Raw genomic sequence first — 57,671 nt, 5'->3', positions numbered from 1 at the left:
TAGTGCCAGTGCGAAGAAAAAGCCCATCAGGTAAGGGAAATAGGTAAAATAAATCCAAAGAAACTGGTCAAATAGATTAATTTGAAATCCTGAAAGTCCTTGCCTATCTCCTATTTCATGAAGGCGCTTGGCAATAGCCGGTCGATCTTGCTCGGCCTGAATGCTAGATAAATAATATAGTTCCTGAAGCCAATCATTTTTTGATTTAGCAATATAAGCCAGTTTCAATCGGATGGTCTCGTTTTCATTGCGCTGAGAATCCAAGAAAGGTAAATAAATTTTTTCCGCCTCTAGCAATCGATTGCTTTTGAACATGGAATCAGCTAAGGCCAGTTGATTTCTATCTGTTTGGCTATAAGCAGGTTGCCAAATAGCAAAAGAAAAAAGTGTATAAAATATAATTTTATTTAGATGATAGTCTTGCATAATTCGAAAAACCGTACTAGTTTTGCACCGCAATAAGGGGAAAATGTTCTTCTTTTGCAAACTGAAGTTAGCCAGTGGCCAAACTTCCTTTCGACTCCAGAGTGGGTCAATCGATATACAAGCGTAAGCTTGATGATTCCGTAGCTCAGTTGGTAGAGCAATACACTTTTAATGTATGGGTCCTGGGTTCGAGTCCCAGCGGGATCACTTCTACAGAAACCTTGTCAATGTTGGCAAGGTTTTTTTTATTTCTGAGATTTTTTCAAAAGGCTCATTTGGAACGAATCCTCTAAATTATATCGACCACCACTTTTGTAACTTTCCCGCTTACAGCTAGCTCCATAGCCTCTTCTATCCTATTCAAAGGAAATCTTTCAGAGATTATTTTCCCGGGTTGAATCTTATTAGTAGCAATTAAATCAAGGGTCTCCGCAAAGTCTGCCGGATGATCGTATATGATAGAAGGTAATATAGAAATTCCCTCACGAGCAATCTTTAAGGGAACAAATTGAGCCATTTCATTGGCTAAACCAACTAGGATTATTTTGGAACCTCTTGGAGCAGCTGCCAAAATTTGATTGGTAGCTTTAGCTACCCCCACACAATCAAATATGCCTGCAATCTCATAATCATATAAAAAACTGTCTAAAGACTCATCGGGCAAGATATTAGCCCCCATTTGTTGGGCTGATTCTTGTTTTTCAGGATTCAAATCTTTCACCCAAACCCGATAACCTTTGTATAATGCTAATTGACATAAAAGCATTCCAATGGCTCCTAATCCAAATATGGCTATAGCCTCCTGGGCTTCTAAAGCACCGCATTTCAGGGCATGTACCGCCACAGCTAGTGGTTCTATACAAACAGCATCTTCCGGGGAAATAGTATCGGGTAGTTGCCAACAAAAATTAGCATCCAAGCAAATGTATTCAGCGAAACAACCTGAGGTATTGACCCCTATCACTTGTTTATGAGGACATATATTACCCCTTCCTTGCCTACAAAATCGACAATCCCCGCAAGGTATGTTGGGTTCAATCACTATCCGTTGCCCTATCTCAAAACCTGTGACCTCCTCTCCTATGGCTTCAATCAAACCAATTCCTTCATGTCCAAGGACAGTTGGGCTAGTTAATAATCGGTCTCCTAAAAAAAGATGTACATCGGAGCCACAAATGCCCGTGGAGCTTAGTCGAATCAAAACTTCATGAGCCTTGGGAACTGGCTTTTTCAATTCCTGTATTTGCAATTGCCGAGGGCCTAGTAAAACACCTGCTTTCATAATTTATTGGATGGTAAAGTGCGTATGATTAAGCCCATCACCAAAAGTGGTAGAGAAAATAAGATAAATAACAAGGAATTACTCATGTGGCTATCCGCCAAGACTCCAAAAACAGCGGGACCTAAAATAGCGCCTAATCGACCAATTCCCACCGTATAACCTACCCCCGTGGCACGAATGGAGGTGGGATAAATTCGGGATAAAATAGGCCATATTCCATTAAAACCTCCCTGGGCAAATATACCTATACCAAAGACCAGTATAAAAATCAGCGCAGGATATAGGTCCATAAAAGCATATAATTGCATCAGGGTAAAGGCAGAAAGCATATATAGCAATTGGATTTTTTTTAATCCAAATCTTGCACCCAAGGCTCCAATGGACGATGACCCTATGGCGGCTCCCAAGTTGAGGGCAATGCCTACATAGGTAGCCAATTCAAATGGCATACCTGAGTCTTTCGCAATGGTAGGTACCCAACTCATCACGGTATACAAAGTCATAAACCCAAAAAAAGCTGCCAACCATAGTCGCCAGGTATTTGGCTTTAGTTCCTGGGTCATTAAAACAGATACACCTTGTTTTTCTATTTTCTTAGTTAAAAAGTCGGCTGAATCTTTCATCAAGAAAAATACCAAAACCGTCATGCCCGAAGAGAAACAGCCTGCTAAGAAAAAGGCATATTGCCATCCTTTCACAGGTATGATATCTGCACACAATAAACCTGTTAATATGGCTCCTATTGGCCATCCTGCTTGTATAAGCCCTACATTGAAATCTCGGTATTTATCATTAGAATATTCGGCTGCAGTGGTGGTAATAGTTGGTAAAATACCCCCTATTCCCAAACCTGTTAAGAAACGCCAACCTAAAATAGGTAAATAGGCCCCAGAAAAGGCCACGCCAAACATACCAATACTCACCATGACTAAGGAAATGATAAATATCTTCCTTCGGCCATATTGATCAGCAAATGGTGCCAAGGAGAAACAACCTAAGGTCATTCCTGCTAAACCAGCGCTGAAAATATAGCCCATTTCTGATTTACTTAAGTCAAAGGCGCGAATGATTTCAGAACTGGAAAAGGAGACAATCAGAACATCAATTCCATCATTAAAATTCATAAAAAAACACAATGCTACCATTAAGATTTGAAAACTAGACATGGGGGCATTGTTGGCAGAAATGGGGCTTGAGTTCATTATTCTAAATATCCTCCCTGTGGTTTATTTCCATTTTTAACCCAATTTCTCAACAAGTCAAATGAAGTTGCTAATTGTTGTGGACTAAAGGCACAATGTGCCTGTCCATTGGTATATTTTACAGTAAAATACTTGTCTTTTTGTTGCTGATGGACCATGTTTTCATAATTCACCACGGCATAAGTGACTGGAATTAATTGATCATAAATGGTATGCACTAATAACACGGGTTTTTGGATATTACCTGTTCGATCATAGCGGGAAAATAGTTGATTGGGGTTTTTCGTAGCGCCTAATCGTTCAGCTAATTTATTGGTTTGTAAATCATCTGGAAATCCCGAATAGACAGTTTGTAAATTATCGAAAGGATTTCCTCCAAATTTAATGGCCAAATCGCGAAGCACATTTTGATTGAAAAATAAGGATCCCGCCAAATCTTTTAATTTAAGGTCAAATTTCTTAGCAAAAGCTTTAGCCAAGCTGGAATCTTTAGCCATGATGGCTTGTGTGATTTGCCCAATTCGACTACCGGCTTGAGATAAATTCACAAATCCAACGGAGGAGTTGACGTCGAAAATATCTTTTAGACTGGGAACGATGCCAGGAAAAAGTCCATTGAAGGTGGCATACATGTCAAATTCTTTTCTGCATTGTAAATAGGGCCTGGAGGACAAGGGACATAGAGGAAGAGCACCATCGTAATGATTTCCGAAGTTTTCCATGATTCCTAGCGTGATCCCCCCTCCCATGGAATGTCCTACCATGAAGGTAGAATCGGGTTTTCCAACTTGCTTTACAAATGCCTGCCTCAATTCTTCAGTAGCATCGATACCTTCGGGTAAGACAAAGCCTACAGCCGGGTAATCGGAGGCGGCAATGGCAAAACCTCTGTCCAAAATAACTTGTAGGCGCTTTTCCAATCCCACATTTGCCTCGGAAGGCTTTTGCCCTTGAAATTGATAACCGTGGGCATACATGACCAATTTTTTATTCCAATTTTTGGGAATAAGTACTTGATAGGATCCTCCTGAGAGAGTGCCCAAATCTTTCTTCTCTATTTGCCCCCAAAGGCTATGGCAGCAAATGGTAAATATTAATAAAATGTATTTCATTCAAGTTGCAGGTTAGATTCAAACATCATTTGAGCTTCAAGTTACTATTTTTAAAGGGAAATTAGCTTGGTTTACCTAATCAACGAATCTATAACACATGTAGATAAATTTGTATTGTCACAAAAAAAAGAGTGGCCATAAAATTGCCACCCTTTTTGTAAACCAGAAATAAATACTACTTATCTCCATCCCCCGCCTAATGCCTGGTATATATTGACCATGGCAGTCAATTGGCGCTTTTGGGTTTCTACCATTTCCATTTTTGATTCTAGGGCGTCCCTTTGCGTTAAAAGAACTTCCATATAATCTGCCCGGGCAGATTTAAATAAGGTCGATGCGATATCAATGGATTCCGTCAGGGCAGTTACCTGCTTCTTTTTTAAATCGAAGCTATTTCGCAAGTTTTCCAGGTTATTTAATTGATTTACAACCTCTAAATGAGCCTTTAATATGCTCTGCTCATAGTGGTAAACAGCTTGGATTTGACGGGCATTGGCTGAAAAATAATTCGCCTTGATGGCCCTACGGTTCACCAATGGAGCTATCAATTCTCCACCTAAATTGAACATCAAGGATTCCGGAGTTTGAAGTAAATATTTGGTATTGAATGCCCGATAACCTAAACCTGCACTGATCATGAGCGTAGGATAAAACTCTGCCCTAGCTACTTTAACATCCAATTCCGCCGCCATCAATGCCTGTTCTGCTTGTTTGATATCAGGTCTGTTGGATAAGAGTTGAGCAGGGATACCTGCCTGTATGGACTGTAATTTGATGTCGGTAAAGTTTTCGGAATTTCTACGGATGCGATGAGGAAATTGACCTACAAGAAAATGAATTCTATTTTCCGTTTCGGTAATTTGCTGCTTAATGTCATACTGTCGACTCTTATTCTTCAATACCTCAGCCTCAAATCTTCGAACCGCTAATTCACTTACTCGAGCAAATTGTTTTTCTAATTTGACAATCTCTAAAGAGTTTTGGTATAAGTCAATCGTTTGATTCAATATGGCCAATTGATTATCTAGTGCTAATAATTCATAATAGGAATTAGCGATTTCCGAGACCAAATGAGTGACAAGAAAGTTCTTTCCTTCCACGGTAGACAGGTACTTGAAAACTGCCGATTTGGTAGAATTTCTTAACTTTTTCCAAATGTCCAATTCCCAAGAAGCATTCAAACCCAAGGCATAGTTGGCCATAGGATCAGGAAGTTGTTTGCCAGTGACTACCTCATTATTGGCATCACTTGATCCCTGACTCGTATACCTTCCTACTTTATCCAAACCCAAATTAGCTCCCGCATGGACAAAGGGTTTGTAGGCCCCTTGTCTTGCTTTTACTTCATTATTGGTCATTTGTATTTCTTGCCAAACAATTTGTAGCTCTTGATTATTCGTTAAAGCAGTATCAATTAAGGCAACCAAAGCAGGATCTTTAAAATAAGTCCTCCAATTCTGTGCAACCATATTAGTGGTGTCCGCCGAATCTACATAGCTGCTTGGGGCTGATTTGTGTTCGGTTTTCAGGCTTATCTGTGGAATTTGGCAAGAATCTACCACCAACAGCAGTATGATTACACCTATTAAAATCGATATTTTATGCATTTTCATCATTTTCTGTGCTTTGTGGAAAGTGATCCATTTGGTTTACTAAATCTTCTGTCAATGGATTATTGTCTTCATTTCTAATGAGCGTTTTTCCTTCGGCCAATGATCCAAATATGTAGTATAATCCTGGGACGATGATGACCCCAAAAACGGTACCAAACACCATTCCTCCCAAGGCGGACGCTCCGATCGTTTTATTACCAATGGCTCCCGCTCCATGTGCTAATACCAGCGGAATTAATCCAGCGATAAAGGCAAAGGAAGTCATCAAAATAGGACGGAAACGCACTTTTGCGCCCTCTATAGCTGCCTCAAGTACCGTGGCACCCTGCTGCTGCTTTTGTACAGCAAATTCCACAATCAGGACGGCATTTTTTCCTAGCAGACCCACTAACATGACCAGTCCCACCTGAGCATAGATGTCGTTGGCTAAGCCAAGGCCTTTGATTAATAAAAAGGAGCCTAATATTCCTGCGGGCAGTGAGAATACTACTGACAATGGGATGATGAAACTTTCATATTGCGCGGCTAAAACGAAGTACACAAACATTAATACGACAATAAAAATGTAAATGGCTTCATTGCCCCTTCTAGTTTCATCATAAGATAGCGCAGCCCAGTCAATGTCGTAGCCATTAGGTAGGGTTTTAGCTGCTACCTCTTGAACGGCTTTGATGGCTTCACCACTACTGTACCCTCTGGCAGCTCCGCCACGAATAGCCGCCGTATTGTACATATTATAGCGGTTTATCTCATTGGCACCTTGCTTCTTTTTAATTTTCATAAATGCAGAAAATGGCACCATTTCATCTCGATTATTCTTGACATACAAGTTCATGATATCGGTAGGTAGTCGGCGGAATTCGGGTGCTGCCTGCACAAAAACCTTAAAGAATCGTTGGTATTTGATAAAGCCCAGCTCGTAGGTACTTCCTACAAAAATGGAAAGGGTATTCATCGCATTGTTTATGGAAACCCCTTTTTGCATGGCAGCTTCATTGTCAATTTCAATCTCGTATTGAGGGTAATTGGCACTGAAGAAAGTAAATAAGCCGGTCAATTCTTTACGTTTTTTCAGCTCATTCATGAATTCCGTGGTGGTTTTTTCTAATTGCTTGTAATCCCCACTATTGGTTTTGTCCAGCAGTTGAAGGGCAAATCCCCCAGCCGCACCAAATCCAGGAACTGCTGGTGGATCAAAAAACTCAATGGTTGCCCCTGGGATGTCTTTTGCCTTTTCCTCTAGCTCCGCAATGATCTCAGTCACAGAGTGTTTACGGTCAGACCACGGTTTTAGGTTAATTAAACAAGTTCCTGCATTCGAACCTCTACCCTCCGTCAATACCTCATAACCAGCGATGGAAGAGACAGATTGAATACCTTCTACTCCTTGAATCACACTTACCAATTTGTTGGATAAATCATTCGTTCTTTCCAAGGTTGATCCTGGAGGAGTTTGAATGATGGCATATAACATACCTTGATCCTCATTAGGAATAAATCCTGAGGGTAGACTAGTACTGACGCCGAATATTCCCAAGGCAAAGATTACAAACATGCCGATGGTGATCATTTTTCGGTGGGTAATTAAGCGTAATATGCCAACGTATTTACCCGTAAGTCTTTCAAACCAATGGTTAAATCCATCTAAGAGCCTGTTCATCCAAGTCTTTTTTCTAGGCTTACCGTGATTATTTTTCAATATTATGGCACACAAAACAGGCGTGACTGTCAAGGCTACAATTCCTGATATGACGATAGAGGAAGCCATGGTGATGGAGAACTGGCGATAAAAGGTTCCCACTGGTCCAGTCATGAAGGAGACAGGTACAAAAACTGATACCATTAATAGGGTAATGGCAATAACTGCACCACTAATTTCCCCGATTACTTTTCTTACCGCATGGTAAGGCGATAAATGCTCCTCCTCCATTTTGGCATGGACAGCCTCGACGACCACGATGGCGTCATCGACGACAATTCCAATGGCTAATACTAAAGCAAATAGAGTAACCATATTGATAGTCAGTCCAAACAATTGCATGCAAAAGAAGGCTCCAATCAAAGAAATGGGAACGGCTAGAATTGGGACAATGGTAGATCTCCAATCGCCCAAAAAGATAAACACCACCAAGGCTACCAAGATAAAGGCATCTCGGAGCGTATGAATCACGTTTTCGATGGAAGCATCTAAAAAGTTTGACACGTCATAACTAATCTCATATTTCATTCCAGGGGGAAATGATTTTTTCAACACTTCCAGTTTCTCCTTTACCTTTGCTATAACTTCACTCGCATTACTTCCATAGGTTTGTTTCAATACTAAAGCCGCTGAAGGATGTCCATTCATGCTGGAATAAATATCATAGTATTCACTTCCCAAGGAAACGGTCGCAATATCTTTGAGCCGTAGGTTTTCCCCATTGGGATTAGCTCGAATGATGACATTTTCATATTGCTTCGGATCGTTGAATCGGTCCGTATAGGTCATGACATATTCCAGTGCCTCGGCCTGTTTACTGTCCCCTCGACCTATCCTTCCTGGCTTTCCAATGATGCTTTGATCACTCAATGCCTCCATGACTTCATCTGGAGAAACATTGTAGGCACGCATGCGGTCAGGATTTAACCAAACCCTCATGGCATACTGACGACTACCTAAAATTCTCACTTGGCCAATGCCATCTATACGCTGTAATTCAGGTACCATGTTTACACCGGCATAATTAAACAAGAACTTCATGTTGGCATTTTTGTCCTTGCTGTATAGGTTGACATACATCAACATACTTGGAATTACTGGTGTGATGACAACTCCCTCCCTTTGTACCAAGGTCGGAAGCCTATTGGTTACCTGTTGAACTCGGTTCGAAACTTGTACCAGAGCCTGGTTTATATCCGTGCCCGGATTGAAAACAACCTGGATATTGGCTTCTCCCGCACTCGTGGCGTCGGAGGTCATGTATCGCATGCCCCAGGCGCCATTGATGGACTGCTCTAAGGGAATTATGACTGATTCTGCCAGAGATTTAGCACTTGCTCCTGGATAAGAAGCAGACACCATCACTACGGGGGGTGCTACCTCTGGAAACTGTGAGGTAGGCAAACTTTTGATCGCCAAAATTCCGACGAAAAGTATTACCAGCGATATAACGATGGCTAATACGGGTCTTTGAATGAATTTGCTGAACATATATTTCTATTTATGGCTGATGTTATTCTACGTATACCTTAAGCTTAGGAATTACCTGTTGCGGTGCTTCATAGATGAATTCGATTTTGTCATTTTCTTTAACCTTTCGAATTCCCTCTAAAAGGATTTTTTCATCCTTTTTCAATCCATCTTTAATGACGTATAAATCGGGCATTTCCGCAGCAATGTCGATCTCTCTAGAATGTACGGTATTGCTTTTGTCTACCACAAATACATATTTCTTTTCTAGAATTTCATATGTAGCTTTCTGCGGAATGATGATGGCATTTTTCAATGGAACTGTCATGAGAATATTTCCCGTTTCACCATGTCTCAATAATTTATCTGGATTAGGGAATGTGGCCCTAAAGGCAATATTACCTGTTTCATTGTTGAAATCGGCCTCAATGGTTTTTACAAGCCCTGCATATTTATATTGGGCATTATTGGCCATCATAAGATTTACTTTCACAAGGTTTTCCTGAGTGGCATTCGTCTTATAGTTTAAATATTCTGCCTCAGGAACGTTGAAGTAAACCCACATCTCGCTGTTATCAGAAAGTGTTGTCAATAGATCACCTTCATTGACTAAACTCCCCAATCGTACTTGAAAATGGTCCATGAATCCGCTGAAGGGAGCCCTGATTTCCGTGAATTTTAAATGGGTTTGAGCCAATAATAATTCGGCTTTTGCTTTGTTTAATTTGGCTTTAGCTAAAGCTAACTCATTGATAGATACCACATTTTTCTCTTGTAGCTGTTTGGTGTTTTGATACTCTATCTCTGCAAAATCTGCCTCACTTTGTGCTTTTTGCTTTTCGGCCTCATAAAGCATAGGCATAATTTTAAACATCAATTGCCCTTTTTGGACAAATTGCCCTTCGTCCACATAGATATTTTGTAAATATCCTTTTTCTAAAGCCCTTACTTCAATGTGTTGAATGGCTCGAATTTGACTGACATACTGTCGAGTGATGGTGGTATCTGTCTGATAGGTACTGGTGACAATAAACTTGGTTTTTTCTTCTTTTTTTTCCTTTTTGGATTCACAATTGGACAGAAAAAGAACCATACATGAGCTAATGACCATGAATAACTTGTTCATCTTATTAAATTTTTAAATTGGGAAATGGTAAATTTTGGGCTATAAAAGCCATGGGTGACATTCGGCTAAATGAAATTGAGCCGGATGGAATTGAATAAATTAAAGAATAGCCTCTGGGTAGAAACTACTTTAATTTACAATAAGAAGTAAAAATCAAATGAGAAATACCTGTAGAGTTAGGTATAAGGGAATGTAAGTTAAAGCTTTTGACGTGGCATGAAATGAACCCAATTTAGGTTCCACGGACCAATCAAAAAAGCGGGGAAATTCGTAGGTTAGGGCGAACTGAATTTGCTTATACCCTTTTTTACTGACAGAGAAATCCTCCTCCTCTTCTTCAACTTCTGTATGGAAAAGTGGAGCTTCAGTTTTGGTTGAAATATATGGACGAATCAGGCTATTGATAAAAAAAGCCTCTGATTTTGATAGATTGTCACCTGTGCTGCCATGAGATTCTGATAGGCTCTGCGAGGTGTTCTTCGAAAAAATCGTATGTTTATAATCGTTTTTTACAAAATGTCCTATGCCCCCAAACAGAGTCAGAGATAAAAGCAGAAAACTTATTCGTAGAGACTTAAACATAGTTAATCAGAGAAAACGATTTTGATTCGTTGCGAGCAAAACTAAAGGACAATTTTTAATTATTGCAAAATTTTCGAGTTTATTTAACGAAAATTAGGATTTTTTCTGATTGATCTTTCTTAGATTAATACAAAATATTGCCAAAGTGCAAAATTGAACAAAATAATATTTACATTTCATGTTAATTCACCTAACTATGCGCTATTTATTTTTTTTATTTTACTGCTTACCTTTCGCCTTAACTGCTCAATATCAACAAGATAGCCTTATTATCAAGAAAATGGCAGATGAAATCATGCGAAATGGCAAGGCCTATGATTTATTAAGGGAATTGACCAAGGGAATCGGTGGTCGTTTGGCGGGTTCACCCCAACAACAGCAGGCTGCCCTTTGGGCTAAAAGAAATTTAGAAGCATTAGGCGCAGATAAAGTGTATTTTCAGGCAGTTAAGACACCCAATTGGAAAAGAGGAGGACAAGATTATGCAGCTATTGTTTCCATCGATGGCAAAGCGGTTATTCGTCCTTTGAAAGCTTTGGCCTTAGGTAATTCTTTAGGATCCAATGGCCTTAAAGAAGCGGAATTAATCGCATTTAGCAGTTTTGAGGAGATGGAAAAGCGACAAGAGGAAATTAAAGGGAAAGTCGTGTATTTTCATAGCGTTTTTGACCCTACCAAATTTCAAACGTTTAAGGCTTATGCCGAATCTGGAGTTTTTAGGCGTGTTGGGGCTAGTAAGGCTGCAAAATATGGAGCCGTGGCTATCATGATACATTCTTTAAGCTCTGCCACAGACAATGAACCCCATACAGGAAGCATGACTTATGATGAAGCCTATCCTAAAATTCCAGCTTTGGCCTTAGGTCCTGTGGATGCCCAGGAGCTGTTTAAATTAAGCAAAAGCTCAAAAATCAGGGTACAACTCCAAACTTATGGATATTTTTTAGCCGATGCGGACGAAAATAATGTGGTGGCTGAAATCAAAGGATCTGAATTTTCCAGTGAAATAATTACAGTTGGAGGACATTTGGATAGTTGGGATGTGAATGAAGGAGCACATGATGATGGTGCTGGAATAGTACAAACCATGGAGATTCTTCGTGCTATGAAAGCAGTAAAATATCAACCCAAACGCACGATTCGATTTGTTCTATTTGCCAATGAAGAAAATGGCATGCGTGGTGGCAATGAATATGCTAATCAGGCTATTTTGAACAAAGAAAAACATGTATATGCTTTAGAAAGTGATGAAGGTGGATTTACCCCAAGATCCATTGGTATAAGTTGCTCTCCAGAACAATGGAAAAAATTTGAGCTTTGGTCTCCCCTTTTCAAACCTTATGGGGGTGAATTAACCTTGGGTGGCACTGGGGCGGATATTGCCCCACTGGTCAAGGTCAATCCTGGCATGGTTTTGTCGGGATTAATTCCAGATAGTCAGCGTTATTTTGATTTGCATCATGCCAAAACCGATGTTTTTGAAAATGTCAACAAAAGGGAATTATTGTGGGGTGCAGTCAACATGGCCGGTATTATCTATTTAATGGATCACCATGGTGCGAATCCTTAATGGAATGGCCAAATGAGTATAAATTTGTGTCTATCGGGTTTTAATAACAATGATAGAAATATTGCAGAATCTTTACTATGAAATATTCACTTTTAAAGGCATTTTTAGTGCTAATTCTTGGCTTGGGTACCTTATTATCACCTGCTTGGGCGCAAAAGAATAAATTAAAAAACAGTCAAATCTTGGTTTACACCAAAAATGGAGTGGGTTATGTTCATGATAACATTCCCTCTGCTGTTCAATGTATTCGAGACTTGGGTAAGCAGCATAAGTTTTCAGTAGATGTTTCGGATGACCCAAACGTATTTACCGAAAACAATTTGAAAAAGTATACCCTGATTATCTTTACCAGTACCAATAATGATGTCTTTGCGAACGATGAGCAACGGTTGGCATTTAGGAGGTACATCGAGGCAGGTGGTGGATTTGTGGGGGTGCATTCCGTCACTGGGACAGAGAGAAAATGGGTTTGGTTTAAAATGATGGTGGGTGAAACCTTTACTTGGCATGCTAATTTTCAATCATTCTCTGTCATTAATATAGATCCTAAGCATCCATCCATGGAGGGTATTCCAAGTGTTTGGACTAAAGAAGATGAGTGTTATTTTGGTAGAGAAATGTACCCAGGCATCAAAGTTCTCATGATGCACGATGTTTCTACTTTGGATAAAAAGCAATCTGATTTAATCCTTAAAAATGCAGGAACCTTTGGGGATTATTTTCCTGCTGTTTGGTACCAGGATTTCCAAGGAGGGCATGTTTGGGTAACTACCCTTGGGCATTCCAAAGTGGATTATCAAAATCCACTATATAGTAATCACCTTTTACAAGGAATTAAATATGTGGCTAATCAATCTAAAGGAATCGATTTTAATCGAGCCTTTTCATCGAATAGGGATGATAAATTACATTTCAACGATTAATTTTTGATCCTTGGAGGGATAAATTAGTTTGATTTGCTGGGTATTCGTATTATCAATATAAAAGCTAGATGAACCCACCGGGAACACCAGCTTGATACGAATGACACATATGGCTTATTTCCTGGATATCTGTGGTATATCGATTAATTCTAAATTTTTAAACAAGAAATAGATAATACAATGGCACTTTGGCCGAAGGAAATACAGATGTTAATAAATGAGTTTGGTATATTATAACTTTTTAAACATCAAGGAATATATTAGGGCCGAAATGCTTTAAAATTATACATTAAACGAAGGTATTATTTTGATTTTTAAAATTAAATATGGATAAGCTTAATTATCATTCCATAGACCATTATATAGCCTGTCAAGATTCCTCTCAACAAAGTCGTTTGCAGGAGATACGTTCTTGTATTCATGAAATAATTCCTGAGGCTGTAGAACTCATTTCTTATCAAATGCCAGCTTTTAAGTGGAAGGGTAAAATTGTTGCATATTTTGGTGCATTTAAGGAGCATATTAGTTTATTTCCACATGCTTCTTGTTTGCTCGCCTTTCAGTCCTACTCTAAGGAATTCAAAATGTCCAAAGGAACCATTCAATTTCCCATGAATAAAGAATTACCCCTATCTCTTATTCAAGAAATGATTCGTTTTAGAATGCAAGAAATGAGTATTTTTAAAAACAAGAAATAACAATCAAATTCTAAACCTATACTTTATGAAAATTAATAGACGTCATTTTTTGCAATCAAGTAGCCTAGCTTTGAGTGCTTTGGGTTTACCTGATCCAACGGCGTGGCTTGCTGGAGATGAGCCTGAGCTATGTAGAGGAGGCTATTTTACAGAGGAACAAGGGAGGGCTTTTTTGGAACAACATCGACCTAGTTCGCTTAAAGCATGGAAAAAACGTTCAGAACAAATTATCAAGCAATTAAAAACGGGGATGGAATTGACTAAAATGCCTAATGCCCCCAAAAGCAGTCCCATTATACATAGCCGCAAGGAGTATAATGGTTATACCATAGAAAATGTGGCGTTTGAAAGTATTCCTGGATTTTATGTGACTGGGAATTTATATAGACCTGCAATTTTGGAATCTAATAAGTCTTACCCTGGTATTTTATGTACCCATGGACATGATGGCGCATCTGAGGGTAGGTTTAGAGAACAAACACAGCGTCGATGTGCCACTCTTGCACGAATGGGTGCCATTGTTTTTACGTATGATATGATAGGTTATGGCGATTCGCATCAGTGTACTCATAACCTCAAAAAATCCTTGAAACTTCAAACCATCAACAGTACGCGTGCTTTAGATTTTCTTATGAGCTTACCGCAGGTAGATTCCCAACGGATAGCCATGACAGGTGAATCGGGTGGCGGAACGCAGACATTTCTGCTGGCAGCTCTGGATAACCGCATCAAAGTAGCTGTACCATGTGTGATGGTTTCTGCTCATTTTTTTGGAGGATGTAATTGCGAAAGTGGCATGCCCATTCACAAGAAAGGAGATTATCAAACAAATAACGTAGAAATAGCTGCTTTGACGGCACCGAGACCTATGCTGTTGATTTCAGATGGAGCTGATTGGACTAAGAATACTCCCCAAGTGGAATACCCCTTCATTAAGCAGATTTATAGCCTATTTAATCAGGAAAATTTGGTTGAAAATGTACACCTAGCCAAAGATGTTCATGATTATGGGGTAAATAAGCGAATGGCGCTCTATCCTTTCTTGGCTAAGCATTTGAGTATGGATATGAATTTAGTGCTAAATAAACGGGGTGAAGTGGATGAAAGTAAATCTGTCATTCTTACTAACCAAGAATTATGCGTCTTCAATGAGCAACATCCTATTCCACAAAATGCACTTCAAGGTGATGAAGCCGTGATGGCTATGTTGTAGTTAATGTAGAATGGAAAATGAAGAATTGAGCTAAACCATATACTATTGGGTTTAAGGAATATCATGAAAAGATATTTCATCAACCAAATTTGTAATTCTCCATTCTACATTAAAAGTACTTTCCCATTTCTACCGGGAGAATTATAAGCTTTTATGGCCGCTTGAAACTCCTCTAAGGGAAAGGTTCCTGCTATATCAACTTGAAGACTGGAGTTGCTTAAATGTTGAAAAACAGTATGAATAGCTTGTTTTCTTTTTTCCGGACTACTTTTTTCCATCCAACTAGTTAACCAAAATCCTTTTACATTTAGATTCTTGAAAATTAATAATCCTGAATTCAGGGGAATATTTTCTAAGCTCAATAAGCCAAAGACATGCATGGTTCCGCCATATGCCAAAGATGGTAATATTTGTGCCGCTAATTTTCCACCCACGGCATCAAAAATACACGGAACTCCTTGCGGTGCTGATTCCTTCATTCTGGCGCTTATCTTTTCCTCTTCGGTATTAATGACTAGATCTGCACCTAATTGATACAGCAGTTGTTTTTGAGCCTCTTGTCGGACAGTAGCCGCCACCCAGATGCCTTTTTGTTTGGCCATTTGTATGACCAATTTACCCCAGGCAGAGGCTCCTGCCGTGATGAGTAGCTTATCTCCTGCCTGCAAACCACTTTCCTCCAACATGGCATAGGCTGTTAAAGGATTTATAAAGGCTTGACAAGCCACTTCATTGCTCATATTTTCAGGCACAGGTATAAGTGAATGAACTGGTACGCATACGTATTCTTTCCAAGTACCTATGGCCGTAAATATTACTCGTGTGCCCAAGGGATATAAACTTGAACTATCGCAAGCATCTATAATTCCTACCGCTTCAAATCCTGCGCTACAAGGGAGTTTGGGCTGAATACCATACATACCTTGGATAAACATGATATCGGAAGGGTTAATATTTCTAGCTAAAACCTTGATTCTTACCTCCTGCTCCTTAGGTTCAGGCATGGCAGCATCGACATATTGCAGGACCTCTTCAGGCAATCCAGTTTGTTCAAAAATGACTTGTTTCATGCTATTAAGTTATTGGCTTTGAAATAATAAGGAATATATAAAAAAAATATGGATGGCTGACTCAATTAATGCTTAGAATGCTTAAATTGTTTCTTAAGAAAACAATATTTTATGTATCCATTTTCATTATTTTCCCTAGACGGCAAGGTGGCTTTGATCACCGGAGCCAGTAAAGGTATTGGACTAAGTATCGCGGAGGCTTTTGGCCAAGCTGGTGCGAAAGTTGTCATTAGTAGTAGGAAGCAAGAAGCCTTGGATGAGATGGCTCAGGAATTGAGGGAAAAAGGTTTGGAGGTTGAAGCCATCGCCTGTCATGTGGGTCACATGGATGATTTACAATCATTGGTAGATCAAACGATTGAATTATTTGGTCAATTGGATATTGTGGTGAATAATGCGGCCACTAATCCAGTGTTTGGACCTGTGGAAGATACTAGCTTGGAGGCATTTGACAAGATTATTGAAGTCAATCTGAAAGCACCATTTCAATTGATGAAGCTATGTTTTCCTTACTTGAAAAAATCCGAGGTAGCCTCCGTCATTAACATTTCTTCCATCGGTGGTTTATCTCCTGAACCAGGATTAGGGATATACAGTGTCAGCAAGGCTGCATTGATTTCTTTGACGGAGGTTTTTGCCAAAGAATGGGGGGAGCATGGTATCCGCGTGAATGCGATATGTCCAGGGCTAATTAAAACTAAGTTTTCGGAAGCCTTATGGGATAATGAGCATATTTTAAAACAAATGATGAAAGGATTGGCTATTAAACGGGTGGGAAAACCCGACGAAATAGCTGCAGCAGCCTTGTACTTCGCTTCAGAGGCATCAGCCTATACTACGGGAACTGTATTAACTGTTGACGGAGGTTTTACTATTTAGAACTTATGGAAGCTATACCCGCTTTATTTATTTCAGATCGAGTAAAAGAACTAATACCTCGTTACCAACAATTTGTTCGAGAGGAACTGATTCCCTTAGAGCAAGGTGCTATATATGGTTCCTTTAAGGCTCATTTACCTTCCCTGAATGCATTAAGAAAAAAAGCCAAGTCAGAAGGCCTATTTGCCCCACACTTATCCGAGCAAGAGGGTGGCTTGGGACTAAGTTTATTGGAATTTGCTTCTATATCCGAAATTCTTGGACAAAGCCCCTTAGGACATTATGTATTTAATTGCCAAGCGCCTGATATAGGAAACATGGAATTGATGCATCGCTTTGCATCAGAGGAATTAAAATCGACCTATCTGATTCCTTTACAAAAAGGAGAGATTCGTTCCTGCTTTGCCATGACTGAACCAGAGCACGCAGGAAGTAACCCCATTCACCTTTCTACTCAAGCTAGGTTAGATGGAGATGAATTTGTGATCAATGGTCACAAATGGTTTACCTCTTCTGCTGATGGGGCTCATTTTACCATAGTCATGGCTATAACTGACCCGGAAAATCTAAATCCATATCAAAGGGCCAGCATGATTTTAGTTCCATTGGATAATCCTGGATACCGACTTATCCGTAACATTTCCATTATGGGTGATGAAGGTGAAGATTACTTATCTCATGGTGAAGTGGCATTTAAGGATTGTAGAGTACCTGCTTCTAACTTGATAGGTGAAGCAGGTGCAGGATTTGCATTAGCTCAAGAGCGACTAGGCCCAGGTAGGATACATCATTGCATGCGTTGGATAGGAATTTGTGAAAGAGTATTGGAATTGACCTGCAAAAGAGCTTCTAGTAGAGAATTAAACCCGAATCACTTCTTGGCCGACCAACAAAGCATTCAGCATGGAATAGCGGAAAGTGCAGCTGAAATAAAAGCATCTCGATTGATGGTTTTACAAACTGCCTATTTGATTGAAAAATATGGTGCAAAAGCGGCAAAAGAAGATATTTCAACGATTAAATTCTACGTGTCTAATGTGCTGATGCGGGTGATAGACAAAGCCATTCAAGTACATGGAGCTTTAGGCATCACGGATGATACTCTTTTGTCATTCTGGTATAGACATGAGCGAGGTGCGAAAATTTATGATGGACCAGATGAAGTGCACAAGACCGTATTAGCCAAACGAATCATCAAAAATTATTCAGCCAAATGAAGGATGTAGAGCAAAACGCCTCACTTTGGAAATATTTGTCCGAAAATTTGGGCATTCCTGAATCGGAATGGCAAATCAGTCCATTTCGAGGAGGCTTTTCTAATTTGACTTTTGGAATAGAGGCGCATGGAAAAAAATGGGTCTTGCGGAGGCCGCCCCTAGGGAAAAAGATTTCTAAGGCACATGATATGGTCCGAGAGTTCCGAATTTTACAGGCTTTGGAAAAGGCGGGCTATCATAAAATCCCTAAGCCCATACTTTGTTGCGAAGATGAGTCTATTTGGGAAGCACCCTTTTTTGTTATGGAACATGTAGAAGGCCCGATACTGAGAAATAAAATGCCTGAAGCACAGCATTTGCCTAGTTCATTTTTTCGCCATCTTTCAGCTCATTCCCTAGATGTATTGTTGGAATTACATCAATTGGATCTAGACCAGTCAGGTTTGGGTAAATTAGGCAAGTCTGAAGGTTACATGGTGCGTCAGGTCACTGGATGGGCTGATCGTTATGATAATGCTCAAACGGAGGAAATTCTAGATATGTCGAATTTAGCTTCTTGGTTAAAAGAGCATATTCCGACCGATGAAATGGTAGGCTTTATTCACAATGATTTTAAATATGACAATCTCGTTCTTTCCTCTTGGGAGAAGCCTGAGGTAATAGCAGTCTTGGATTGGGAAATGGCCACTGTTGGTGATCCTCGCATGGACTTAGGAACACTACTAGCCTATTGGGCGGAGGCTAAAGATCCAGAAATATTGAAGATGTTTAATTTATCCTATGCAGAGGGCAATTTTACCCGTGAGGAGGTTATTGAATATTATGCCAAACACAGTTCGATATCCTTGGATAATGTTTCGTTTTACTACGCTTTTGGACTTTTTAAGGTTGGAGTAATAGCCCAGCAAATCTACCAGCGTCACTTGCAAGGTTTTGCTCCTGATTCCCGGTTTGCGGAATTGATACATGTGGTAAAAGCTTGTGCCAAACTAGCCATTCAAAGTATATTAACAAATCGAATTTAATATGGATATTCAACATGTTTGCATCTTAGGTGCTGGCACTTTAGGGACTAGAATAGCTTTTCAATCTGCCTTATCTGGTTTCCAGGTAAAGGTGTATGACATTCATGAAAAGTCGTTTGAACTATCTAAAAAGATGATTGAAAAAATCGCTAAAAGTTTGGTATCCAGCCAAATTTATACTGCAGAAGATATTCAATTAGCATTAAATCGGTTAAGCTATACTTTGAATGATCAAGAGGCTGTGAACCAGGCTGATATCATTTCTGAATCGGTGACTGAGGACATCGAAATCAAAAGGAAAGTGTGGACGAGGATGGGTGAAATTGCCCCAGAAAAAACAATTTTTACCACCAATACCTCTTATTTACTTCCCTCCTCTTTGGCTTCCTTTACGGGTCGACCAGAGAAATTTTGTGCTTTTCATTTTCATGATGTTTTTTATTCTCGGGTGGTGGATATCATGCCACATCCAGGAACCAACATGGAATTGATTCCTATTCTGCAGGATTTTGGACGCAGACTGAATCAAGTGCCCGTCTACGTTCGAAAAGAGAATCATGGCTATATTTTTAATGCCATGCTTTTGTCTTTTTTAGGTGCAGCAGGAAAACTTTTAGTCAATCAGGTAGCTACTATTGAAGACATTGACCTATCCTGGAAAGTGAATTTTCATGTACCTATGGGTCCATTTGCTATTTTGGATCAAATTGGTCTAGATACCGCTTGGCACGTCACCCACCAATTACCCGATGCGAATTCTCAGGCCTTTGCTGCCTTATTGAAAACCTACATCGATACTGGGAAATTAGGTGAAAAAACCGGAGAAGGCTTTTATAAATACACAAGTAAATAAATGTAGATTTATTCATAGCTAAAAATTCTACATTCTTTATTCCGGATTATAAATCCTCTTTGCCTGCTCCAATACTGTCTTTTTATCCAAGGTCATAGGCTTAAGTGTTTGAGCTTGATACAATGGGCGCTGGTCGGCGAAATGAGGGCTATTGGGTTGAGAACTAGCACCGAAAGTATTCACGGATTCAATCAAGGGCAAGCCACCATTTTTGGGAAAGCGAACAAACTGTATGTAAGCATCACCACTGTTCATTCTTCTTTTACCTCCTTCCATCTCCACGGACATTACAGCTGCCAACACATCAGGCATTCCTCCTTGCGGCCAATCTTCCTTTCCTCTGACCAATCGCTGTACATCTCCTAAACTCAAATCAGTTCTTTTAAAATTTTTGATTAAGGTTTCTTGAATATGTTCATAAACTTTTACGGCTTCTGCCAAACTCAGTTTTTGATCAGATCTTCCTTCCATGATTTTGGGAATATAGTAATATGCCATGAGGTAAATGAGTGCACCTTGACTTTCTGGTGCTGCCACATGATCCCAAGATTGCAGTTTTTCCACTAAAGTTTTTATATGAGGGTATTGATTAGCGTCTACTTGAAAGAGTGATTCAGCATGGTAACCATAGGGATATAAAATCTTTTTGGGTAGTTGACGGTCAAACTTGATTTTTTTTAATTCCTCATAACTAATCTTATCTTCCGCATCCAATAATTCCTTGGCTCTTGCACTTCGATTATTGTGATACAATTCATAGCCATCATTTAGATCAAAATCAGCAGGATTTAAGTTTTCACTGTCTGCGGTTGCCAAAAAGGGAGAATGATTGGTATTGAATAAATAACCACTTTTAGGGTTAAGGTATTGTGGTAAAGCAGCAAATGGTTTGAAAGAATTCCATAAGCTAGCACGAGTATCTCCAGGTAATGTAGATGACCAATTGAATTTTTTGTCTGGATTTCTAAAGGGCATTTTACCGTTGGAGACATAAAATATGTGGTTATCCTTATCAGCATAAAGTATGTTGAACATGGCTAAATGATTCTCCTCCAATGCTTTTTTAAATTCACCAAAATTGTTTGCTCGATTCATATGGTACCATTGTTCAAGCGCCTTGGCATCCATCAAGGAAGGTAATCGCATAGAAAAATAGGCTCCTATAGGCCCTTTTACGGTAGGGCCATAAATGGATTTATAAGCCCATTTGGATATACTGAAAGGTAATCCCTTGATTTTCAATTTGATTTTTCTTTTTTGTAAGGGAAGCCAGTCGCCATCTACCCAATACATTCCCGGATGTTTAGCATCTGTTCTGAGCTGATATACATCTATTTTATCCTGAAAATTAACCGTATGTGCCCAGGCTAAATTTGTGCTTGTTCCATGAAAAATGAGTGGCGCACCTGGAAATAATCCTCCCAACATATTCCAACCCTCCTCACTTTGAAGATGAGCCTCGTAAAAAGCAGTTGCTCCTTCGATGGGTTGGTGCGCATTGATGACCAGCATATTTTCTCCACTTTCCGACTTGGACGAATGTATCGCAAAGGAGTTACTACCTTCTCCTGTAAATCCAGGTAAAGTGGCTATACTGCCATTTAATAGTTTTGGAAGAGTTCTTTCCACGCCACAAAAAACTGCCACAGAAAAAACGGTGGTGGATAAATATTCTTCCACCGTGATAGGAAAGACATGTTTATTTAAGACCTCTTTAGGATGGGCATTAGCATAGGCATGTAATCCCAACAAATAGCCTTTGATTAGCATGATGAACTTTGGGTCCATAGAACTAATTTGTTCCTCGACTAATTTTTTAGTCTGCAAAAGACCAAAAACATAATCTACAGGAGCACCTTTCTTGCCTAAATAGGTGCCTAATTTGCCCTTTCCTGTAAGAATGAGCGTTTGAATGGTTTTAAAATCATCCTCGGCATGCGCCCAAGCTAAGCCATATGCAACTTCAGGGTCTGTAGGTGCAAAAATATGTGGGACTCCGTAGGAGTCCCTTGCAATTTGTATTTTTTCTTTTCTAATGAGTGGAAATGAATAGGATTGTGCGGAAAGTTCCCAATTTCCCAATAACAGAATAAGCGTTAAGCAAAAAATGCCTCGATATTTTAATTTCATTTACTATTTGGATTACTGATTAAGTTGGCAAATAATCGGTAGGCACCGGGAACTGCTGCAGGTAGTTGACGGAAGAACACCAAGCCCGTGTAAATAAATCGGCCTTTTCCATATTTGGCTATGGCAATATTGCCTTTTTCCGACTTTTCCCCTGGATCTGTAAATGCCAATGGAAATTCAATATGAGAATCATTTGATTCACCTAAATAAATACTTCGTTCTTGTACCCAGTCTTGAAAATCTTCGGCCGTGATTTTATTGGGTTGGGTAAATACCGAGTGATTGGACATTAAAAATTCGGGTTGTGCATTTTCCCGTGTGATTCGTGAACGGCCTACTTGGAATGGATATGGGGCCATTTGCGACTTCATGGGTCCTAAAAAACTAGCGGTATTATATTGTACGACATAATTACCACCATTTTCAATGTATTTCATCAATTCAGGATAAGCATTTCCTAGGTAATCTTCTGTATTATAGGCTCTTACACCCGTAACAATAGCATCATATTTTTTCAAAGATTCAGACTTCAAATCACTTTCTAACAAGAAATCAACCTGATAACCCATTTGAATCAAGGCCTCAGGAACTTTATCTCCAGCCCCACGGATATAACCAATACGTTTACCTTTGGTAACAATAGGGCTATGGATAATATCTAAACCTACGGAGGTGAAATAGCGCTGCGTAGGAATATGGGTATATTCTATAGTATGCAATTCCAGAGAATCTGTCCAATTTCCTTGATTGGTCGAATAAGCCAAGGATAATTGGTGGTGAATCTTGCCATTCGCTCGTAAGGAAGCCTCATTGAAAGAAATGGTGAATGATCTTTTTTCACCCTTTTTTAGTCCTTTCTCTAAATTAAATGTGCCAATCACCTCTCCTAGCTCATTTTTCACCTCTACTTTTCCTGGGGCAATATGGGTCATAGCAGTAATGTTGACCGATGTATTTTTGCTTGCTTTAGAACCACTTGGCAATAAAAGTACGTTGGAGCTTAAAGAAAAAATACTCTTAGGTGTAATAGCAATCGGTTGATAAATTTCCCCTTTTACTGGATCCACGTACATCTGTTGAACTGCTCGCTCCAACGTGAAAGTTTCACCTTCTAGTTGAAAACTTACCTGAAGGGTGACCGCAGGATCCACGTCGGCTTGACCAATTTTATTGGGATTTTCTACCACAAAATGTCCTGCATTTCTTGGTTTTTGTAACCAATAAGGTTGAGTGTAGGATTGATTAATGGCCACTTTGGCATTCCAAATGAGCTTTCTAGAAGGATTGATTTTTCCAGAAAAAGTAGTGTCTTTGCCCAATACCCTAACTTTTACATTTTCTAGGGCCAAAGGACTTCTCAAAATCATTTCTGTTTTAAACTGAAGCGTATCTCCAGTGGCTATAGTGCTTTGTTGGGTAGTCCCTGATACATAAAGCGCGGCTGCTTTCAATATCCATTGATTCACTTGAGCTAGTTTTTTTTGCTGATAGGTGGATGGAGCCAAAGCCTCTATAGTCTTTTTTAAAGCAATCATTGCCTTAACGCTGGCATAGGGTTTTTCCCATTGATATTGCCTAATAATTTCTTTCAACTGCGCCTCAACTGATTCTGACCCCGGAACTCTTGACCAGCTTGTATTTATTCCATCCCACAAAAATTGTTTTGGAGCATCACCTGCTAAGGTTTCGAAATATTCAGTACTCAATCCTCGGTCTGCCGCAAAGCCAAAACCCTGGCATTTGTGTTGACTTCTACTCAATGCTGCCAATTCCCCAGTACTTACACCTAATGCGGGAAGGAAATTGCCAATTTGAATTTTGAATTGGTTTTCATTGATGGTACTGTTAGCAGAACCCGGAAAACGAAAAGTATTCCACAATAAGCGTTTAGCCTGCCAAGGCTTCACTCCTCTTTGTAATTGCTCTGGAAAACGATTTGGATCAGCCGCTGCTGAATAAGCTTCAATAGCCAATGCGGCCGAGGCCGAGTGATGACCATGACCTGCACGGGAATCTGGAGGAAAACGTGTGAAAATTATATCAGGCTGTAGTTTTCTGATGACCCATACTAAATTGGATAAGATTAATTCATGATTCCAGGTACTTAAAGCTTCATCAGTTGATTTAGAAAAACCAAAATCTAATGCCTGAGAAAAATACTGGTGAGCCCCATCAATTTTTCTGGCAGCTAATAATTCCTGAGTTCTTAAAAGACCTAATGGCACCCCTTGCTCATCTCCTATCAAATTTTGACCCCCATCACCGCGCGTACAAGAGAAATAATTCGCTTCCCAATGTTGTTCCTGAGCAAACCATGTCAACATGTGTGTACTTTCATCATCTGGGTGTGCAGCTACGTGCAAGACCGTTCCCAAAACTTGAATAGATTGTAAATCCTCGAATAACTGAGCATTGCTTTGTTGGGCAAAACTGTAAAAACTACAGAGGGAGAATATGTACGTTAAAATTTTTTTCATGAAGAATATAATCCTGGCTTTTTAAAAGGTTTAGTTATCCCAATTGTCGGTACGAAATAAATTCACGGGTAATCCCTCTCTACTGAATAGATTTGGGATGGCATCATTACTAAAGGCATAGCGTACGGCTACTGGATTAGGGACGTCTGGAGAAGATACTACTAGGGTATTACCATCAATTTTCCCTTGGGCAGGGTAAAATTTCTGATCTTCTCCGGCAATAGTCAAATGAGATGGATCTCCATCCTTGGCCATTAATTTGCCATTAAGTTCCTTGAAGTAGATACGGATTTTACCCTTTTCCACCCGATGTCTATCGTATTTAGGATAAAATATGGGGCCTGCATCTTGTCCATAATGTCTTACTAATGCCAAATTGGCAAAACGATGAGCCACTTCAACCTTCTTGGTAGGATGTATATTGGTCACATCTGGTACTAAATCCGTTAAAACCACCATTGCCGTCTTTTCAATGGCTAAATTTTTGGTTTGAGCCTCTCTCAATTTTGCCCCAAAGTTATTATCCCCATACTTGCTGTAAGGAGCAATTTGCGCGAAATAGAAGGGGAAATTGTTTTTAAAGGCAGTTCTCCAAGAAGTGATCATGCTCTCCATCAGCTCCGCATAAGTAGCATATTGGCCCACATTACTTTCACCTTGATACCATAATGCACCTGCGATGGTATATGATGAAATAGGTGCAATCATGGCATTATAATTTAATCCAGGATAGACCGACCAAAACGAATTGGGACGTAGCTTTTTGGCAGCTTCCCATAAGTGAGGCTTTTTGTTTAATACATCCTCAGGGGTCCAAACTTCCGCTGGCGTACCTCCCCAATTGGAATTGATTAAACCCATGGGAACGCCCAATTTTTGATTCAACTCTTTACCAAAGAAATAGCCAATCGCAGAAAAGGACTTCATAGCCTCAGGATTGCAGACAACCCACTTTGCTCTTACATCCTCTTGAGGAAACGAAGAAGTAGCTTTAGGTATGTAGAAAAATCGAATTTGCTTGTTGGTGGCATTCGGCATCTCATCCAAAGTTTCTTGTAGGTTTTGGTCGCCACTCCATTCCATATTACTTTGACCAGAGAATAACCACACCTCTCCCATGACGACGTCTTTTACAACCAAGGTGTTTTTATTTCCTTGAAATTCTATTTGGTGACTTTCTCCGGCCGCTGGAGTAGATATTTGAATACTCCATTTACCTAAAACCGCTTTGGTTTGGTATCGGGTTGTATCCCAATCCACTTTAATCTTTACAGTTTCCGTGGGATTGGTTGTCCAGCCCCACAAAGTTACTTTGGCTTTTTGCTGTAAAACCATGTGATCACCTATGATAGCAGGTAATTGAACTTCAGCTTGGGAAAAAAAGCTTATTCCCAAGCAAACGAGTAGATAAAAGTATTTTTTCATTGTTCGAGCTTATGATTTTAACATATTTCTGTTCCATGGGCCGCGGTATGGCCTGGCCAATAAGGCCGTAGCTTGAGGATCATTGACGATTATTCTGGCACTAGGATCATATATGACTGGTCGTCCACCCAATTCCATGGAAACGTTAGCTAATAAGCAACTTGCCGTAGAAATATGTCCCTCGCTGATGTCCGCAATAGGCTTTGATTTTTTATCAATGGCCGCCAAGAAATCTAACATGTGTAAACGAGTAGCTGGAGCTGCATTAAGCTCAATTCTCTCTTCAGTTAAATCTTCTGGATATTTTTCTTTTTCATATACTACATCCATGTGAAGACTCTTTTGTTTGGAATCTGTAGGTGTAAAGTCATACTTCATGGTACTAGCTCTTAAAGTGCCCTTTTCTCCATAAATAGTTAATCCCCATGGATATTCGGGGTCATTAGGAGTTCCCCAGGTTCTATGCTGCCATACACAGTTCAGGCCATCGTATTCAAAAACGGCTGATTGGGTGTCTGCAATGTTTGATTTACCTTCTTTTTGTACATAAATACCTCCTTGAGAGCTGATTCTCTTTGGCCAACCAAGTCCCAGCATCCAACGAGCTGTGTCAAACATGTGAATACACATATCTCCCATGATTCCATTGCCATATTCTTTGAAAGTTCTCCACCAGCGGATGTGCGGAATGCCATCATAAGGTCTCATAGGTGCTGGCCCAGTCCACATTTCATAATCAAAATAATCTGGGACTGCTTGTACCGGTGGATTGCCATTATTTCTCATGTGGTAATAACAATACATCTCTACATGAGCTACTTTTCCTAATAGGCCTTTATCTATGATTTCATTTTTGGCATGAATCAAGTGAGGCGTACTTTTTCTTTGAGTACCTACTTGTACCACCTTACCATATTTTCTTGCGGCAGCTACCATGGCCTCCCCCTCTAAAACGTCCACTGAAATAGGTTTTTGAACATACACGTGTGCGCCAGCCTTCACTGCATCTATCATTTGCAATGGATGCCAATGGTCAGGACTACCTACTAGCACAATATCTAGTTCATTTTCTTTTAAAAGCTTGCGATAGTCTCCGTACAATCTAGGCACCTTTCCAGATTTTTGACGCTCACTGACTAATTTCCCTGCCTGATTTAACTGATTTTTATCTACATCACAAAGGGCGATTACTTCTACAGGAGCCACTTGGATTAATCGGAATAAATCACTCTTTCCATACCAGCCTGTTCCAATAAGGGCTACACGCAAGGGTTTGTCTGGATGAATTAAATCCAGTCCATAGGCACCAAAATGCGAAAGAGCCAAACTGGCGGTCGCTCCTTTTAAAAAATGTCTTCGATTAATGTTGAATGTTTTCATAGCTTAAAGATAAAAGTTGAAACGGATGAGGCAGGAAGGTCTAGCTTCACGGCCTTATGTAAGTATTTGATTGATAGTTGTTTGCTTTCTTTGTTTTCATTTTGAACTAACAAACTGATTTTGTTATCAGGTCGTTTAACCGCTACATAAGCTAATCCCGGTACTTGCTTAAGCTTTATCCTTTGGGAATTAGCCGGAATAAAACGCGAGGCTTGGGCAAGGATGTAATAGGCTACATTTCTTTCAATCTGATCACTAATAGTTAAGGCTCCCAAGCATTCCGTACAGCCTCCTGGTGTATGTGGGCCCAATTGTCGGTTATTAGCCAAATTCCATTCCAAAGCAGTCTTTGAACCTTGATTCATTGCACCTATGACCACATTTTTTATGTGCCACATAAAGTCACCTGCAAACTCACCTTTAGCACCAGTCCACTGCTCTGTGAAATAGAGATTTTTATTTGGATGTTTTGTCCTTACCTGTGCTAATGCACTGATATCCCCATTGTATAAATGAAAGGCTGAGCCGTCGATGTATTGACTTGCTTTCGGATCATTTAAAATATGTATGGGATAATCTGGATGGTCGCAGTTATGATCAAAGCAAATGATTTTAGTTTTAATACCCTTATTTTTGAATGTTGGCCCCAAATGATCCCGAATGAAAATCAATTGTTCCTCTGCAGGCATGTACAAGCTTGGATTATTTCCTGGATGCAATGGCTCATTTTGGGGAGTTACAGCATATATTGTAATTCCTTGCTTTTTCATTTCTTGGATATATTTCAAGAAATATCGAGCGTAGACCCTGTAATATTTTGGTAAAAGTTGTCCCCCTTGGCTTGAATGGTTGTCTTTCATCCAGACCGGAGGACTCCAAGGTGTGGCCAATATTTTTATCTCGGGATTAATCTTTAAAATCTCTTTTAACAAAGGAATTAGTGCTTTTTTGTCCTCCTCTAAACTAAATCGACTGAGTGTTAGGTCTGTTTCACCAGGTCCCAGGTCATTGTAGGAAAAAACTTTTTCATCTAAGTCGGAGGCTCCAATACTTATTCTGATGATGGATAGGCCTAATCGATTATTGGACTTGCCAAATAATTCCAGCAATAATTCTTTTTTGATTGGAGTAGCTAGTGATTGGATTAAGTGGGCACTACCTCCTGTTAAAGTGTAGCCAAAACCATCAATTGTTTGATCTAGGTCCTTAGGATTTATCTCAATGTCTTCTGAATTAGATGAGGATAAAGCTTCCCAAGATAAAGCGGGCATAGCCTGAAACATTTGTTTTTTCAGGGGAATACTAAGCCATCTTTCAATGGACTGAGCGTATGTCCTTATAGAAACAAACAGAACTAAAAGCATCCAAATGATCCATGGATTAGCTTTCATTACCCTCATACATATGATATTAATTTGCAAACTTAAAGATATTCATATTTTGAAATTGTTCAATTCTATCTTGCAATTTTTCAATAAAAAAAGCGAGCCCTGTGAAGGTCTCGCTTCAATTCAAACGTACTTTAAGGTAGATTAAAAATATCGATTTGAAAATTCCGTATGCGTTTTAGAATTAGGGCCCATAAAAATTCGGGCATATATGCGCATAATGGATAAACCATCTAAAATAAAGCTCAATGAAACGATTCCAGCCAATGCAAATTGCTCTTCATGAATATGGGAAAAAATAACATCCTCCCCGATGAATGTAGGAGTAATGGGAAATCCAGTTAATCCTAAACATGCCATTAAAAAGACAAAGGCAATTTTAGGATGCTCTAGTGAAAGACCATGAAAGCGATTCAACAAAATTTTGCCTTCCAATTTGAATAAGCGCATGATGCAGGCATAACCAATAATCCCTGCTATTAAAATTCCGCTCAAATATATCCAGGTTTCACGGTTATCATAGCTTTCATTAAATGAAATAGCTACCGCGATGGTAATGTGATTGATGATGACCAAAATCCAACTTAATCGTAGGCTTCTTCTTTGGGTGAAGGATTTTAATACTAAAATTAAACCGACTAAGCTCAATGCAACTGGCATATATTTAGTCCATTGTTCATTGAAATAATTTCCATTTTTAAATACTAAAATGGCGATTAAGATTGGGATAAAAACTCCAATTAATCGCTTGACTGTCAGGAAATTAAGTTTATTTCCTGCCAACTTCATTGGATTCCACAAGTATTGGTACATCATAGAATCTAAATTCCATTCTCGTAAACATAATAGGTATAAGGAATTCCGAAGTTTCTTTGGAAATGAATCTTCTACGGTACTGCTTTTAGGTTCAAAATGATAGAATTGTTCTCGAATCAAATAACTTACCACCGAAGGGGAAACAAGCAATTGATAGGTTCTTAAAAAGGCATTTCCTGCAAAATGAAACAAGGCCAATTTTTCGAAGCCAAGAGCCATTTCAATGAAAATTAATCCAATCTGAGCAATGGACGAATAGGCGATCTGACTTTTTACCGATGATTGTACCCGAGCAATCCCCGTAGTAATAAGTGCAGTAGTGAGTCCCATGGCTGATATTAGAATACGAATAGAGATTTGGTGCTCCCAGAAAGGAAAGGTTCTGAGCATTAGAAATACCCCGATGTGTACGGACAAAGAACCATAAAAGATAGCACTTGAAGGTGTTGGGCCTTCCATAGCTCTCGGTAGCCAGGATGAAAAAGGTAACTGTGCGGATTTGGCACTAGCAGAAACCAAGAGCATCAATGAAATAAATACCCCAATTAAACTATGTGTTTGTAAATGCTCATGTACAATTTCAGCATTATTTAATTGCGAAAAAGTAATGTTTTGGTGCCATAAATGATGGCTGGCCCACATCGCCAAAATGATTCCCACATCTCCGATTCGATAAATAGAAAATACTTTCACCGCATTTTTGACAGGCAAATAACGCTCCCGATAAAAGGAAATTAACAGAAAGGAAGATATTCCCAGCATTTCCCAACCCACGAATAAGGTTTCCATATTGCCCGATAAGGTAGTTATGCAATATCCTAAGTAAAAGAATAGCGTCGTATTAAAAAAACGTTTATAACCAGGTTCACGATGTAAATAATAGCGAGAATATAAGGTGACTAGAAAGGTTAAAATAGCACCTACAAGTAAATAAACACTGGTGATGTAATCAAACAGAAAATCTAACTGAAAGGTATAATCACTATTTTGAAATAAGATCCAGCTGTTTATTTGCCATTCTGGTGCCCCTTGACTTACCCAACTGGTAATAAACACCATGGCAACAGTTAATTGAACTCCCAAAGTGCCAAAGGCCGTGATGGAGATTTTTTTTTCATCCTTTTGAGGTAAAATCAAGCTGATTAAAAAGCCTGTCAGAGGAATTAATATAAATATAGGAAGGAAATTAGGCATGATATTAATCTTGTTGAATTAGATACACGGGAAAATTTTCTTGATTGCTCTCCAATAATTCTTCAATATCTTGGATATGTTCCAAATGACGGTTTATCGGTGTGTATGGGTAAAATTGACCATTTTTGAATACCTGAATTTCTTTGGTTTCAGGGTTAATAGAAGCTAAAATAACCCAATCATTGATGAACCATTCATAGGTTTCCGGCGACTTCTGAATGGTCTGTAAAATAACATCTGGAAAATGCTCCACGATCATTAATAATCGTATGGGATCATGAACTTCTGTCATTTGTGATGGAAGTCCAGGTCTCAAGTCACCATCGATACCATTAGCCACCCCAAAGAGCCCCATGACATTATGAGGTAATTTGGTCCCTGCACCCAATTTTTCACCATCTACCCGAGAAAAGTAATATTCTAAATTGATACCTCCACAAACGGGTGCAGCAGCTTTTAAAATATTCAAAAGGAAATTTCCTTCAGGGTCAACTCGGTAATCAAAAGAGTTTAAAAACGACCGCCGGTCTAAGAATACTCCTTTGGAAAGTTCCCTCCTGCCCACTAAACACAAGGCATTGGTGGCATGATTTAATTCAGGTCTCGGCTCAAATAAGGATACCGAACGAAGTCTGATTTTCTCATGAATTTCACGAGGACTTAATTCGGTGTTAATGGATTCAAATCGTCTGGAACGCTCTTTCGCATTGAGGTCAAGTGCCTTTTCAAATACTTGTACATGTTGAGCATGCAGGTTTTTGTAATTTTCATCTTTGAGCTCATCGTCATAAAAGACAATTTCATCTCGGGTCGTGTCATGCAAAGCTCCCACAAAAATGGTTTCCTTAGGAATATCTATGCCTCTTTCTCGTAAAATAGCGCGTACCTCAGGTTTATTTGCCATTTGAGAGACTACTCGTGCATTTACTGAACCCGCTCTACCTGAGCAAGCACCGCAATCGTAGGCAGCATAATGTGGATTATTCACTGAGCTAGCACCATGACCTACTGCATATACTATGGGTGCAAAATCCTTGACTAAACCTATACTCTTTAACATAGCCTCTACCCGATTGGCCATTTCATCTTCTTTAAAACCAATCTGTAAGCCATTTTCTTGTTGGAACAGGGCATCATAATCCACCTGTAGTTTAGAGAATTTATCCATGTGCCTTAATGACGAGGCCGTAGCAGGACTCATCCTAGGTTTAAAAATATTTCCAAATAATTTGAGAGCAGACCAAAATCCTAAGGTCTGTGAAATGATCCAACCGGTATAAAAATTGTGGCTATGCTTAGAAAAATGAGGATCGGTTTCTCGTTTTTTTTCATCACCTATTTCTTTAATGAGGTATTTGGGTGTTACAGGTGCTGGACATAGCTTTGAATAAAATTTACCACCAATGGGTTGATAAAAGAATTCCACGCTAAAGAAACCAGGGGTTCCATAGGTATCACATTTAGGATCAATAGCCTCTAAATAGCGTCTGAATGAACATTCCCTATCGTCTATGCAAAAAAGTCCTTGAAAACTTTTTACCGCATTGTTTTTCGATTTATTTGACTCCTGTTGTAATCCCGCTAGGACCTGATCATAATAGGTCCATTCAAAAGCCTCTTGAAAAATGGATAAAATCTCCATGATTTCAGAATCTTCCACTGGATCATGTAAGGAGGGTAATGTGTCGTCTAAAGTATTTCCTATTCCAATCCATTCCTTTGACAACAGATAATCAATGGCATCTATTTCCAATAAACATTCTAGTTTAATCAGATCTAGAAGACTTATTTCTCTCCGGTCTAACAAGGTTTGAGGTAAATCTTCAACGGTAGAAACCATTCCTGACCAGCCCTGATGAGCAAATTGTTGATCAAATAGATATTGCTCAAATAAATGGGGGTGAGAACCCACTAAAATAGTTAATAAATCCTCTAAAGTTGTGTTTTCGTTCTGTAATAAGCTTTTGGCTCTTTTACCTTTGAATAAGCTAACCCAACTATTTCTTTCCAATTCTTTTACAGCTTCCCAAAAACCATGTTTTTCGATTGGGAAACGCCAAATTGAAATTCCTTGATCCAAATAACTGGATATCAATCGGAATAGATGGGGATGAACCATGGAGTCTAGGTCGATGTTATGGACTTGCTTCCATTGACCTCTTAAAGCACCAATTCGTGGTTTTGGTAGCTCCGAGACTTTCTGCTGCAAAAGTTTATATTTCCAATCAGATAATTTTTTTACACCTTTTCTTTTCTCGATGACATTATTTAAAATATCATCATTAATTCGTTTGGTATCGTACAGGTCTCTAAACTGCTCCAGACTCAAGTAAACCTGATATCCCAAGGTAGTTTGAGCTGTTTTTAGCGCCTCATGAAAAGGCAAATGTTGAAATGCGTGCAGTGTATTATGGTGCACGAAATCCATTAAGGGAGCCTGTGCTGGTAAATAATGTTTTAATTCATGTAGCACATGCTCCACATGAAACCCCTGATGTGTCATGTTCATTTTTTCATGTTTTTATTCCCTCAAACTTTTGTTTAAGGGAATGATGACAAATGTTAGTGGATTGAACTAATCTATTTAGTTAACAGAATCAATTTTTTTCTTTCTAGCAGCTAATTTATGTTCTGACAATAAAATATGCTCATCAAAACCTGTGATGGAAAATGTACCACCAGCAGCTATGTAATCAGCCTCAAAATGATGCAAGTTCTCCATTACGGAATGATCCACCAATTGGGTATTACTAAAATCCATGGTGACATGCATACCCTGTGGAATAGCATCCAATTTAGCTTTTAAGCCCATATAATTTGTGAATACTGCGGCTTTATTTACTTCCACTAAATATTGGTCCTCATTAAAGGATACTGTAACGGATGCTTTGAAAAAACTAGATATTGGCGCTCCATTAGCCACATGAATGATGATTTTTACCAATATACCAGCAGCAATACCAACCAACAAATCTTCATATAAGGTAAAGAAAATAGTAATCAAAAAGATGGCTAATTGTCCTTTACCAATATTGAAAATATGAATAAACTCCTTAGGATGGGCTAACTTAATACCCACCGATACTAACATGGCGGCTAAAGCGGCATTTGGAATTAATTCAATTACAGGTGCGGCAAAAACCACAAATACCAGAATGAAAAATCCATGAAAAAAATTGGCCCATCGGGTTTTTGCTCCATTGTTGACATTGGCAGAACTACGTGCTACCTCTGAAATCATGGGTAATCCTCCTAAAATACCTGATATAGTATTTCCAATACCCACCGCAATTAAATCCTTATTGGGATTAGACTTTCTTTTGTATGGATCTTGCATATCGATTGCCTTGACAGTCAATAATGACTCCAATGATCCCACCAAAGCAAACATGATGACATATTTGATGAAAATTAATGAGTTGGCAAAGCCTCCAAAATCAACATTCACATGTATGTTATCAATCAAACTACCAATTTTAACAAGAGCACTTGCAGGTTCGGTATGTTTAAAATCCAAGAATATTTCGGCAGGAATGGCGATACATAAAACAATCAAAGCCGCAGGGATTTTTTTCAAAAATGTGACAGGAATATTTTGCCATGTCATCATGATTAAAAAGCTAAGAATACCCACAATGGCCCCATTTCTGTCTAAATTCATGATGAAATCTGGAATGGATGCCGCCAATTCAAAAGGACTTTTTCCCTTGGCCATGGCTGGGTTTACATTAAGTAAAACGGGTATTTGCTTGAAAATGATAATTAAACCAATGGCGGCCAACATACCATGAACGGCAGAAAGAGGAAAAAAGTCGACTAGTTTTCCTAATTTAAATACGCCAAATAGCACTTGGATAATACCTGCCACTACTATGGCCCCCAGTGCATAGTGCCAGCCCTGCTCTCCTCCACCAAAATCAGCAACAGCCCCAACGATGATCACGATAAGTCCTGCGGCTGGACCTTTGATAGTTAATCTAGAACCGGAAAATAAACTGACTATAATTCCTCCAATGATGGCAGTTAATAAGCCCATTAGGGGTGGAAATTCGGAAGCTTTGGCAATACCTAAACTTAAAGGTAGAGCCAATAAAAAAACAATGAATCCAGAAATGGCATCGGAACTGAAATTTTCTTTCAATCCGTCAAATCCATCTTTCGGGATAGGGTTTGTGATATTTTTCATACGATGTTTTCAATATAGCTGAACCCCATTTAAAGATTGCTGGTCAAACTTTAAATAGCAATTAAGCTCCTTGTTAGAGTGTGAGATTTTTCAATTAGGCAAATTGAATTAAGAATAATGTGCGGGATTATTCTACAGCCTAATATTTCTAAATCGTATAAAAAATGGGATGATTGATGCGCTATAGTTTTTATAACGCACATTGGCCTTTGGAAAATTGGCCAAAAAACCAGAGAAAGAAAACAAACATTGATTTCCTTCTGAAAAAAATCCAAAATCAAAATGGGTAATTTCCCCATCTTCTTCCTCTTCCGTGGAATCGAGGCTTTCTTCCATAAAAAAGTCGAAAAAACCGAAATCCTTTGACTCAGTTTTTTCGACTTTAATGGTATGATCAACGGCTATTTCAGATTTTATGCCTAGTACTTGTTTCATGGACGCGGTGACCATGAAAAAGAATATACTGACGAAAAGTAAGAAATGCCGATTTATTCGCATAAAAAATATTTATATCAAATATAAATAATTTTAATTTCTCAAAGATGATAAAAATTCTACAACATCCCTAATTTCTCTTTTCGACATTAAACTTCCCATTGGTGGCATACTGGATGGAGAGTTTTCTCTTGACTTAATTCTTGAAGTAGCTATTTTTAAAGGTTCTGCCTCGGATGTTTTTAATTGAATCAAACTCTCGTTCTCGGAAATTACGGTTCCGCTTACTTCTTGTCCATCCGTCAACTTTAACGTAATTGTTCCATATCCAGGAGCAATTCGAGCACTTGGTTCAATTAAAGCCTGTAAAATTTGTTCTCTACTTAATCTGTTGCCAATACCTTTCAGTGAAGGACCTACAATTCCACCTTCTCCTCCAGCATTATGGCAGCGCACACATTGTACTATTTGATTACGGTAAAAAATACTATTCCCCGCCTGGATATTACCTCCAAATAACGCATCTTTAAATTCGTCTGTTAAGGTTCCTTTCGTTTTTAGGGCATCTAATTTGGCTACTAATTTTTGTGAATTGCTTGCCTCAACAGCCTCTACTAGGTCTAATCGTATGTCATTCGATAGTTTTTTGGCAATCATTTTTTCAATCAAGTCGGCCAAAACATCCTCCGTTTTATCTACAGGCATTTTTCCTATACTTTGCAATAATTGCTGTTGTTCCAATACGCTACCTTTTTCTATGATGGGATTAACCACATGAGGTAATTGAGCCTTTGAAAAATCAATTTTATTTAAGAAACTCAAGGAAGCACCACGTACACTTCTATCTGCATCATTCATTCCTTTTTGTACTAAAAGCGCTAAATGACTGTCATTTAAGGCAACTAATGATGCCAATTGAGCTGAACGTACTTTGGCATTGGGATGATTTAAAAATATCTGGGTTTGCTCACTTCTGAAGTCCTTAATTTTCAACTCTGACAATAATTTTGCTGTGGCAATTAATACCTCTGGATTAGAACTGCGTAAAAAGTTGGCTACTTTAGGGTAGATGCGTTCCACTACATCTGCAGGGTTTCTTTGCAAAACACCTCTATGACGACCGTCAACGCGGTCTAGCACAGAAGGATTAGCCCATGAACCAAGGGTTGCAATGGCTTCCGCACGAATGACATCAGAATTGTCGTTTCTTTCGCTAAATTGAATTAAGGCATCAATCTCTTGAGTACCTCCTACACGTAAACATGCATTAATAGCTCTACGCAATAATGGTTCTCCTTTCCAAGCCTTATTATTCAATGCCGCTGCTAATGCCGGTAATGCTGCTGGAACGGACTCATCATCATTGATAGCTCTAGCCGCTTCTGTGGCAATGTATTCATCGGAATCTTGTAAAAATAAAGCCAATTGAGGACTAGAAAGTCGACGTAATACGAGTACAGCGGCAGTTTTAAGTGCGGTATGGTTTGATTTAGCTAAGGCCACAATAGGCTCCTCTTTGCCTATCCTAGAAAGAGCTAAAACCGCAGCATGACGGATGTAATGGTCTTCATCATTATTTTTCTCTAACACACTTAATAATCCTGGAATGGCTTTTTCCGATTTGATTCTTCCCAATGCCTGGCATGCAAAGAAGTTGATACGTGAATTTTTTGAATTCAATAATTGAATCAACTTGTCTTCATGATCTTTATTAAAAATATCCCCTAAGACCTTGGCACCTTGTGCAATGATCTCCTCATCTGGGTCATTCAATAAGGCACCCAATTGACTACCAATTAGTGCATCAGAAGCACCTAATTGCCCTATTCCCCAAATTCCATGAATTCGGGCTAATTGATTTTCCCGTTGCTGAATTGCTTTTTGGAATATGGCCACCGAGGCTTTACCCCTTTTGGCTAATTCAAATTGCGCTTTCTGGCGTACACGCATGTCGTTGTAAAACAGTAAATCATACAGCATATCTGGACTTTGTTTTTCATAATCCAATTGGATCAAACGTTTCGTCTCAGCTCGTTCTTTTTCTAAGTCATTATTTTTAGTATCTACGTCAATTTTCCACACACGACCAAAATGCTTTACATCCCAACCATAAACCCAGTCGGCTGCGTACAAGGCTCCATCGGGTCCAAATCTCATACCTGTTGGTAAAATTCCACTCACAATATCTTCCTCAGATTTGAAATCGAAGGATGCTCCTTTTGGTTTTAAATCAAACGACCAAATGTGAGAGGCATTAGGATTTCCTACAAATTCCACCAAGAAGAACTTATTAGTCCACTTTTTACCCAAAGCTGTTCCAGGATTAAACAACATACCCGTTGGTCCATTGTGATAATTACGGATAGGAGGAATAATGTAAGCGGCTTGTCCTTTCCAACGTGGAACGTATAATTTTTCATCCATCCAAACCTTATATAAGTTGTTGGAAGGATCTGTGTATTTTCCATATTGCCAGTTGGATCTCCAACCCGCATCTGAGCCTTCTACAACATGCACTAAACGTTCGCTTTCTCCCGGATGGTCTCCATCATTATCAGAGCTGATTAGATTACCATAATGATCAAATACGAATTCGTGAGTATTTCGTAATCCCGATGCAAATACCTCAAAATTGCTTCCATCAGGGTTAGAACGAACAATTACCCCAGAGTTTGGGTATTTATATTGTTTTCCATCCACTGCTGTTATATTCGCTCCAATGTCTCCAATTTGCCAATAAATCTTTCCATCAGGTCCTTCGATAACTCCAGACATCCCGTGTCCACCAAATCCAATATGTACTCCATAACCCGTTGAAATAGATACTGGGTCAGTTAAGAGTCCGTTTTTCTTCGTATTTTTAAGTCGCCACAAATCTGGTCCCACAGCAATAAATGCATCTTTTTTACGCATTAAGATTCCCCCTGCCACATCCGTGTATTCCTCATGAAACCCATTAAAAATGCGGGTAGATTGATCAGCCAAACCATCTCCGTTTTTATCTTCAATTTTCCAGATTTCTTCTTTTTCTACTTTTAAATCATTTACATCATGAACACCATCATTATTTAAATCAGGAAGCCAATTGTTCTTTTCTGAATTTTCAGTCGCAAAGGTTTTGTGTAAAAAGGCCTTTCTGTCAGCGACAGATTGAAATCCGATGGATTCTGTCATCCAATCTCTGTGCCCCCGAATATCAAACTCTGAATATTTTCCCCGGTTGGTACGAGTGATATAAATGGCGCCTTTATCGTCTATGTCCATGGCTACTGGATCTGGAGCCAATGAATCTGAGGCAAAACGGGTAATTTGTAAGCCTGGAGCAATTTTTATGGGTGATTTTTCTTTGGCTATCCTGGCTTTTTCTGCCAAATTATCTTGGTCTTCTAGGATTACTCGATAGGTATCTTTTTCCATTTGATTCCTACAGGAATAGGAAATGGCGGAAACAATTACAAGCGCAAGGAGGTACTTTAATTTCATATGTGATGGTGTTTTTGAGGCGAAAATTTCTTACAGAATGACAAATCTAAAAAGACAAAATGACATATTATATACCCAAGTACCCGGTAATTTTATGGAAATGTATGTGGGTAAAGCAAAAAATATTTCCTGAACATCGAAACTAAAAAAATGTATTTTTGCTTAATCAACAGCTAAACTATGAATTCTAAATTAACTCATTCTTTATTTCGGTATTCTTTCCTCTTAATACTAGCCTTTATTACATCCATAGTTTCCGCTTTTCCTTCAAAACAATGGAAGGCATGGAAAGAACAGGCTAAACGGGTAAAAATCATACGTGATGAATATGGAGTACCGCACATTTATGGAAAATCTGATGCAGATGCAGTTTTTGGGCTGTTGTATGCGCAGTGTGAAGATGATTTCATGCGGGTAGAAATGAATTACATCGAAAAATTAGGAAGAAGAGCAGAGGTTTTTGGATCCAAAGAATGGGCCAATGATTTATATATCCGGCTGATAATCAGTCAAGAAGAAGCAAAACAAGATTATAAAAATAGCCCAGTCTGGTTAAAGAAATTATTGAATGCCTATGCTGATGGAATCAATTACTATCTAGCCAAGCATCCAGAAGTAAAACCCGCCTTATTAACTCATTTTGAGCCTTGGTATCCCCTACTTTGGACAGATGGGAGCATTGGTGCCATATCTACCGGAAGTGTGAATCAGTCGGAAGTGGCCCAATTTTATGGTTTAAATGGCCAGCGATTGACATATCAGAAAATCAATCCTCATGACCCTGAGGCAGATTTAACAGGCTCCAATGGCTTTGCGGTAGGTCCTGCCAAATCGAAATCAGGGAATTCTTTATTTTACATTAATCCACACGTAACTTTCTATTTTAGACCGGAGGTTCATGTAAACAGTCAGGAGGGATTACAGGTGTATGGAGCGGTGACTTGGGGACAATTTTTTGTTTATCAGGGTTTTAACCCATACGGCGGTTGGATGCACAACTCTAGCCAGGTGGATGTGGCGGATAATTATGCGGAAACCACTCGGGAAGGTTCTAAGGGAATGGAATATTTGTTGGATGGTAAATGGTTGCCCATGAAGGAACAAACCATTCAATTAAAGTCGCGAGATAAAGAGCCTATCAACATAAATGCATATTTCAACCATCGGGGGCCAATTATGGCTCAAAGGGATGGAAAATGGATTTCAGTGAGGTCATATAATCGTTCCATGAAGAGCTTGATTCAAAGTTGGGCTAGAACTAAAACCACTAGTTTTGAATCTTTCCAAAAAGTCATGAACATGCGCGCCAATACTTCTAATAACACGGTGTATGCCGGTAAAAACGGTCGAATTGCTTATTGGCATGGAAATTTTGTTCCTAAGAGAAAGCCGGATATTGATTGGTCAAAAGTACAAGATGGTACTCGTTCCGAACTAGATTGGAAGGGCCTGCATGCCTTATCGGAAATCGTACAGACTATAGATCCTAAGAGCGCATGGATTCAAAATTGTAACTCCACTCCTTTTACGGTAGCTGGTTTCTCTAGTCCTAAGAGAGACCAATACCCCGTATATATGGCTCCCGATGGGGAAAATTTCCGCGATAGAAATGCAGTGAGGCTATTTTCCAGTCCAGGAAAATTGGATTTGGAAAGTCTGATTCGTTTAGGCTATGACCGTAAATTGACTGCATTTGAGTTATTGATTCCTGCCCTAGTTAAAGCTGGAGATAAACGGATAGCAAATTCTACTGATTTTACATCGGCCATGGATACGCTTCGTAACTGGAATTATTACGTCTCTGTAAATTCTGTTGCACAAACTTTAGCTGTCCATTGGGGACAAAAGATTCTAGCCAAGATTCCAAGAAAGGTGTTGTTTGGGGGTGAAAGTGACATGATTCAAAGTATAGAAGCCTACCTTGCTGCTGGAAAAGAGGAAGAAATGTGTCAGGTATTGGAAAATGTTTTGGCAGATTTGACCAAAACCTGGGGTAAATGGAATCTACCTTGGGGAGCAATCAATCGATTGCAAAGGATTGATAATCAGGTTGATTTTACATTTGATGATGTTCAATCAAGTTTCCCTGTGCCTTTTGCTTCTTCTACTTGGGGTATGCTTCCCTCCTACAATAGTAAACCCTTCCCTAATACCCGAAAATGGTATGGAATTAATGGAAATAGTTTTATTTGTGCGGTGGAATTCGGTCCTACAATCAAGGCTAAATCTTTGTTGGCAGGAGGACAAAGTGGCGACAAAAATTCCCCCCATTTTTTTGATCAGGCGTCTAATTACACAGAAGGTAAATTTAAGGATGTACATTTTTATTTAAAGGATGTTTTGAAACATCAGAAGTCATCTTATCATCCTTAAATGCCTTGGTTATTAGTCAAAATTTGTAAATTAGAAGGTTTAAAAAGCGTATGTCAACACTTGTAATTTCTAGATTTCAATATGAGGCCATCTTCAATGAAGCAGCTATTGGTATTCTAGTGACAGATGCTTCCAGTAATATCGTTTTGACCAATCCTTTTGCCGATCGTTTATTTGGATATGAACCCCATGAGCTCAAAGGCAAGAATATCGAAATTCTGATTCCTAATCACCTTAGATCAAGACATCATGACCATCAAGCTAAATATGCGTCCCATCCGCAAGATAGGCCTATGGGGGCAGGTTTGGACTTAAAAGCCAAGCGAAAGGATGAATCACTTTTCCCAGTAGAGATCAGTCTGAGTCATTTTCGAGAGGATGGACAAATGTTCTACATTGCTTTTATCAGTGATGTTACCCTAAAAAGAAAGGTTGAAATGGAGTTGATTTTGAAGAATCAAGAAATAAATCAACTCAATGAGACCTTGGAGGAGGAAGTGAAGTCAAGAACCCAAGCCCTTCAGAATACCTTAGAACAATTGGAGGCAAATACCATTGAATTAGAAAATGCTTTGCAGAAAGAAAAGGAATTGGGTGATTTGAAAACCCGTTTCGTATCAATGGCCTCGCATGAATTTAGAACTCCTTTAACCTCTATTTTGAGCTCTGCCACCCTCTTGGAAAAATATCAAAAGGCGGAAGAACAAGACAAAAGAGAGCAGCATATTCGACGTATAAAGGCTTCTGTCAATCATTTGACCATGATTTTGGAGGAATTTTTATCTGTGGGAAAACTAGAATCAGGGAATGTCCAAATTCATGTTTCCACGATTGAATTGGAGTCATTATTTATGGAAATTAAATCCGACTTAATTCCTTATAAAAAGGTCAATCAAAAAATTAATTTGGATTTCAAGGCCTCAGAAACTTGGGTAAGCGATGAATCAGTAATTAGAAAAATCTTATTAAATGCCCTTTCTAATGCCTTAAAATTTTCCAATGAAAATGTGGAATTAATCGTTAGAGAGGAAAATAACTTACTGAAAATCAATATTAAAGATAGAGGTATAGGCATCAGTGATGAGGATAAAAAACATTTGTTTGAGCGATTCTTCCGAGGTAGTAATGCCACGGTGATTCCTGGTACTGGTTTGGGTTTACATTTAATTGACCGATATTTGGAATTAATTCAAGGACGAATGACTTTGGAGTCAGAACTTAACCAAGGCACTCAACTTACCATTGAAATACCGAAACTGAACCATGATGAATAAAATACTTCTTATAGAGGATAGTGACGATATCCGAGAAAATACTGCCGAACTTTTAGAATTATCTGGTTATGTAGTAGAAACCGCCTCGGATGGAATTGAAGGGGTTCGTTTGGCACAGCAAAATCTCCCGGATTTGGTTATTTGTGATATCATGATGCCTCATTTGGATGGTTTTGGAGTTTTGCAGGTATTTTCTAAACACGAGAAATTATCTCAGGTTCCCTTTATTTTTTTAACGGCCAAAACGGACCGTTCAGACATGCGTAAAGGCATGGAAATGGGGGCTGATGATTTTTTAACCAAGCCTTTTCAAGAAGTTGAATTATTGCGTTCCATTGAGACTAGATTAAAAAAGAAATCCCTTCTGATGACAGGTAGTTCGCTAGATGTCGAATTGGATTCAGAAGTATCCTTAGCTCAAAAAGCCTTGGATTTTCTGGATTTTTCACATTATGAGATTGAAAAAAGAACGCACCATTTACAAAAAAAGCAGAGTATATATTCGGAAGGAGATACTCCATCTCGCTTGTATTTTTTAGAAAAAGGTAAAATAAAAACCTATCATACCAACCGTGAGGGTAAATATTTTATCACTTCTTTTATCAAAGAAGGTGATTTTTTTGGTTACGTGGATATGCTGGAGAACCAAAGTTATCGGGAAACAGCTGAAGCTTTAGAGGAATCGGTTATTTTGAGTATTTCTTCCAATGAATTCAAGGATTTATTGAAACAAAATATTCATTTGGAAATTTATTTCAGAAAGGCACTGACCAGCTATCTCATGAAAAATGAGAAAATTTTGGTTTCAATGGCTTACCAGTCCTTACGACTACGCGTTTCTATGGCATTAGTTGAATTAGCCAAGACCTATGGAAACATTGGAAATGGTCCGGTGGTAATACGTTTATCTCGTGAAGATTTGGCTTCTAGAGTTGGAACTGCCACTGAAACGGTCATTCGTACTTTAAGTGATTTTAAAAAGGAAGGATTGCTAGAAATTCGCGGAAGCGAAATGACACTTTTGGATGTATCTAAGCTAGCAAATTTGCGTTATTGAGCCGAAAATGGATGGCAAATAATGGGGCTAAGGGACGAGTTTTTAAGGTAATTGGATTGACTCATTCCAATACCCCAAGCTCCTCTGAAAAGTAGTATGATAGCCACCGCCCAGCTTAATAATTTAACATAACGCAAGGCATTACTTTGCCTTTTTTCTAGCCAATCTAAACTCAAGATAGCTGCAGTAATAGCAGGTAAGGTACTTATTCCAAAAACGAACATCGTTAAAGCGCCCCCAATCGGGCTAGGTTGAATTAAAGCTATACTAAGTCCCCCAGTTACTAACCCACAAGGTAGCAATCCATTGCCCATTCCTAATAGGAAATGCCCCCATGTCCCTAATCCCCTGCCTGATTGCTGCAAGGGTTTGCCGATCCAGCGATATAAGAAATCAAAATAGCTATCTTTTAGTTTTCCGATGGAAAGGAATAATAAAATCAAACCTGCAACGATATAATACAGATGCCACCAGTTAGGGAAAATCCAAATGGACCCCAAACTGGCGACAACTAATCCCATCAAACTATAGGTCAGTATACGACCAAATTGGTACATCACTGTGCTTACATTAGCTAATCGCTGATTTTTTTGTCTGACATGCAGCATGATAGGCCCACACATGGCAATACAATGCCAGCTTCCAGCTAAACCAATAAAAAAGCTCAGGTACCAAGTATGCATCAGGGAACGATAATTCGATATTCTGTGAGGTATTTTTTATCAGAAATCATCCACTCTAACGTGATTTTCCATGGACCTTTGGTCAAGAATTCACCAGGAATAGTCCAAGTACTATCCTGAGGTGTAGCCAAGGAGAATACCTTATCTTGAGACGCTGAAGAAGGTCGGAAGAAATTGACTTTAAGATCATGACTACCTGGTAGAATACTCAGTTTAACTTCATGAGAGGCCGCGTTAAATTGTAATTCCACTTTTTTGCTTAAAAGTGCAGCTTCCTTTTTTTGATCAATTTTCATTTGAAATTTCTGCCCATCTTCATAGTAGTGGTCGCCCACTAATTCTACTTTTTCATGTGTCATATTGACATAAAAATAGGCCATAAATGCGCCAAATAGGATAAAAACGCCCACTATGGCATGTCCCCAATTCCATGTTTTATTTGTGTTGTTACTCATCAGGCTGTATAAATCTAGTTTTAATTACCTCTGTATATCCCTCTCTATTTTTAATCTCAATAGTTATTTTATCCTTGCTTTTCCAAACGCCCATAGGAGCTTTAATGAAAAACTCAGATTTCACCATTTTACCTGGTTCAATGGCCTTTGGAGGAGCTCCTACCCATTGTATGCGCATTGGGGCTGGGATTTGGAACTGCAAATCTTGTAAATCCAATGATTTGTTCAAAATTTCAATGCTATACAAATTACTTACTTCCTTCTTCTTTTCGTCTAATTGGAAGGTCATTCCAGGGGTTCTTAGCAGGGTTGTTTCCCATGGGCTTCTTGTCAATAACAAGAAGGCAATGGCACCAATTAATAATAATAATACGGTGCTGTATGCTCCAATTCTCAAGTTGAATTTCAATTTCTTCTGTTCATTGATTCCATTGACCGAATCATAGCGTATTAAATTCTTGGGCTTATTGATTTTCTCCATCACCTCATCGCAGGCATCTATACAAGATGTACAACCGATGCATTCTAACTGATTGGATCCATTTCGAATATCAATTCCCGTAGGACAAACTCGTACACACCAATGGCAGTCAATACAATCTCCTTGATGACTAAGATCTTGACCTTTTTGTATTTTTCCTCTAGGTTCTCCTCGTTTATGGTCATAGGAAACTAATATGGAATTATTGTCCAGTAAAACTCCCTGTAAACGACCATAAGGGCAAACCACAATACATACTAACTCTCTGAAACGGGCAAAAACAAAATAGAAAGTTCCCGTAAATAGAATGATAGCAAATAAACCTGCCAAATGATCTAAAGGAGATTCGGTGACTAACTTAAGCCACTCTTTTTTACCCACGATATACATTAAAAACGTATTGGAAATGGCAAATGATAAAATAAGGAATAGGCTGTGTTTACTGACGCGTTTAATGATCTTACTACTATCCCAAGGTGCGGCATCTAGTCTTTTTTGGGCTTTGTCGTCTCCATCTATCCAATATTCGATTTTTCGGAAGAGCATTTCCATAAATATGGTTTGTGGGCAAGCCCATCCGCACCAAACACGACCAAATAAAACAGTAAATAGACTAATAAATATGATGGAAGCCACCAAACCTAAGGCAACTAGATGGAAGTCTTGAGGAAAAAATGGAACGCCGAAAAATATGAACTTACGCTCTAGGATATTGAAAAGAAACAAAGGTTCACCTTTTCGCTCCAACCAAGGTAAGCCAAAAAGTAAAATCATTAACAGGTAAGAAAAATATGTTCTTAGGCGATATAGTCTTCCTATAATTCTACCTGGGTAAATCCAAATACGTTTTCCGTCTTTGCTTTGATTATATAGATGATTTCTAAAATCATCATTTTCTAAACTGATGTTTGACATAAAAAAGAAGGTCCGTTGCCGGACCTTTTAGTTTAAAATGGAGCCTTTTCTCTACAAGTGCTTATACCAAAAGGTTTGTATAAGGGACAAAAACGAACGATTCCAGTTAAAGCAATGATGCCAGCAACTACATACACAACAACAGATAAATTTTCCGGAATAATTTTTGCATAGGTTAGGATAGCTAAAACTACCGCAGCGGCAAATCGAGCAATCCGGTCAGTACGTCCTACATTCTGTTTCATATAGAGTAAAGTTTAGGTGACTTATTTTTGTTCAGTTCCTTGAGGTTCTTTTGCCCCTGGAGGATTAGTACCTTGTAAGGTCAAAATATAAGACGAAACTTGTTGAATCTGAATCGGATTTAAGGTTTTATTCCATGCAATCATCCCTTTCTCTGGAACACCGTTCGTGATGGTATGAAATAAATCTTTAATGGTTCCACCGTGCAACCAATACACGTCAGTCAAGTTAGGTCCTACCCCGCCCTGGCCTTTATCACCATGACAAGCTACACAATTTGTGGTATAAATACTTGAACCTTCTGTTAAATCTTTCGCGGCTGTTAAGGCTTTTACATTATCCTCGTTTACAGAATTTGCAAATTTTTTCATGTACTCTTCTCTTGCTTTCTCCGCAACAGCTACTTCATTTTTGTATTCTGTTTCTTGGATATTGCCATCTTGAGCCACATGATAGTAGAATAAATAGACTATACCGAAAAGAATGGTAATGTAAAACAAGTACATGAACCATGGTGGAGTAGGATTATCTAACTCCACGATGCCATCATACTGATGCTCTAATTCCAGATCCTTCTCCTTTTCCAAAGGTTTTAATCCGGTAAATTTCTGCCACCAGCTTAATGATGCTTCCTCTTCTACTTGACCAGGTGCCTGAGTTAATTTTTTAAGCGCAGAAGAAAGCTGCATGGTTACGATTAATATCAAAATGCTTGTTAAAAATATCAAGCTGATTAACCAAATTTCTGTGAATGAACTAAACATATTGTTATAAATAAATGTTGTCAAAAATCTTTTAGACCTATTCTAGAGGCATTTTTCTCATTTTATCCAAATGTTTTTTATCCATCCAGAATAAATAGACTCCTACCAAAACAAAGAATACAAGGAATACCAATAATGAAAAAATCATGTAGGAATCTGCTCCCGGTATTGTAGATATGAATTGCTTAAACATGGTCTTATTTTTTAGAAATGTCTGTACCTAATCTTTGTAAATAAGCGATCAAGGCAATAATCTCCTTATCGGCTCCTACTTTGATTTTTTCTTCGGCTAATCTTGCCTGTATTTCTTTAGATTGTGCTTCTAGATCACTAACAGCATTTTTAATCTGTACATCATCGTATGGCACACCCAGTGCTTTCATGGCTTTTAACTTAGCCTGAGTTTGAGAAGTATTCAAACTTTGCTCATATAACCATTCGTATGCAGGCATAATAGAACCTGGCGACATAGAGGCTGGTTCGCGCATGTGGTGGTAATGCCAAGAATCTGGATATTTACCGCCCTCACGATGCAAATCTGGTCCCGTTCTTTTGGAACCCCACAAGAATGGATGATCGTAGACAAATTCACCTGACTTAGAGAATTCACCATAGCGCTCAGTTTCACTACGGAACGGACGAACCAATTGTGAGTGACAGCTTACGCAACCTTCACGGATGTAAATATCTCTACCCTCTAATTCTAATGAAGTATAAGGCTGAACGGCTGCAATAGTCGGCACATTGGATTTGACCATAAAAGTTGGGATTAATTCGACTAAAGAACCTACCAAAATCATGATTAATGAACCAATCAACAATTGAATAGGTCTTCTCTCAATCCAACTATGCCAATGTAAACCTTTGATTTCTTTCTCAGAAACGATTACCTCTAGTGGTGCAGCTTCGGCTGGTTCATTGGCTAATAAGCTACCTTGAGCCATCGTTTTGAATAAGTTGTAGGCCATTAAAATAGCTCCAATTAAGTATAATGTACCACCTAAAGCACGCATTTGGTGCATAGGGATAATTTGTAAAGTAGTATCTAAAAAGTTACCATATTGAAGAGTTCCCTCTGGAGTAAATTGCTTCCACATCATCCCTTGAGTGAAACCAGAAATATACATCGGAATAGCATAGAAGGCGATTCCTAAAGTTCCAATCCAGAAGTGAGTTTTTACTAATCTCTCGGAGAACAAGCTGGTTTGGAAAATCCGTGGTACTAACCAGTATAACATAGCGAAGGTTAAAAATCCATTCCAACCCAAAGCCCCTACGTGCACGTGTGCTACGATCCAGTCGGTAAAGTGCGCAATGGCATTAACATTTTTCAAACTTAACATAGGGCCTTCAAAAGTGGCCATACCATACGTGGTGATACCTACCACCATGAATTTCAATATCGTATTTTCACGAACTTGATCCCATGCACCTCGTAAAGTCAATAAACCATTAATCATACCACCCCAAGAAGGAGCAATCAACATGATGGAGAAAACAACTCCTAAAGATTGAGCCCAATCCGGTAAGCTAGAGTATAATAAGTGGTGAGGGCCCGCCCAGATATAGATGAATATCAAAGCCCAGAAGTGTAAAATGGATAAACGATAAGAATAAACTGGACGATTCGCCATTTTAGGTAAGAAGTAATACATTAAACCTAAAAATGGTGTAGTTAAGAAAAATGCTACTGCATTATGACCATACCACCATTGAATTAAGGCATCTTGTACACCAGCATATACATAATAGCTTTTTAAGAATGAGATCGGTAATTGAACGGAATTAGTTAAATGTAAAACGGCAACCGTTACAAACGTAGCAATGTAAAACCAAATCGCTACATATAAATGACGCTCTCTACGCTTAATAATCGTACCAAACATATTGATACCAAATGCTACCCATACCAAGGTAATGGCAATATCAATAGGCCATTCTAACTCAGCATATTCGTGGGATGTCGTAATACCTAATGGTAAGGTGATGGCTGCTGCAACAATGATTAATTGCCAACCCCAGAAATGGAAAGCTGAAAGGAAGTCACTGAACATGCGTGCTTTTAGTAGCCTCTGAAGGGAATAATAGACTCCAGCAAAAATGGCATTACCCACAAAAGCGAAAATTACTGCATTAGTATGCAGCGGACGTATACGACCAAATGTTCCGTATTGGGTGACGTTCATGGCAGGTTCGAATAACTGCGAGGCAATGATAACCCCGACCAGCATTCCAACAATACCCCAGATAATGGTTGCAATGGCAAAATTTCGGACGGTTTTGTTATCGTACGAAAATTGATCCAAAGTAGTCGTTTGTGACTTCATAAGCGTTTAAATTGAGATTAATTGTTTGTCTTTTTATCTTCATTCAGGATTCGCATACCAGGAGTAATTAAGTCATCTTGCTGACCAGATCGTATAAACCAAATAAAGGCAAATAGGAATCCAATGGCCATGAGTAAACTCAAAAAAATCATTAAATACATTATTTCCATGACATGCTATAAATTAAGAGAACAAGGATTGCAGAAAGCGTACGAATACATCTTACTACGAGGTAAAGTTCTTTTTATCTGGTGGTTAAAAATATGATTTTACTCAGCTAACGGTGGATACGAATATGATTTCAATTGGTTTTCAATCGCTTGCCATATATATTCATTCCCCAAGTAGCAATGATCAACATACTGATGGAATTAACAGGCATTAAAATCGCTGCTACCAATGGCGATAGATTACCCTGTACCGCAAAACTCAATCCTATGGTGTTGTACACCAAGGACAACAAGAAACTCATTTTTATCAAGGTAATGGCCTTTTTTGAAAAATTCAAAAATTCAGGTAGACGACTTAGCGAACGGCCTTGTAAAATAGCATCACTTGCTGGAGTAAAATGTAAATGATCATCAGAAACAGCTATTCCCACATGGGCCTGTTGCAAGGCTCCTGCATCATTTAGGCCATCACCTACCATCATTACCTTTTTTCCCTCAGCTTGTAATTGCTTGATGAAATCCATTTTTTCCATAGGACTACATTCAAACTTCATGTGATCTTCTGTTGCAAACCAATCTTTTAGGCTAGCAGCATGGTTCGTCTTGTCTCCAGATACCAAAAAGACATCATAGTGATGTTGCAACTTTCTGAGCATAAATTCTACTCCTTCCCTGTTTTCCCAAGGGAAATCCAAATAACCCAAGGCATCATCCCCAATTTGTATAAATAGTTGAGATTCAGAACTAAAGAAATCCTGCGGTGAGACATTAGGATTGATTCCTAAAAATTTAGCAGAACCAATTTTTATATGTAATTCCTTCCATCGGGCCTCTAATCCTTTGCCAGGAACCTCTTTAAAAGAACTAATCGACAATAATTTTCTGTCTCCAAAACTTTGGGTATAGGTGCAAAGTCGACGAGAAAGTGGGTGTGTCGACTGTAGGGACAAAGAATAAAGTATATCCAATTCATTCTCGCTCAAATCACGGTGTAAGTAAACGTTAGGTGCTTCAGATTTAGCCAAAGTTAATGTACCAGTTTTGTCAAATACTACCGTGTCTACCTGCCCCATTCTTTCCAAAGCCTGAATATCCTTTACATAAAGGTTACTTTTGGAAAGCCAGCGAACTCCATGTCCCAAAGCAAAAGGGTAAGAAATGGCCAAGGCACAGGGACAAGCTATAACCAAGATACTTACTACGGAATTTTGCCATTTGCTTGGATCTACTTGTATCCAGTAAAGGGCTACGATAGTCGCTAAAGTAATCAGGCCTATGGTAAAATAGATTCCGACTTGATTCGCAAAGTTCTCCCAGTTTTCTGCTTTAAAGCTAGGATCTTTGAATGCCTGTTGTTCCCATAACTGAGTCAAATGGCTTTGTTGCAGATCTTTTTTAACTTCAATTTCTATCATCTCCCCATGATGCTTTCCTCCCGCATAGATTAAGTTGCCCGATTGAATGGCTACCCATTCACTTTCACCCGTGACAAAACTGTAATCCATATTGCTCTTTCCTTTGATTAAAATAGCATCTGCTGGAATGATTTCCTCGTTTCGAATACGCAAACGATCACCCACCTGAATTTCGCTCAATGGGGCCATTTCTTCCTTTCCCTGCATGATTTTGGTAATTACTAATGGGAAATAAGAGGTGTATTTTCGCTCAAAAGATAGAAAATCAAAGGACTTTTGTTGAAACCACTTACCTATTAACAAAAAGAATAAAAGGCCCGATACCGAATCCATATAGCCCGCTCCTGTATGGCTTAGAATTTCATACACACTTCGTGAATAACCTACCAAAACACCTAAAAGAATTGGCATCTCAATGGTGATTTTTTTTAACTTAATGTGTGCCCAGATGTTTTTGAAATAATCGGAACCCGAATAAAATAAGGCAATAGAGCCTAAAATCAAGTTTAAATAGCCAAATAAGTACTTCAGGTTTCCATCTTCAATGCCTAAGTATTCTGGAAAACTAAAAAGCATAATATTTCCAGCACAAAAACCTGCTACTCCTAATTTGATGAAAAGCTGTGTTTGTTGGGATAATCTTTTTTTCTTCTCATTTCCCTCTGACTCTTCAGATAAAAGTGGTTCATAACCAACCTTGGCTAACAAAGAGGCTAAGGCTCCAAGGCTGATTTCCTGTTCCCGGAACCAAACACTCAATTCTTTTTTTCCAAAATTCAATTGAGTTTTTACAATGCCTGAATCAAGCTTATGTAAGTTTTCCAACAAATAAAGGCAAGAGCGGCAGTGAATGCTAGGAAGGTTAAAACTTACTTTGGATATGTCTTGGTTGGAAAATTGAATCAATTTATCCCGAAAAGCGGGCTTGTTTAAATAATCAAAATTCTGAAGACTCGGAGATATACCCGGATTGACATCACAGGTATAATAAGTGCCTAATTCATGGTCTTGCAACAGCTCGTATACATTTTTACATCCTTGGCAACAAAAATCTTTTTCCTGGAAATGTACGATTTCATCCGCAAATGTCTCACCGCAGTGATAGCATTTTGTATTTGTTTGGGGACTTTGAACGAGCTGTTCCATTATATATTTAATCTTTTTTCAAATTTCCCATGAAAATTTTGCCTTGATAATGATAAAAAGCAGGACAAAACATGAGCATTGTCATGAAATTAATTCAAGGGTCAATCTATTTTCGTAAATAAATTTTCGATGAAGTATGGATCAAATGATCGAGACAGAACGTAAAGTACTAGCTAGCGGAATAGAAATCAACTATTTAGCTAATGAATTTCTGTTTCGTCAAGGTCAGAAAGCTGAATTTGTGTTTTATTTTCAAGGCGGTGAGATTTCATTGAAATCATTCAATGCCCCAGAAGGAATCATTTATCAGGCTTGTCCAATTTTTTTAGGTATTTCTGAAGTTATGGAAGGGAAAAAACATACCTTTTCTGCCGAAACGATTCAGACTTCCAAGTTTTTGGTTTTCGAGAAGAATTACTTTTTGATGTTGATGCAAGAGTTTGATTTTGCTCCCTCCTATTTTGAACAGAAAAGTAAAGAATTTGAGTCCATTTTTACGGAATTAGTACCGCATTGATTTTGGTGTTTCATGCTGAGTATCAACTCAGAATAATATAGAGTGGTAAGTTAAAAGGGTTGTACTGCCCTGCTTGATGTTGTCGGGCAGGGCTTTTAATTGTACCATAAAGAATTGTAAATCATGAAAATCTTTATTTTCTTAAAACCCTTCAATACATACAATTTACAATCTACAATTTATAATTAGAAATTATCTCAACGGGCTATCTTTCTCCTTTTTAAGTGTATTGTATACCAACCTATCCATCAATCCATTCATCCATTTGTTTAGGAAAACGGTCAGTTTGCCCTGAAATGTAAGTACTAATGTTTTCTTTTTTTGTTGATAAGCTTGGTAAATTTTTTCGGCTACCTCCTCTGCCGACATCATTTTTTCTTCATCACGCATAGAGTCTCCCGTGATTTTCCCCTCTGAATTCAAAGATGCATTTCGAATATTAGAGGCAGTAAAGCCAGGACATGCGGTTAATACATGCACTCCAGTTTCCAATAATTCCGTTCTCAACGCTTCTAAAAACCCATTCATGGCAAATTTAGAAGCGGAATAGCCCGTTCTAACGGGTAATCCCCGATATCCTGCAATGGATGAAATACCAATGATTCCTCCTTTGGATTTTTTGATATAAGGTAAAGCTGCATGTGTGGCATATACGGTTCCCCAGAAATTAATGTCCATCAATTGTTTCAAGACCTTTAAATCGACCTGCTCAAACATAGATCGCATGGAAATTCCGGCATTATTGATCAAAATATCAATTTGTCCCAATTCCTTCACCACCTGCACAATCATTTCGCGAGTCTGTTCCTCTGAACTGCTATCACAAACTATGGCAGTGGACTGGATTTGTAAGGCTTGTAATTCAGCCAAAGCTTCCATGAGTTTATTTTCATTTCTTCCCGTGATGACCACGTGGGCGCCCTTGCTTCCAAATTCAAAAGCCAATGCTTTGCCTATGCCTGATGAGGCTCCTGTTATGATGACAACTTTGTTTTTCATACAATAAATTTGCTTTCAAAGTTAAGCTTTTATCCTGTATTTGATTGGCTAGCCAAATGAAAGCCCTATTTTTGCGCTAGAATTCAGATTATGAGCGCCAAAAAATATAAAATTCCCCAAGTTTTAGAACAAATTCCCATTCTAGATTTTGCTGCTGAAGCCAAATGCATAGCTAAGGTTAATGATGAGGTAATATTTGTACAAGGTACCGTAGCACCAGGTGATATTGCCGATTTACGTGTTTTAAAATCAAAAAAGAAGTTTAAACAGGCGCAAGCCATCAATATTCAGCCTCTTTCTTCTTTTAGGACTGAAATTGCCTGTGAGCATTTTGGGATTTGTGGGGGCTGTAAATGGCAGCATGTGACTTATCAAGCACAACTGAATTTTAAATACAAACAGGTGAAGGATAACTTGGAGCGAATAGCCAAGGTTAAGTTGCCTGAATTTCAACCTATTTTAGGTTCAGAAGAAACTTATTATTACCGCAATAAACTTGAATTTACATTCTCCTCGGCTCGTTGGTTAACGGAAGATGAGATTGGAAAGGATATGTTAGGCTCAATGAATGCCTTGGGATTTCATGTTCCTGGCCGATTTGATAAAATTTTACAGGTAAATCATTGCTACCTTCAACCAGATCCATCTAATGCCATCCGCAATGGAGTGCGTGTTTTTGCTGAATCCAATGGAATTTCATTTTATGAATTAAAAAACCAACATGAAGGGGCACTCAGAAATCTAATCATTAGAAATTCAAGTTCGGGTGAATGGATGGTGGTGGTGCAATTTGCCTATGCTACCGAAGAGGAAATTGACCTAATCATGAACTATTTGAAGAGTAATTTTCCAATGATTAGCTCCTTGAATTATGTGGTCAACCAAAAAGGGAACGATACTTTCCACGACTTAGGTGTTATTTGTTTTCATGGAAAACCCTTCATAGAAGAAAAAATGGAGGATTTGCGTTTTCAAATTGGTCCCAAATCCTTTTTTCAAACGAATACCCATCAGGCTTTAAGATTGTATCAATTGGTCAGAGAATATGCTGATTTACAAGGAGACGAGTTGGTGTATGATTTGTATACAGGTACTGGTACTATAGCCTTGTTCTTAGCCAAATTCGCTAAAAAGGTTGTTGGGCTAGAATATGTCGAAATGGCAGTGCAAGACGCTCGCATGAATGCGGTCCACAATCATATTGAAAATGCCTCTTTCTTTGCTGGCGATATGAAAAAACTCCTAACAGAAGAGTTTATTGCCATACATGGAAAGCCCCAAGTTGTCATTACCGATCCACCTAGAGCAGGAATGGATGAGGATGTCGTTCGACAATTATTACGAGTACTACCGGAGAAAATCGTCTATGTAAGCTGTAATCCTGCCACGCAGGCAAGAGACATGGCATGGCTAGATGAGGCTTACCAAGTAGATGTGGTGCATCCGGTGGATATGTTTCCTCAAACACACCATGTGGAGAACATCGTTCGACTGCGACTACGCGAAGGGATCGTTTAACGGATCAAAATCGGCTGGAGGTAAGTTCATCTTACTTCCTTTGAATACAGCATCGCTTTGGCCTTGTTCAAATTGAGAGGCAGTATCCCCTAATTCACTTAAGTTAAATACGCCATTTGCATTTCCATCCGCATAAGGTTGGAAATCCAAGTCACAGTATTTGGTGAATTTACCAATGAATTTAAGCCAAACGTTTTCCAAAGAACCCGACCTGTTTTTAGCCATGATAATCTCTCCCATCCCAGCAATGGAATTCCCTTGTTCATCCGTAGTAATTCCATAATACTCAGGACGGTAGATAAACATTACTTGGTCAGCATCTTGCTCAATGGCCCCAGACTCACGTAAATCTGAAAGTTGAGGTTTTTTATTACCACCTCTGGTTTCAGTAGAACGGTTCAACTGTGATAAGGCAATCACCGGGACATCTAATTCTTTAGCCAATTGCTTCAACGCTCTAGAAATTTGGGCAATTTCTTGTTCACGATTACCACTTGCCCCCTTACCCGATGTATCTCCTGTCATCAATTGTAGGTAATCGATAACGATTAATTCAATATTTTTTTGGGCTTTCAATCGACGGCATTTGGCTCTTAATTCCAAAATTGATAAAGCAGGTGTATCATCTATGTAAATAGGCGCCTGAAATAATTTGTCGATTTTGGTATGTAATTGCTGCCACTCATGTGGCTCTAATTTCCCTTTTCTAATTTTTTCTGCCTCGATTTCCGCTTCTGCACTGATGATACGATTCACCAATTGCACCGAACTCATTTCAAGGGAGAATAAGGCTACGGCATGTCCAAAATCTAAAGCTGCGTTTCGACAGGCAGAAACGACAAAAGCTGTTTTACCCATACCGGGACGAGCAGCTATGATGATAAGTTCCTGTTTTTGCCAGCCTGAGGTATGACGATCCAATTCAGTAAAGCCCGAAGGGATACCTGTAAGCCCACTTTTTTGCTTTTGTTTCTTTTCTAATTCATCGACCGCCTTTTTTAAGATGTCCGACATACTTTCGTAGTTCTTGCGGATGTTGGATTCTGCAATGGAAAACAGTTCTTGTTCCATTCGATCCAAAATCTGAAATACGTCTGTCGTGTCCTCGTAGGATAAGCGTTGGATTTCTGAAGAAACATGGATTAACTGACGCTTAATGTATTGTTCAATGATAATCCTCGCGTGAAATTCAACGTTGGATGTGGAACTTACGCGTGAAGTTAATTGAGCCAAATAACTTGTCCCCCCTGCCTTTTCTAAATCACCGTTAACTTTCAAATAATTATTTACGGTCAATAAATCTACTGGCTGAGAGGCCTGGAACAATCCTTGTATCGCTTGGAAAATTTTTTGATGCGCTTCTTTATAAAAGGTTTCAGGCTTTAATAATTCAATGACGTTGGCCAAAGGCTCCTTTTCCAACATGAGTGCTCCCAACAAAGCTTCCTCTAATTCAGGGGCTTGCGGAGGTAGTTTACCTAATCCTAAATCACTCAAACGAGCAGGTTGGTTAGTTCGATTGAAGTTTTGATTCGATTTTCTTGAAATGGATGAAGGATTGTTTGATTCCATAGTTTACAATTTTACAATATTTTGATAAAAATATCACCCTTGGCAACCGATTAAATTTCAATTATTACCTATTTTAGTGAATATTTTTCACTTTAACTTTTTCATACTTGTTAGAAAAAATTATCGCCTTAACAGATGTATCCTTAGTAGATTTCCTAGGGGTATCCAATGCCAATTTATCACTATTGACTGAAGCTTTTCCTCAAACAAAAATCATTGCTCGAGGAGATCAAATCACAGTTCGAGGTTCGGATGACCAAATCTCTTTAGTGGAAGCTATTGTTAATCAATGCATCAAGCATTTAGAAAAGCATAGTTCATTATCCACCAATCACATGAAAGCTTACATTGATTTGATATTAAACCCAACTGGAGAAGAGAATGAAACTCCTTGGGTAGAAGATAAAGACGTTTTATTATTTGGTACCAAAGGTTTAGTCATTAAGGTTAAAACACCTAATCAGAGAAAATTGGTGGATGCTGCCAGTAAAAATGACATCGTTTTTGCTATAGGACCAGCAGGGACGGGTAAAACATATACTGCGGTAGCTTTGGCAGTTAAGGCATTGAAAAACAAGGAGGTAAAAAAAATTATTATTACTAGACCAGCAGTAGAGGCAGGGGAAAATTTGGGATTTTTACCAGGCGATTTAAAAGAGAAAATAGATCCTTATCTGCGTCCTATTTATGATGCTTTGGAGGATATGATTCCTGCCGAAAAGTTGAAATTTTACATTGAGAATAGAACTATTGAAATTGCCCCTCTCGCCTACATGCGTGGTAGAACGCTTAACAAAGCATTTATTTTGTTGGATGAAGCCCAAAATACTACTTCCATGCAAATGAAAATGTTTTTAACACGTATGGGTATTCAGTCTAAAACCATTA

44 protein-coding genes and 1 tRNA gene (2 of these 45 cut by a window edge) are annotated in these 57,671 nt (G+C 38.8%); 15 read left to right on the top strand and 30 right to left on the bottom strand.

All coding sequences use genetic code 11. From position 1 onward, the window contains the following. Window positions 1–426: the 5' portion of a hypothetical protein gene (locus tag ESB04_RS01790; protein WP_129025642.1), read on the bottom strand. 312 nt of this gene lie to the left of the window's left edge; 426 of the gene's 738 nt are visible here — the first part of the coding sequence; its start codon is at window positions 424–426; its stop codon lies beyond the left edge, outside the window. A 134-nt stretch (window positions 427–560) separates the two neighbouring features. Between ESB04_RS01790 and ESB04_RS01785 the strand changes: the two genes are divergently transcribed. Then, window positions 561–633 (top strand) — tRNA-Lys (locus ESB04_RS01785). An 82-nt stretch (window positions 634–715) separates the two neighbouring features. Here the strand turns inward: ESB04_RS01785 and ESB04_RS01780 are convergent. The 7 genes from ESB04_RS01780 to ESB04_RS01750 all read right to left on the bottom strand — a co-directional run bounded on the left by ESB04_RS01780 (window position 716) and on the right by ESB04_RS01750 (window position 10,512). Further along, complete coding sequence (locus tag ESB04_RS01780) at window positions 716–1,708, bottom strand: zinc-dependent alcohol dehydrogenase (RefSeq protein WP_129025640.1); 993 nt, start codon at window positions 1,706–1,708, stop codon at window positions 716–718. Then, the gene (locus ESB04_RS01775; RefSeq protein ID WP_129025638.1) at window positions 1,705–2,910 is read right to left on the bottom strand and encodes an MFS transporter; all 1,206 of its coding nucleotides are present in this window, start codon (window positions 2,908–2,910) and stop codon (window positions 1,705–1,707) included. Before ESB04_RS01775 ends, ESB04_RS01780 begins: the two co-directional genes overlap by 4 nt. Continuing rightward, window positions 2,910–4,022 (bottom strand): alpha/beta hydrolase family protein, encoded by a 1,113-nt coding sequence (locus ESB04_RS01770; RefSeq protein ID WP_129025636.1) that lies wholly within the window; start codon window positions 4,020–4,022, stop codon window positions 2,910–2,912. Before ESB04_RS01770 ends, ESB04_RS01775 begins: the two co-directional genes overlap by 1 nt. A gap of 179 nt (window positions 4,023–4,201) precedes the next feature. Beyond that, window positions 4,202–5,629, bottom strand: coding sequence for a TolC family protein (locus ESB04_RS01765; RefSeq protein ID WP_317127012.1), 1,428 nt, complete (start codon window positions 5,627–5,629; stop codon window positions 4,202–4,204). After that, the gene (locus ESB04_RS01760; protein WP_129025632.1) at window positions 5,622–8,825 is read right to left on the bottom strand and encodes an efflux RND transporter permease subunit; all 3,204 of its coding nucleotides are present in this window, start codon (window positions 8,823–8,825) and stop codon (window positions 5,622–5,624) included. The genes ESB04_RS01765 and ESB04_RS01760 overlap by 8 nt, the downstream gene beginning before the upstream one ends. A 22-nt stretch (window positions 8,826–8,847) precedes the next feature. Beyond that, window positions 8,848–9,930: an efflux RND transporter periplasmic adaptor subunit gene (locus ESB04_RS01755; RefSeq protein ID WP_129025630.1), complete on the bottom strand. Its 1,083-nt coding sequence runs from the start codon at window positions 9,928–9,930 to the stop codon at window positions 8,848–8,850. 153 nt (window positions 9,931–10,083) lie between these two features. Continuing rightward, the gene (locus ESB04_RS01750; RefSeq protein ID WP_129025627.1) at window positions 10,084–10,512 is read right to left on the bottom strand and encodes a hypothetical protein; all 429 of its coding nucleotides are present in this window, start codon (window positions 10,510–10,512) and stop codon (window positions 10,084–10,086) included. Window positions 10,513–10,708: 196 nt separating this feature from the next. Between ESB04_RS01750 and ESB04_RS01745 the strand changes: the two genes are divergently transcribed. The 4 genes from ESB04_RS01745 (at window position 10,709) to ESB04_RS01730 (ending at window position 14,916) form a co-directional block, all read left to right on the top strand. After that, the gene (locus tag ESB04_RS01745) at window positions 10,709–12,082 is read left to right on the top strand and encodes a M20/M25/M40 family metallo-hydrolase (RefSeq protein WP_129025625.1); all 1,374 of its coding nucleotides are present in this window, start codon (window positions 10,709–10,711) and stop codon (window positions 12,080–12,082) included. Window positions 12,083–12,159: 77 nt separating this feature from the next. After that, entirely contained in the window at window positions 12,160–13,005 is an 846-nt protein-coding gene (locus ESB04_RS01740) for a ThuA domain-containing protein (protein WP_129025623.1), read from the top strand. 326 nt (window positions 13,006–13,331) lie between these two features. Next, window positions 13,332–13,703, top strand: a complete 372-nt coding sequence (locus ESB04_RS01735) for an iron chaperone (RefSeq protein WP_129025620.1) — start codon at window positions 13,332–13,334, stop codon at window positions 13,701–13,703. Window positions 13,704–13,728: 25 nt separating this feature from the next. Further along, on the top strand, window positions 13,729–14,916 hold the full coding sequence (locus ESB04_RS01730; protein WP_129025617.1) for an alpha/beta hydrolase family protein: 1,188 nt from the start codon (window positions 13,729–13,731) through the stop codon (window positions 14,914–14,916). Between the two features lie 104 nt (window positions 14,917–15,020). Here ESB04_RS01730 and ESB04_RS01725 read toward each other — a convergent pair whose 3' ends face one another. Continuing rightward, window positions 15,021–15,986, bottom strand: a complete 966-nt coding sequence (locus tag ESB04_RS01725; protein ID WP_129025614.1) for a zinc-dependent alcohol dehydrogenase family protein — start codon at window positions 15,984–15,986, stop codon at window positions 15,021–15,023. Between the two features lie 111 nt (window positions 15,987–16,097). Here ESB04_RS01725 and ESB04_RS01720 point away from each other — a divergent pair, with 111 nt between their 5' ends. From ESB04_RS01720 to ESB04_RS01705, 4 genes are read left to right on the top strand one after another with little or no spacing between them, the layout of a single operon-like run. Then, complete coding sequence (locus ESB04_RS01720; protein ID WP_129025610.1) at window positions 16,098–16,865, top strand: glucose 1-dehydrogenase; 768 nt, start codon at window positions 16,098–16,100, stop codon at window positions 16,863–16,865. A 5-nt stretch (window positions 16,866–16,870) separates the two neighbouring features. Further along, entirely contained in the window at window positions 16,871–18,082 is a 1,212-nt protein-coding gene (locus ESB04_RS01715; RefSeq protein WP_129025607.1) for an acyl-CoA dehydrogenase family protein, read from the top strand. Further along, a complete protein-coding gene (locus tag ESB04_RS01710; protein ID WP_129025605.1) occupies window positions 18,079–19,107 on the top strand; it encodes a phosphotransferase family protein in 1,029 nt (342 codons plus the stop codon). The genes ESB04_RS01715 and ESB04_RS01710 overlap by 4 nt, the downstream gene beginning before the upstream one ends. A 1-nt stretch (window position 19,108) precedes the next feature. Continuing rightward, a complete protein-coding gene (locus ESB04_RS01705; RefSeq protein WP_129025603.1) occupies window positions 19,109–19,960 on the top strand; it encodes a 3-hydroxyacyl-CoA dehydrogenase in 852 nt (283 codons plus the stop codon). Window positions 19,961–19,996: 36 nt separating this feature from the next. Here the strand turns inward: ESB04_RS01705 and ESB04_RS01700 are convergent, their stop codons facing one another. The 10 genes from ESB04_RS01700 to ESB04_RS01655 all read right to left on the bottom strand — a co-directional run bounded on the left by ESB04_RS01700 (window position 19,997) and on the right by ESB04_RS01655 (window position 38,874). Then, the gene (locus ESB04_RS01700; protein ID WP_129025601.1) at window positions 19,997–22,090 is read right to left on the bottom strand and encodes a penicillin acylase family protein; all 2,094 of its coding nucleotides are present in this window, start codon (window positions 22,088–22,090) and stop codon (window positions 19,997–19,999) included. After that, entirely contained in the window at window positions 22,087–24,567 is a 2,481-nt protein-coding gene (locus ESB04_RS01695; RefSeq protein ID WP_129025599.1) for a PIG-L family deacetylase, read from the bottom strand. Before ESB04_RS01695 ends, ESB04_RS01700 begins: the two co-directional genes overlap by 4 nt. A gap of 30 nt (window positions 24,568–24,597) precedes the next feature. Beyond that, window positions 24,598–25,992, bottom strand: a complete 1,395-nt coding sequence (locus tag ESB04_RS01690) for a sialate O-acetylesterase (protein WP_129025598.1) — start codon at window positions 25,990–25,992, stop codon at window positions 24,598–24,600. A gap of 9 nt (window positions 25,993–26,001) precedes the next feature. Then, window positions 26,002–27,372: a Gfo/Idh/MocA family protein gene (locus tag ESB04_RS01685; protein WP_129025596.1), complete on the bottom strand. Its 1,371-nt coding sequence runs from the start codon at window positions 27,370–27,372 to the stop codon at window positions 26,002–26,004. Then, window positions 27,369–28,772 carry a glycoside hydrolase family 30 protein gene (locus ESB04_RS01680; RefSeq protein ID WP_235832157.1) on the bottom strand — a complete coding sequence of 468 codons (1,404 nt, stop codon included), beginning with the start codon at window positions 28,770–28,772 and terminating at the stop codon, window positions 27,369–27,371. The genes ESB04_RS01685 and ESB04_RS01680 overlap by 4 nt, the downstream gene beginning before the upstream one ends. Window positions 28,773–28,904: 132 nt before the next feature. Then, on the bottom strand, window positions 28,905–30,770 hold the full coding sequence (locus tag ESB04_RS01675) for a proton-conducting transporter transmembrane domain-containing protein (protein WP_129025594.1): 1,866 nt from the start codon (window positions 30,768–30,770) through the stop codon (window positions 28,905–28,907). Window positions 30,771–30,774: 4 nt separating this feature from the next. Beyond that, the gene (locus tag ESB04_RS01670) at window positions 30,775–33,279 is read right to left on the bottom strand and encodes a YbcC family protein (RefSeq protein ID WP_129025592.1); all 2,505 of its coding nucleotides are present in this window, start codon (window positions 33,277–33,279) and stop codon (window positions 30,775–30,777) included. Window positions 33,280–33,354: 75 nt separating this feature from the next. Continuing rightward, window positions 33,355–34,956, bottom strand: a complete 1,602-nt coding sequence (locus tag ESB04_RS01665; RefSeq protein ID WP_129025590.1) for a SulP family inorganic anion transporter — start codon at window positions 34,954–34,956, stop codon at window positions 33,355–33,357. Between the two features lie 132 nt (window positions 34,957–35,088). Continuing rightward, complete coding sequence (locus ESB04_RS01660) at window positions 35,089–35,391, bottom strand: hypothetical protein (protein WP_129025588.1); 303 nt, start codon at window positions 35,389–35,391, stop codon at window positions 35,089–35,091. A 93-nt stretch (window positions 35,392–35,484) separates the two neighbouring features. Then, window positions 35,485–38,874, bottom strand: a complete 3,390-nt coding sequence (locus tag ESB04_RS01655) for a HEAT repeat domain-containing protein (RefSeq protein ID WP_129025587.1) — start codon at window positions 38,872–38,874, stop codon at window positions 35,485–35,487. Between the two features lie 180 nt (window positions 38,875–39,054). On the opposite strand from ESB04_RS01655, the gene ESB04_RS01650 reads away from it, so the two are divergent. The 3 genes from ESB04_RS01650 to ESB04_RS01640 are packed head-to-tail and all read left to right on the top strand — an operon-like array spanning window position 39,055 to window position 43,578. Then, window positions 39,055–41,247 carry a penicillin acylase family protein gene (locus ESB04_RS01650; protein WP_129025585.1) on the top strand — a complete coding sequence of 731 codons (2,193 nt, stop codon included), beginning with the start codon at window positions 39,055–39,057 and terminating at the stop codon, window positions 41,245–41,247. 50 nt (window positions 41,248–41,297) lie between these two features. Beyond that, on the top strand, window positions 41,298–42,521 hold the full coding sequence (locus ESB04_RS01645; RefSeq protein ID WP_129025583.1) for a PAS domain-containing sensor histidine kinase: 1,224 nt from the start codon (window positions 41,298–41,300) through the stop codon (window positions 42,519–42,521). Next, window positions 42,511–43,578 (top strand): response regulator, encoded by a 1,068-nt coding sequence (locus ESB04_RS01640; protein ID WP_235832156.1) that lies wholly within the window; start codon window positions 42,511–42,513, stop codon window positions 43,576–43,578. Before ESB04_RS01645 ends, ESB04_RS01640 begins: the two co-directional genes overlap by 11 nt. Here the strand turns inward: ESB04_RS01640 and ESB04_RS01635 are convergent. The 9 genes from ESB04_RS01635 to ESB04_RS01595 form a co-directional block, all read right to left on the bottom strand. Then, window positions 43,572–44,261 carry a sulfite exporter TauE/SafE family protein gene (locus ESB04_RS01635; RefSeq protein ID WP_129025581.1) on the bottom strand — a complete coding sequence of 230 codons (690 nt, stop codon included), beginning with the start codon at window positions 44,259–44,261 and terminating at the stop codon, window positions 43,572–43,574. The genes ESB04_RS01640 and ESB04_RS01635 overlap by 7 nt on opposite strands. After that, window positions 44,261–44,716 (bottom strand): FixH family protein, encoded by a 456-nt coding sequence (locus tag ESB04_RS01630; RefSeq protein ID WP_129025579.1) that lies wholly within the window; start codon window positions 44,714–44,716, stop codon window positions 44,261–44,263. The genes ESB04_RS01635 and ESB04_RS01630 overlap by 1 nt, the downstream gene beginning before the upstream one ends. Next, a complete protein-coding gene (gene ccoG, locus ESB04_RS01625; RefSeq protein ID WP_129025577.1) occupies window positions 44,709–46,112 on the bottom strand; it encodes a cytochrome c oxidase accessory protein CcoG in 1,404 nt (467 codons plus the stop codon). Before ccoG ends, ESB04_RS01630 begins: the two co-directional genes overlap by 8 nt. A gap of 32 nt (window positions 46,113–46,144) precedes the next feature. Beyond that, window positions 46,145–46,357 carry a YgaP family membrane protein gene (locus ESB04_RS01620; RefSeq protein ID WP_129025575.1) on the bottom strand — a complete coding sequence of 71 codons (213 nt, stop codon included), beginning with the start codon at window positions 46,355–46,357 and terminating at the stop codon, window positions 46,145–46,147. A gap of 21 nt (window positions 46,358–46,378) precedes the next feature. Beyond that, the gene (locus tag ESB04_RS01615) at window positions 46,379–47,119 is read right to left on the bottom strand and encodes a cbb3-type cytochrome c oxidase N-terminal domain-containing protein (RefSeq protein WP_129025573.1); all 741 of its coding nucleotides are present in this window, start codon (window positions 47,117–47,119) and stop codon (window positions 46,379–46,381) included. A gap of 37 nt (window positions 47,120–47,156) precedes the next feature. After that, window positions 47,157–47,312: a CcoQ/FixQ family Cbb3-type cytochrome c oxidase assembly chaperone gene (locus ESB04_RS01610; RefSeq protein ID WP_109323092.1), complete on the bottom strand. Its 156-nt coding sequence runs from the start codon at window positions 47,310–47,312 to the stop codon at window positions 47,157–47,159. 4 nt (window positions 47,313–47,316) lie between these two features. Beyond that, window positions 47,317–49,446: a cytochrome-c oxidase, cbb3-type subunit I gene (ccoN, locus tag ESB04_RS01605; RefSeq protein ID WP_129025571.1), complete on the bottom strand. Its 2,130-nt coding sequence runs from the start codon at window positions 49,444–49,446 to the stop codon at window positions 47,317–47,319. Between the two features lie 17 nt (window positions 49,447–49,463). Then, on the bottom strand, window positions 49,464–49,607 hold the full coding sequence (gene ccoS / locus ESB04_RS01600) for a cbb3-type cytochrome oxidase assembly protein CcoS (protein ID WP_317127014.1): 144 nt from the start codon (window positions 49,605–49,607) through the stop codon (window positions 49,464–49,466). Between the two features lie 140 nt (window positions 49,608–49,747). Then, window positions 49,748–52,177 (bottom strand): heavy metal translocating P-type ATPase, encoded by a 2,430-nt coding sequence (locus tag ESB04_RS01595; protein ID WP_129025567.1) that lies wholly within the window; start codon window positions 52,175–52,177, stop codon window positions 49,748–49,750. A 136-nt stretch (window positions 52,178–52,313) separates the two neighbouring features. On the opposite strand from ESB04_RS01595, the gene ESB04_RS01590 reads away from it, so the two are divergent. Further along, a complete protein-coding gene (locus ESB04_RS01590) occupies window positions 52,314–52,694 on the top strand; it encodes a cyclic nucleotide-binding domain-containing protein (RefSeq protein WP_129025565.1) in 381 nt (126 codons plus the stop codon). Between the two features lie 192 nt (window positions 52,695–52,886). Here ESB04_RS01590 and ESB04_RS01585 read toward each other — a convergent pair whose 3' ends face one another. After that, on the bottom strand, window positions 52,887–53,693 hold the full coding sequence (locus ESB04_RS01585) for an SDR family oxidoreductase (protein WP_129025563.1): 807 nt from the start codon (window positions 53,691–53,693) through the stop codon (window positions 52,887–52,889). Window positions 53,694–53,783: 90 nt separating this feature from the next. On the opposite strand from ESB04_RS01585, the gene rlmD reads away from it, so the two are divergent. Beyond that, window positions 53,784–55,211 (top strand): 23S rRNA (uracil(1939)-C(5))-methyltransferase RlmD, encoded by a 1,428-nt coding sequence (gene rlmD / locus ESB04_RS01580; RefSeq protein ID WP_129025561.1) that lies wholly within the window; start codon window positions 53,784–53,786, stop codon window positions 55,209–55,211. On the opposite strand, the gene dnaB is transcribed toward rlmD, so the two are convergent. After that, on the bottom strand, window positions 55,191–56,783 hold the full coding sequence (dnaB, locus tag ESB04_RS01575; RefSeq protein ID WP_129025559.1) for a replicative DNA helicase: 1,593 nt from the start codon (window positions 56,781–56,783) through the stop codon (window positions 55,191–55,193). The genes rlmD and dnaB overlap by 21 nt on opposite strands. A 107-nt stretch (window positions 56,784–56,890) precedes the next feature. Here dnaB and ESB04_RS01570 point away from each other — a divergent pair, with 107 nt between their 5' ends. Continuing rightward, window positions 56,891–57,671 carry the 5' portion of a PhoH family protein gene (locus ESB04_RS01570; protein WP_129025557.1) on the top strand. It continues 179 nt past the right edge of the window, so 781 of the gene's 960 nt are visible here — the first part of the coding sequence; the start codon lies at window positions 56,891–56,893; its stop codon lies beyond the right edge, outside the window.

This window comes from Aquirufa rosea, from assembly GCF_004118285.1.
In the GTDB taxonomy this organism is placed as follows: domain Bacteria; phylum Bacteroidota; class Bacteroidia; order Cytophagales; family Spirosomataceae; genus Aquirufa; species Aquirufa rosea.
Note: the sequence above shows the minus strand (reverse complement) of the source record. Positions and strands in the feature narration are given on the sequence as shown.

Coding starts and splice junctions, on each gene's coding strand:
- dnaB (WP_129025559.1), bottom strand. CDS start 56,783: ATGGAATCAAACAATCCTTCATCCATTTCAAGAAAATCGAATCAAAAC.
- ESB04_RS01615 (WP_129025573.1), bottom strand. CDS start 47,119: ATGTTTAGTTCATTCACAGAAATTTGGTTAATCAGCTTGATATTTTTA.
- ESB04_RS01775 (WP_129025638.1), bottom strand. CDS start 2,910: ATGAACTCAAGCCCCATTTCTGCCAACAATGCCCCCATGTCTAGTTTT.
- ESB04_RS01670 (WP_129025592.1), bottom strand. CDS start 33,279: ATGAACATGACACATCAGGGGTTTCATGTGGAGCATGTGCTACATGAA.
- ccoN (WP_129025571.1), bottom strand. CDS start 49,446: ATGAAGTCACAAACGACTACTTTGGATCAATTTTCGTACGATAACAAA.
- rlmD (WP_129025561.1), top strand. CDS start 53,784: ATGAGCGCCAAAAAATATAAAATTCCCCAAGTTTTAGAACAAATTCCC.
- ESB04_RS01760 (WP_129025632.1), bottom strand. CDS start 8,825: ATGTTCAGCAAATTCATTCAAAGACCCGTATTAGCCATCGTTATATCG.
- ESB04_RS01755 (WP_129025630.1), bottom strand. CDS start 9,930: ATGAACAAGTTATTCATGGTCATTAGCTCATGTATGGTTCTTTTTCTG.
- ESB04_RS01655 (WP_129025587.1), bottom strand. CDS start 38,874: ATGAAATTAAAGTACCTCCTTGCGCTTGTAATTGTTTCCGCCATTTCC.
- ESB04_RS01780 (WP_129025640.1), bottom strand. CDS start 1,708: ATGAAAGCAGGTGTTTTACTAGGCCCTCGGCAATTGCAAATACAGGAA.
- ccoS (WP_317127014.1), bottom strand. CDS start 49,607: ATGTATTTAATGATTTTTTTGAGTTTACTCATGGCCATTGGATTCCTA.
- ESB04_RS01660 (WP_129025588.1), bottom strand. CDS start 35,391: ATGAAACAAGTACTAGGCATAAAATCTGAAATAGCCGTTGATCATACC.
- ESB04_RS01715 (WP_129025607.1), top strand. CDS start 16,871: ATGGAAGCTATACCCGCTTTATTTATTTCAGATCGAGTAAAAGAACTA.
- ESB04_RS01770 (WP_129025636.1), bottom strand. CDS start 4,022: ATGAAATACATTTTATTAATATTTACCATTTGCTGCCATAGCCTTTGG.
- ESB04_RS01635 (WP_129025581.1), bottom strand. CDS start 44,261: ATGCATACTTGGTACCTGAGCTTTTTTATTGGTTTAGCTGGAAGCTGG.
- ESB04_RS01725 (WP_129025614.1), bottom strand. CDS start 15,986: ATGAAACAAGTCATTTTTGAACAAACTGGATTGCCTGAAGAGGTCCTG.
- ESB04_RS01690 (WP_129025598.1), bottom strand. CDS start 25,992: ATGAAAAAATACTTTTATCTACTCGTTTGCTTGGGAATAAGCTTTTTT.
- ESB04_RS01665 (WP_129025590.1), bottom strand. CDS start 34,956: ATGAAAAATATCACAAACCCTATCCCGAAAGATGGATTTGACGGATTG.
- ESB04_RS01585 (WP_129025563.1), bottom strand. CDS start 53,693: ATGAAAAACAAAGTTGTCATCATAACAGGAGCCTCATCAGGCATAGGC.
- ESB04_RS01680 (WP_235832157.1), bottom strand. CDS start 28,772: ATGAGGGTAATGAAAGCTAATCCATGGATCATTTGGATGCTTTTAGTT.
- ESB04_RS01595 (WP_129025567.1), bottom strand. CDS start 52,177: ATGGAACAGCTCGTTCAAAGTCCCCAAACAAATACAAAATGCTATCAC.
- ESB04_RS01610 (WP_109323092.1), bottom strand. CDS start 47,312: ATGTTTAAGCAATTCATATCTACAATACCGGGAGCAGATTCCTACATG.
- ESB04_RS01750 (WP_129025627.1), bottom strand. CDS start 10,512: ATGTTTAAGTCTCTACGAATAAGTTTTCTGCTTTTATCTCTGACTCTG.
- ESB04_RS01745 (WP_129025625.1), top strand. CDS start 10,709: ATGCGCTATTTATTTTTTTTATTTTACTGCTTACCTTTCGCCTTAACT.
- ESB04_RS01730 (WP_129025617.1), top strand. CDS start 13,729: ATGAAAATTAATAGACGTCATTTTTTGCAATCAAGTAGCCTAGCTTTG.
- ESB04_RS01740 (WP_129025623.1), top strand. CDS start 12,160: ATGAAATATTCACTTTTAAAGGCATTTTTAGTGCTAATTCTTGGCTTG.
- ESB04_RS01735 (WP_129025620.1), top strand. CDS start 13,332: ATGGATAAGCTTAATTATCATTCCATAGACCATTATATAGCCTGTCAA.
- ESB04_RS01705 (WP_129025603.1), top strand. CDS start 19,109: ATGGATATTCAACATGTTTGCATCTTAGGTGCTGGCACTTTAGGGACT.
- ESB04_RS01620 (WP_129025575.1), bottom strand. CDS start 46,357: ATGAAACAGAATGTAGGACGTACTGACCGGATTGCTCGATTTGCCGCT.
- ESB04_RS01640 (WP_235832156.1), top strand. CDS start 42,511: ATGATGAATAAAATACTTCTTATAGAGGATAGTGACGATATCCGAGAA.
- ESB04_RS01645 (WP_129025583.1), top strand. CDS start 41,298: ATGTCAACACTTGTAATTTCTAGATTTCAATATGAGGCCATCTTCAAT.
- ESB04_RS01590 (WP_129025565.1), top strand. CDS start 52,314: ATGGATCAAATGATCGAGACAGAACGTAAAGTACTAGCTAGCGGAATA.
- ESB04_RS01630 (WP_129025579.1), bottom strand. CDS start 44,716: ATGAGTAACAACACAAATAAAACATGGAATTGGGGACATGCCATAGTG.
- ESB04_RS01685 (WP_129025596.1), bottom strand. CDS start 27,372: ATGAAAACATTCAACATTAATCGAAGACATTTTTTAAAAGGAGCGACC.
- ESB04_RS01710 (WP_129025605.1), top strand. CDS start 18,079: ATGAAGGATGTAGAGCAAAACGCCTCACTTTGGAAATATTTGTCCGAA.
- ESB04_RS01650 (WP_129025585.1), top strand. CDS start 39,055: ATGAATTCTAAATTAACTCATTCTTTATTTCGGTATTCTTTCCTCTTA.
- ESB04_RS01700 (WP_129025601.1), bottom strand. CDS start 22,090: ATGAAATTAAAATATCGAGGCATTTTTTGCTTAACGCTTATTCTGTTA.
- ESB04_RS01695 (WP_129025599.1), bottom strand. CDS start 24,567: ATGAAAAAAATTTTAACGTACATATTCTCCCTCTGTAGTTTTTACAGT.
- ESB04_RS01720 (WP_129025610.1), top strand. CDS start 16,098: ATGTATCCATTTTCATTATTTTCCCTAGACGGCAAGGTGGCTTTGATC.
- ccoG (WP_129025577.1), bottom strand. CDS start 46,112: ATGTCAAACATCAGTTTAGAAAATGATGATTTTAGAAATCATCTATAT.
- ESB04_RS01675 (WP_129025594.1), bottom strand. CDS start 30,770: ATGCCTAATTTCCTTCCTATATTTATATTAATTCCTCTGACAGGCTTT.
- ESB04_RS01765 (WP_317127012.1), bottom strand. CDS start 5,629: ATGCATAAAATATCGATTTTAATAGGTGTAATCATACTGCTGTTGGTG.